The organism is Brevundimonas sp. (assembly GCF_041648115.1).
Taxonomy (GTDB): domain Bacteria; phylum Pseudomonadota; class Alphaproteobacteria; order Caulobacterales; family Caulobacteraceae; genus Brevundimonas.
On sequence record NZ_JBAZPR010000007.1, the window covers coordinates 115,344 to 171,907 of the forward strand.

General features: G+C 67.3%; 56 protein-coding genes and 1 tRNA gene (2 of these 57 cut by a window edge). 34 read left to right on the top strand and 23 right to left on the bottom strand.

The features are described 5' to 3' along the window. The 4 genes in view from astB to WC597_RS08155 are tightly spaced (at most 1 nt apart) and all read right to left on the bottom strand, a layout consistent with a single transcriptional unit that may run on beyond the window. Positions 1-1,163, bottom strand: the 5' portion of a protein-coding gene (gene astB, locus WC597_RS08140) for an N-succinylarginine dihydrolase (protein ID WP_372692857.1). It extends 175 nt beyond the left edge of the window; only the first 1,163 of its 1,338 coding nucleotides appear in the window; the start codon lies at positions 1,161-1,163; its stop codon lies beyond the left edge, outside the window. Continuing rightward, complete coding sequence (gene astD / locus WC597_RS08145; protein WP_372692858.1) at positions 1,160-2,575, bottom strand: succinylglutamate-semialdehyde dehydrogenase; 1,416 nt, start codon at positions 2,573-2,575, stop codon at positions 1,160-1,162. The genes astB and astD overlap by 4 nt, the downstream gene beginning before the upstream one ends. After that, on the bottom strand, positions 2,572-3,579 hold the full coding sequence (locus WC597_RS08150) for an arginine N-succinyltransferase (RefSeq protein WP_372692859.1): 1,008 nt from the start codon (positions 3,577-3,579) through the stop codon (positions 2,572-2,574). Before WC597_RS08150 ends, astD begins: the two co-directional genes overlap by 4 nt. Position 3,580: 1 nt before the next feature. Next, complete coding sequence (locus tag WC597_RS08155; protein ID WP_372692860.1) at positions 3,581-4,831, bottom strand: hydrolase; 1,251 nt, start codon at positions 4,829-4,831, stop codon at positions 3,581-3,583. Positions 4,832-4,927: 96 nt separating this feature from the next. Here WC597_RS08155 and WC597_RS08160 point away from each other — a divergent pair, with 96 nt between their 5' ends. Then, positions 4,928-5,470 (top strand): hypothetical protein, encoded by a 543-nt coding sequence (locus WC597_RS08160; protein WP_372692861.1) that lies wholly within the window; start codon positions 4,928-4,930, stop codon positions 5,468-5,470. Then, complete coding sequence (gene arsC / locus WC597_RS08165; protein WP_372692862.1) at positions 5,471-5,812, top strand: arsenate reductase (glutaredoxin); 342 nt, start codon at positions 5,471-5,473, stop codon at positions 5,810-5,812. It abuts the gene before it with no gap. A gap of 13 nt (positions 5,813-5,825) precedes the next feature. On the opposite strand, the gene WC597_RS08170 is transcribed toward arsC (WC597_RS08165), so the two are convergent. The 4 genes from WC597_RS08170 to WC597_RS08185 form a co-directional block, all read right to left on the bottom strand. Continuing rightward, positions 5,826-10,061, bottom strand: a complete 4,236-nt coding sequence (locus tag WC597_RS08170; RefSeq protein WP_372692863.1) for a translocation/assembly module TamB domain-containing protein — start codon at positions 10,059-10,061, stop codon at positions 5,826-5,828. Then, positions 10,058-11,851, bottom strand: a complete 1,794-nt coding sequence (locus WC597_RS08175; RefSeq protein WP_372692864.1) for an autotransporter assembly complex family protein — start codon at positions 11,849-11,851, stop codon at positions 10,058-10,060. Before WC597_RS08175 ends, WC597_RS08170 begins: the two co-directional genes overlap by 4 nt. Positions 11,852-11,897: 46 nt before the next feature. After that, positions 11,898-12,164, bottom strand: a complete 267-nt coding sequence (locus WC597_RS08180; protein ID WP_372692865.1) for a hypothetical protein — start codon at positions 12,162-12,164, stop codon at positions 11,898-11,900. A 75-nt stretch (positions 12,165-12,239) separates the two neighbouring features. Further along, positions 12,240-13,322: a CaiB/BaiF CoA transferase family protein gene (locus WC597_RS08185; RefSeq protein ID WP_372692866.1), complete on the bottom strand. Its 1,083-nt coding sequence runs from the start codon at positions 13,320-13,322 to the stop codon at positions 12,240-12,242. 94 nt (positions 13,323-13,416) lie between these two features. Here WC597_RS08185 and WC597_RS08190 point away from each other — a divergent pair. Further along, positions 13,417-13,493 (top strand) — tRNA-Lys (locus WC597_RS08190). 93 nt (positions 13,494-13,586) lie between these two features. Here the strand turns inward: WC597_RS08190 and WC597_RS08195 are convergent. Then, positions 13,587-16,016: a PAS domain-containing protein gene (locus tag WC597_RS08195; protein WP_372692867.1), complete on the bottom strand. Its 2,430-nt coding sequence runs from the start codon at positions 16,014-16,016 to the stop codon at positions 13,587-13,589. Positions 16,017-16,128: 112 nt separating this feature from the next. Between WC597_RS08195 and WC597_RS08200 the strand changes: the two genes are divergently transcribed. After that, positions 16,129-16,683 carry a hypothetical protein gene (locus WC597_RS08200; RefSeq protein WP_372692868.1) on the top strand — a complete coding sequence of 185 codons (555 nt, stop codon included), beginning with the start codon at positions 16,129-16,131 and terminating at the stop codon, positions 16,681-16,683. Positions 16,684-16,704: 21 nt separating this feature from the next. Here the strand turns inward: WC597_RS08200 and WC597_RS08205 are convergent, their stop codons facing one another. The 4 genes from WC597_RS08205 to WC597_RS08220 all read right to left on the bottom strand — a co-directional run bounded on the left by WC597_RS08205 (position 16,705) and on the right by WC597_RS08220 (position 19,429). Continuing rightward, the gene (locus tag WC597_RS08205) at positions 16,705-17,010 is read right to left on the bottom strand and encodes a hypothetical protein (protein WP_372692869.1); all 306 of its coding nucleotides are present in this window, start codon (positions 17,008-17,010) and stop codon (positions 16,705-16,707) included. A gap of 1 nt (position 17,011) precedes the next feature. Further along, on the bottom strand, positions 17,012-18,121 hold the full coding sequence (gene tgt, locus WC597_RS08210; protein WP_372692870.1) for a tRNA guanosine(34) transglycosylase Tgt: 1,110 nt from the start codon (positions 18,119-18,121) through the stop codon (positions 17,012-17,014). Beyond that, positions 18,122-18,595: a hypothetical protein gene (locus WC597_RS08215; RefSeq protein ID WP_372692871.1), complete on the bottom strand. Its 474-nt coding sequence runs from the start codon at positions 18,593-18,595 to the stop codon at positions 18,122-18,124. Positions 18,596-18,670: 75 nt separating this feature from the next. Further along, the gene (locus tag WC597_RS08220) at positions 18,671-19,429 is read right to left on the bottom strand and encodes a tRNA1(Val) (adenine(37)-N6)-methyltransferase (RefSeq protein WP_372692872.1); all 759 of its coding nucleotides are present in this window, start codon (positions 19,427-19,429) and stop codon (positions 18,671-18,673) included. A gap of 122 nt (positions 19,430-19,551) precedes the next feature. On the opposite strand from WC597_RS08220, the gene WC597_RS08225 reads away from it, so the two are divergent. Both WC597_RS08225 and WC597_RS08230 read left to right on the top strand, forming a co-directional pair. Beyond that, positions 19,552-20,568 carry a polyprenyl synthetase family protein gene (locus WC597_RS08225; protein ID WP_372692873.1) on the top strand — a complete coding sequence of 339 codons (1,017 nt, stop codon included), beginning with the start codon at positions 19,552-19,554 and terminating at the stop codon, positions 20,566-20,568. Further along, positions 20,565-21,200 (top strand): squalene/phytoene synthase family protein, encoded by a 636-nt coding sequence (locus WC597_RS08230; RefSeq protein WP_372692874.1) that lies wholly within the window; start codon positions 20,565-20,567, stop codon positions 21,198-21,200. Before WC597_RS08225 ends, WC597_RS08230 begins: the two co-directional genes overlap by 4 nt. A gap of 1 nt (position 21,201) precedes the next feature. Here WC597_RS08230 and WC597_RS08235 read toward each other — a convergent pair whose 3' ends face one another. Then, positions 21,202-21,693 (bottom strand): MarR family winged helix-turn-helix transcriptional regulator, encoded by a 492-nt coding sequence (locus tag WC597_RS08235; protein ID WP_372692875.1) that lies wholly within the window; start codon positions 21,691-21,693, stop codon positions 21,202-21,204. A 66-nt stretch (positions 21,694-21,759) separates the two neighbouring features. On the opposite strand from WC597_RS08235, the gene WC597_RS08240 reads away from it, so the two are divergent. Next, positions 21,760-22,965 (top strand): MFS transporter, encoded by a 1,206-nt coding sequence (locus WC597_RS08240; protein WP_372692876.1) that lies wholly within the window; start codon positions 21,760-21,762, stop codon positions 22,963-22,965. A gap of 16 nt (positions 22,966-22,981) precedes the next feature. On the opposite strand, the gene trmFO is transcribed toward WC597_RS08240, so the two are convergent. Beyond that, positions 22,982-24,379 carry a methylenetetrahydrofolate--tRNA-(uracil(54)-C(5))-methyltransferase (FADH(2)-oxidizing) TrmFO gene (trmFO, locus tag WC597_RS08245; RefSeq protein WP_372692877.1) on the bottom strand — a complete coding sequence of 466 codons (1,398 nt, stop codon included), beginning with the start codon at positions 24,377-24,379 and terminating at the stop codon, positions 22,982-22,984. 76 nt (positions 24,380-24,455) lie between these two features. On the opposite strand from trmFO, the gene WC597_RS08250 reads away from it, so the two are divergent. Beyond that, positions 24,456-25,235, top strand: coding sequence for a hypothetical protein (locus WC597_RS08250; protein WP_372692878.1), 780 nt, complete (start codon positions 24,456-24,458; stop codon positions 25,233-25,235). Between the two features lie 22 nt (positions 25,236-25,257). Here WC597_RS08250 and WC597_RS08255 read toward each other — a convergent pair whose 3' ends face one another. Both WC597_RS08255 and WC597_RS08260 read right to left on the bottom strand, forming a co-directional pair. After that, on the bottom strand, positions 25,258-25,914 hold the full coding sequence (locus WC597_RS08255; protein ID WP_372692879.1) for a 3-oxoacid CoA-transferase subunit B: 657 nt from the start codon (positions 25,912-25,914) through the stop codon (positions 25,258-25,260). Then, positions 25,914-26,657: a CoA transferase subunit A gene (locus WC597_RS08260; RefSeq protein WP_372692880.1), complete on the bottom strand. Its 744-nt coding sequence runs from the start codon at positions 26,655-26,657 to the stop codon at positions 25,914-25,916. Before WC597_RS08260 ends, WC597_RS08255 begins: the two co-directional genes overlap by 1 nt. 335 nt (positions 26,658-26,992) lie before the next feature. On the opposite strand from WC597_RS08260, the gene WC597_RS08265 reads away from it, so the two are divergent. The 8 genes from WC597_RS08265 to WC597_RS08300 all read left to right on the top strand — a co-directional run bounded on the left by WC597_RS08265 (position 26,993) and on the right by WC597_RS08300 (position 34,278). Further along, on the top strand, positions 26,993-28,021 hold the full coding sequence (locus WC597_RS08265; protein ID WP_372692881.1) for a cyclopropane-fatty-acyl-phospholipid synthase family protein: 1,029 nt from the start codon (positions 26,993-26,995) through the stop codon (positions 28,019-28,021). 21 nt (positions 28,022-28,042) lie between these two features. After that, complete coding sequence (locus WC597_RS08270; RefSeq protein WP_372692882.1) at positions 28,043-28,456, top strand: DUF2177 family protein; 414 nt, start codon at positions 28,043-28,045, stop codon at positions 28,454-28,456. Positions 28,457-28,557: 101 nt separating this feature from the next. Further along, positions 28,558-29,811, top strand: a complete 1,254-nt coding sequence (locus WC597_RS08275) for an oligosaccharide flippase family protein (protein WP_372692883.1) — start codon at positions 28,558-28,560, stop codon at positions 29,809-29,811. Continuing rightward, positions 29,795-30,943: a UDP-galactopyranose mutase gene (gene glf, locus WC597_RS08280; protein ID WP_372692884.1), complete on the top strand. Its 1,149-nt coding sequence runs from the start codon at positions 29,795-29,797 to the stop codon at positions 30,941-30,943. The genes WC597_RS08275 and glf overlap by 17 nt, the downstream gene beginning before the upstream one ends. Next, complete coding sequence (locus WC597_RS08285; RefSeq protein ID WP_372692885.1) at positions 30,940-31,854, top strand: glycosyltransferase family 2 protein; 915 nt, start codon at positions 30,940-30,942, stop codon at positions 31,852-31,854. The genes glf and WC597_RS08285 overlap by 4 nt, the downstream gene beginning before the upstream one ends. Before the next feature lie 35 nt (positions 31,855-31,889). Further along, a complete protein-coding gene (locus WC597_RS08290; RefSeq protein WP_372692886.1) occupies positions 31,890-32,894 on the top strand; it encodes a hypothetical protein in 1,005 nt (334 codons plus the stop codon). Beyond that, positions 32,873-33,076, top strand: coding sequence for a hypothetical protein (locus tag WC597_RS08295; protein WP_372692887.1), 204 nt, complete (start codon positions 32,873-32,875; stop codon positions 33,074-33,076). Before WC597_RS08290 ends, WC597_RS08295 begins: the two co-directional genes overlap by 22 nt. Continuing rightward, on the top strand, positions 33,052-34,278 hold the full coding sequence (locus WC597_RS08300; protein ID WP_372692888.1) for a glycosyltransferase family 4 protein: 1,227 nt from the start codon (positions 33,052-33,054) through the stop codon (positions 34,276-34,278). Before WC597_RS08295 ends, WC597_RS08300 begins: the two co-directional genes overlap by 25 nt. On the opposite strand, the gene WC597_RS08305 is transcribed toward WC597_RS08300, so the two are convergent. From WC597_RS08305 to WC597_RS08315, 3 genes are all read right to left on the bottom strand, one after another. Beyond that, a complete protein-coding gene (locus tag WC597_RS08305; protein ID WP_372692889.1) occupies positions 34,218-35,279 on the bottom strand; it encodes a glycosyltransferase family 4 protein in 1,062 nt (353 codons plus the stop codon). The two genes, WC597_RS08300 and WC597_RS08305, sit on opposite strands and share 61 nt — an antisense overlap. After that, positions 35,272-36,372 (bottom strand): glycosyltransferase family 4 protein, encoded by a 1,101-nt coding sequence (locus tag WC597_RS08310; RefSeq protein ID WP_372692890.1) that lies wholly within the window; start codon positions 36,370-36,372, stop codon positions 35,272-35,274. The genes WC597_RS08305 and WC597_RS08310 overlap by 8 nt, the downstream gene beginning before the upstream one ends. A gap of 72 nt (positions 36,373-36,444) precedes the next feature. Beyond that, positions 36,445-36,906, bottom strand: a complete 462-nt coding sequence (locus tag WC597_RS08315; protein WP_372692891.1) for a peptidylprolyl isomerase — start codon at positions 36,904-36,906, stop codon at positions 36,445-36,447. Between the two features lie 73 nt (positions 36,907-36,979). On the opposite strand from WC597_RS08315, the gene WC597_RS08320 reads away from it, so the two are divergent. Together WC597_RS08320 and WC597_RS08325 are read left to right on the top strand one after the other, a co-directional pair. Then, complete coding sequence (locus tag WC597_RS08320) at positions 36,980-37,705, top strand: RlmE family RNA methyltransferase (protein ID WP_372692892.1); 726 nt, start codon at positions 36,980-36,982, stop codon at positions 37,703-37,705. Between the two features lie 187 nt (positions 37,706-37,892). Beyond that, entirely contained in the window at positions 37,893-40,223 is a 2,331-nt protein-coding gene (locus WC597_RS08325; RefSeq protein ID WP_372692893.1) for a TonB-dependent receptor family protein, read from the top strand. Positions 40,224-40,267: 44 nt separating this feature from the next. On the opposite strand, the gene WC597_RS08330 is transcribed toward WC597_RS08325, so the two are convergent. Continuing rightward, positions 40,268-40,813, bottom strand: coding sequence for a DUF2061 domain-containing protein (locus WC597_RS08330; RefSeq protein ID WP_372692894.1), 546 nt, complete (start codon positions 40,811-40,813; stop codon positions 40,268-40,270). A gap of 127 nt (positions 40,814-40,940) precedes the next feature. Between WC597_RS08330 and guaB the strand changes: the two genes are divergently transcribed. The 8 genes from guaB to WC597_RS08370 all read left to right on the top strand — a co-directional run bounded on the left by guaB (position 40,941) and on the right by WC597_RS08370 (position 48,955). Continuing rightward, positions 40,941-42,398, top strand: a complete 1,458-nt coding sequence (gene guaB, locus WC597_RS08335) for an IMP dehydrogenase (RefSeq protein ID WP_372692895.1) — start codon at positions 40,941-40,943, stop codon at positions 42,396-42,398. A gap of 4 nt (positions 42,399-42,402) precedes the next feature. Further along, the gene (locus tag WC597_RS08340) at positions 42,403-42,804 is read left to right on the top strand and encodes an MAPEG family protein (protein ID WP_372692896.1); all 402 of its coding nucleotides are present in this window, start codon (positions 42,403-42,405) and stop codon (positions 42,802-42,804) included. A 1-nt stretch (position 42,805) separates the two neighbouring features. Next, positions 42,806-44,107 carry an RsmB/NOP family class I SAM-dependent RNA methyltransferase gene (locus WC597_RS08345; protein WP_372692897.1) on the top strand — a complete coding sequence of 434 codons (1,302 nt, stop codon included), beginning with the start codon at positions 42,806-42,808 and terminating at the stop codon, positions 44,105-44,107. Further along, complete coding sequence (locus WC597_RS08350) at positions 44,104-44,484, top strand: lysozyme inhibitor LprI family protein (protein WP_372692898.1); 381 nt, start codon at positions 44,104-44,106, stop codon at positions 44,482-44,484. Before WC597_RS08345 ends, WC597_RS08350 begins: the two co-directional genes overlap by 4 nt. Beyond that, positions 44,481-45,182: a 5'-methylthioadenosine/S-adenosylhomocysteine nucleosidase gene (locus WC597_RS08355; protein WP_372692899.1), complete on the top strand. Its 702-nt coding sequence runs from the start codon at positions 44,481-44,483 to the stop codon at positions 45,180-45,182. Before WC597_RS08350 ends, WC597_RS08355 begins: the two co-directional genes overlap by 4 nt. Next, positions 45,179-46,735 (top strand): glutamine-hydrolyzing GMP synthase, encoded by a 1,557-nt coding sequence (gene guaA, locus WC597_RS08360; protein ID WP_372692900.1) that lies wholly within the window; start codon positions 45,179-45,181, stop codon positions 46,733-46,735. The genes WC597_RS08355 and guaA overlap by 4 nt, the downstream gene beginning before the upstream one ends. A 290-nt stretch (positions 46,736-47,025) precedes the next feature. After that, complete coding sequence (locus tag WC597_RS08365) at positions 47,026-48,279, top strand: tyrosine-type recombinase/integrase (RefSeq protein ID WP_372692914.1); 1,254 nt, start codon at positions 47,026-47,028, stop codon at positions 48,277-48,279. A 136-nt stretch (positions 48,280-48,415) separates the two neighbouring features. Next, a complete protein-coding gene (locus WC597_RS08370) occupies positions 48,416-48,955 on the top strand; it encodes a hypothetical protein (RefSeq protein WP_372692901.1) in 540 nt (179 codons plus the stop codon). 259 nt (positions 48,956-49,214) lie between these two features. Here WC597_RS08370 and WC597_RS08375 read toward each other — a convergent pair whose 3' ends face one another. Together WC597_RS08375 and WC597_RS08380 are read right to left on the bottom strand one after the other, a co-directional pair. After that, positions 49,215-49,496, bottom strand: a complete 282-nt coding sequence (locus tag WC597_RS08375; protein ID WP_228184604.1) for an AlpA family transcriptional regulator — start codon at positions 49,494-49,496, stop codon at positions 49,215-49,217. Positions 49,497-49,711: 215 nt separating this feature from the next. Further along, complete coding sequence (locus tag WC597_RS08380; RefSeq protein ID WP_372692902.1) at positions 49,712-51,634, bottom strand: RNA polymerase sigma factor; 1,923 nt, start codon at positions 51,632-51,634, stop codon at positions 49,712-49,714. Positions 51,635-52,070: 436 nt separating this feature from the next. Between WC597_RS08380 and WC597_RS08385 the strand changes: the two genes are divergently transcribed. From WC597_RS08385 to arsH, 8 genes are all read left to right on the top strand, one after another. Continuing rightward, a complete protein-coding gene (locus WC597_RS08385) occupies positions 52,071-52,382 on the top strand; it encodes a helix-turn-helix transcriptional regulator (protein WP_372692903.1) in 312 nt (103 codons plus the stop codon). Positions 52,383-52,455: 73 nt separating this feature from the next. Then, a complete protein-coding gene (locus WC597_RS08390; protein WP_313003958.1) occupies positions 52,456-52,863 on the top strand; it encodes a nuclear transport factor 2 family protein in 408 nt (135 codons plus the stop codon). Positions 52,864-53,184: 321 nt separating this feature from the next. Continuing rightward, positions 53,185-54,153 (top strand): arsenic resistance protein, encoded by a 969-nt coding sequence (locus WC597_RS08395; protein WP_372692904.1) that lies wholly within the window; start codon positions 53,185-53,187, stop codon positions 54,151-54,153. Positions 54,154-54,204: 51 nt separating this feature from the next. Continuing rightward, positions 54,205-54,540 (top strand): helix-turn-helix transcriptional regulator, encoded by a 336-nt coding sequence (locus tag WC597_RS08400; protein WP_134581265.1) that lies wholly within the window; start codon positions 54,205-54,207, stop codon positions 54,538-54,540. 7 nt (positions 54,541-54,547) lie between these two features. Further along, entirely contained in the window at positions 54,548-54,973 is a 426-nt protein-coding gene (gene arsC, locus WC597_RS08405) for an arsenate reductase (glutaredoxin) (RefSeq protein ID WP_134581264.1), read from the top strand. Continuing rightward, a complete protein-coding gene (gene arsB, locus WC597_RS08410) occupies positions 54,970-56,055 on the top strand; it encodes an ACR3 family arsenite efflux transporter (protein ID WP_134581263.1) in 1,086 nt (361 codons plus the stop codon). Before arsC (WC597_RS08405) ends, arsB begins: the two co-directional genes overlap by 4 nt. Further along, positions 56,055-56,471, top strand: a complete 417-nt coding sequence (locus WC597_RS08415; RefSeq protein ID WP_134581262.1) for a GNAT family N-acetyltransferase — start codon at positions 56,055-56,057, stop codon at positions 56,469-56,471. The genes arsB and WC597_RS08415 overlap by 1 nt, the downstream gene beginning before the upstream one ends. Next, a protein-coding gene (gene arsH / locus WC597_RS08420; RefSeq protein ID WP_372692905.1) for an arsenical resistance protein ArsH crosses the window boundary here: on the top strand, positions 56,471-56,564 show its 5' portion. Its footprint extends 653 nt past the window's final position; only the first 94 of its 747 coding nucleotides appear in the window; its start codon is at positions 56,471-56,473; the stop codon falls past the right edge of the window. Before WC597_RS08415 ends, arsH begins: the two co-directional genes overlap by 1 nt.

The following is a 56,564-nucleotide window of genomic DNA, read 5'->3' on the forward strand; positions in this document are numbered from 1 at the left end:
AGCCGCATTGCCTGATTGGTCGCCGCCAGCTCGGCCGAGTTCAACACGACCCGCAGACGCAGGCAGGCCGGCCCGCCGCCGTTTCGCATCGACTGGCGCACATCGACATACTGAACCCGGCCGATGGGACCATTGGAGGCGGCCAGCGATTGCGCCACCGCATGGCTGCGGGGATCGTCGCGGGTCTCGGTCGGACAGATCAGGGTCAGGCGATCCTCGCCCGGAATCTGGATCAGCATGGAGTTGAACAGATAGCTGCTGATCGCATCGCCCAGCGGCAGGTCGGCGGACGAGACCTCGACGAAGATCGGCTCGAACAGGCCATCCGCCGCGCGGCGGATGGCGTCCTGCGTCCCGGCCGTGTCCTCGAACGCCAGGTCGTGGAAGAACAGGGTCTCCAGCGCCCCCACGCAGACCACGTCGTTGTGGAAGGTCCCGCCCGCGATGGCGGCCTTGGACTGCTGGGCCAGGACCACGCCCGACGCCTCATGGCGACGCGCGACGGCCTGCGACGCCTCGCGCGTCTGACGTGCGGGGTAGGGGCCGTCCCAGGGCTCGAACGCCTCGCGGCCCCAGACCAGCAGATTGACGCCCGCCGCCCCATGCTCGGCGCACAGCCGCACATGGTTGGCGGCGCCTTCGTCGGCCAGATGCGCGACCGAGGGCAGGGCGTCGTGTACGGCGAAACGTGACGGATCGGGGAACAGGGCGTCCAGCGCCCGCTTGGTCTGCCAGTGCTCCAGCGACCGATGCAGGTTGGTGATCAGATTGGCGGGCGTGAAATGCACACGGCCATCCGCCGCGTCCACGCTGGGCGTCACCGTCGCGGCGTTGGCGGCCCACATGGGCGAGGCCGAGCAGGCGGCGGCGGCGAAGGAAGGCGCATCCTTCCAGGCCCGCTCCAGCACCTGGGCGTCGGAACCGGTGAATCCCAGCGTCCGCAGGAAGGGGATGTTCGGCCGCTCATGCGGCGGCAGAACGAACTGGGGCAGGCCCAGGTCCGCCAGGGTCTTCATCTTGTCGAGCCCCTGCAGCACCGCCGCCCGTGGATTCGACGCCTCGCCCTTGTTCAGGCTGGACGCCAGATTGCCTGGCGACAGACCGGCGTAGGAGTGCGTCGGCCCGATCAGGCCGTCGGCATTGGCTTCGACGGCGACAGTCATCGCAACCCCTTGATCTCGCCTTCGATGTTCGAGACCGCATCCGCTTCGAAGCTCGCCACCGGATAGGCGCAGTAGTCGGCGGCGTAATAGGCGCTGGGCCGGTGGTTTCCGCTGGCGCCCAGCCCGCCGAACGGCATGTCACCCGCCGCCCCGGTGGTCGGGCGGTTGAAGTTGACCACGCCCGCGCGGATGCGGCGGATGAAGTGATCCCAGTTGGCCGGGTCGTCGCTGACCAGGCCGGCCGACAAACCATATCGGGTCGCATTGGCCGTCTGGATCGCGGCGTCGAAGGTCGCCACGCGCGTCACTGACAGGAAGGGGGCGAACATCTCCTCGTCCGGCACGTCGATCCCGGTCACGTCGATGATGGCCGGCTTGACGAAGGCGCCGGGAAGGTTGGCGACCGGACCCGAGGCGCGGATGACCTTTGCCCCCATCTCGATCCGTTCCTGCAACGCCTTCAGCGCCGCCTCCGCCGCGCGGGCCGAGATCAGCGGGCCGGCATAGGGTTCGGGATCGCTGTCCCACGGGCCAAACACCAGCCTGTCGGACAGGGCGGCGATGGCTTCGATGATGGCGTCGCCCTGAGGCCCTTCCGGCACGATCAGGCGACGGGCGCACGAGCAGCGCTGGCCAGTGGTGATGAAGGCGGACTGGACCGCGATGCCTGCTGCGGCTTCCGCATCCGCCGCATCCCAGACGACCAGAGGATTGTTGCCGCCCAGCTCCAGCGCCAGGATGACGTGCGGATCGTCGGCGAACTTCCTGCGGAAATGCGCGCCCGCCGCGCCCGAGCCGGTGAACATCAGGGCGTCGATCCCGGCGTCCAGCAGGGCCGCCCCCGTCTCGCGACCGCCCTGAACCACATTGACCACGCCGGTCGGCAGGTCGGCGGCGGCGAAGGCCTCGGCCATCACCTGACCGACCAGGGGCGTCTCCTCCGACGGCTTGAACACCACCGTGTCGCCCGCCAGCAGGGCCGGGACGATATGGCCGTTGGGCAGGTGTCCGGGGAAGTTGAACGGGCCCAGCACCGCCGCCACCCCGTGCGGACGATGCCGCAGGGTGGCGCGCCCAAAGGCCGTATCGGACGACCGCTCGCCTGTGCGCTCGTCATAGGCGCGGATCGAGATGTCCACCTTGCCGATCATGGCGGCGGCCTCAGTTTTCGTCTCCCACAGCGGCTTGCCGGTCTCGCGGGCGATGGCCTCGGCGATCTGGGGCGCGCGGTCCTTCAGCACGGCCTGATAGCGTTTGACGGCGTCGATCCGCTCGGCGCGTGGCGCGTCGGCCCAGGCGGGTAAGGCGGCGCGGGCGGCGTCAACGGCGGCCTGGACTTGGGCCGGGCTGGCGGCCTCGCCCTCCCAGTTGGTGGCTTCGGTGGCGGGGTCGATGGATTTGAATGTGGTCATGATTTCACGCGGACGGTGGCGCCGGCCTTGATCTTCAGCACAGCAGCGGTTTCAGCGGTCAGGCGCACGGTGTCGCCCTCGATGTCGGCCTTGCACCGCACGGCCCGGAAGGCGGCGATGCTGTCTGTCGAGATCAGGGCCGGCAACTCGGCCTCGACCGATCCGACGATCTCGACCGTCAGGCGGCGGGCGTCGCGCACAGTGCGGATGTTGTCGCGCCCGCACGACACGGTCGGCCCGGCGTCGAAGATGTCCACCAGACCATTGGGCCTGAAGCCTTCGCTCTCCAGCAGGGCCATGGCCGGCACCCCTTGCGGGTGCACCTTGCCGATCACGGCGCGGGCGGGTTCGGGCAGAAGCTCGGTATAGATCGGGTGGCGCGGCGCCAGGTCCAGGATGAACTGCTTGTCGGTCGAGCCGCTCATCCGGTCGGCGTGGTCGAACTCCATCGGAAAGAACTTGTGCGCCACATGGTCCCAGAAGGGGCAGGCGCCGTCGGGCGTGAACACCCCGCGCAACTCGGCCAGCACATTCTCGGCGAACAGCTCCGGCTGGGCGCCGATCAGCATATAGCGCGACTGGCTGAGCAGACGCCCCGCACCGCCCTTCCTCCGGTCGGCCTTCAGGAACAGCGACCCGACTTCGGTCCAGCCTGTGCACTCGTTGACCAGCACCAAGGTCTGGTGATCCAGCTTGACCCCCAGCGACGGCGACGAGGCGGTGTTGTTCACCACCCGGAACGAGAAGAACGGCCGCTTCAGCCCCACCGTCGCCTTGACCGATCCGACCCCGTCGATGTCGCCGGTGTCGCCGTCCTCCAGCATCAAGGTGTACCAGGCCTCCTGCGGCGTAACCTCGCCCCGGAAACTGGCCTGGCTAAGCTCCAGCCGGTCGGACAGGGCGTCGGGGTCTTCAGGCAGGCTGGTGAAGCCGGGGCCGGACAGGATGGCCAGCTCCAGCAGATGGTCGAGATCGGCAGGGCCGGCGGGACGGACGACGAGCATTCTAGAGAGTTTCCATCCGCAGGGATTTCAGTTTGGCCGCATCGATCTCGCCCGAGGCGATCTTGCACAGGATCAGGGCGCTCAGCTGGGCGCGTTCGACGAAGCTGTCGGGCCAGGCGAACTCCTGGTTCGAATGGATCTCGCCGCCCCGCACCCCCAGGGTGTCGATATTGGGCAGGCCGGCGGCGTGCAGATTGTTGCCCTCGCACACTCCGCCCGACGGCTTCCACGCGATGGGCTGGCCCAGCAGGGCGCCGGCCTGTTTCACCGCCTCGAACAGCGCGGTCTGGGCCGCGTCCATCGGCTTGGGCGCGCGGGTGAAGCCGCCGTGCAGGTCCAGCGTCAGTCCCTCGAACGGCGGCGCGGCCGCGATGGCCTGCACCGAGGCGTCGATCCAGTCGGCGGCGGCCTTGTCGGGGACGCGCACGTTGAAGCGCACCACGGCGTTGTCGGCGACGACGTTCAGCGCGCCGCCGCCCGAGATCTTGGCCACATTGACGGTGACGCCCTCGTGCCGGCCGTTCAACCCATGCAGGGCGGCGGCGATGATGGCCGCGCCCGCCACTGCATTGCGGCCCTCTTCGAAAGCCCGCCCGGCGTGGGCCGCGCGACCCGTCACGATCAGATGATAGTTGCCGCTGCCCTTGCGCGCCCCCGCCAGCGTCCCGTCAGCCAGCGCCGGCTCATAGGTCAGGCCCACATGACCCCGCGCGCCTAGCTCGGCCAGCAGCGGTGCGGAGGCGGGCGAACCGATCTCCTCGTCCGGGCTCAGCAGCACGGTCCAGCCGACGCCGTGTCGATCAGGATGGGTCTCGAACGCCTCCAGCGCCGCCAGCAGCACGCTGATCCCGCCCTTCATGTCCGCCACGCCCGGCCCGTTCAAGGCGCCGTCCGCCCGCGTCGTCACGGTCTGGAACCTGCTGTCGGCGGGGAAGACGGTGTCATAGTGGCCAGTCAGCACGACCTGGATCGGCGCATTCGGCCGCGCAGTGATCTTCAGGGCATCGGCATGGGCCTCGGTCCGCACCGAACCGTCGTCGCCGACGGTGGTCGAGCTTTGCGTCGAGATACGCTCGACCGTGGCGGGCAGCGCGCGCGCCTCCGCTTCCAGCGCATCCAGCACGGCGTTCAGACCGGCCGCGTTTCTGCTGCCGGAGTTGATGTTGGCCCAGTCGATTGTGCGGCCGATGATCGTCTCGCGTCGCGCGGCGACGTGGTCGAGGACGGCCTGGTCAGAGGTCAGAATCCGCATCGGCCGGACCCTAGACGCCCAGACTGCAAAGGTGAAGGTGGGGGTCTGTAAGTCATCGCCGATCACCGCTAGTTTCCGCCCGAACAGGGACGCGACATGACACGCACGACGATCGATCTGTGGCTTCGGGCCATGAACCCGCTGATGTTGCCGCGCGGCATGGCCGAGGCGCAACGGTCCGCGCGGTCGATGGTGATCGGCCTGGGCATCGCCCTGATTGTTGGTCTGATTCCGACCTGGTGGATGTTCACCTCGGGCTGGTTCGAGACCGCGATGAGCGCAGAATACGCCCGCATGGGCCTGTCGGCCGATCAGGTCGCCATGCAGCGCGAGTTCATGAAGGTCATCTGGCCCTTCGCCATCGGCATTGGCGCGGTCTTCTCCGTCGCGCTCTATGGCGTACTGGCGGTGGTTCAGTGGCGGATGATGACGCGCGCGATTCCGATCATCATGCTGGCCCTGGTCGCCTATAGTCTGGTGGCCAATATGGGCATGCGGTTGCTGGGCACGATGCCGACGCCGGAACTGCCGCTGTGGATGCTCTTGACCACTTGGCCGGCCGCCGCCGTCTCGGCCGTCATCTATGTCGCGTCCCTGCAAGGGGCCATGCTGCTTCACCGTCTGCGCAGCGAGCCCTGAATGACCGTCGTCATCTTCCACAACCCGAAATGCGGCACGTCGCGCAACGCCCTGGCGCTGCTGCGCGAGCAAGGCGTCGAACCGACCGTGGTCGAATATCTGAAGACCGGCTGGGACCGCGCGACGCTTGAGCGCCTGGCGGCGCGGACCGGCGTCGGGCTGGCGGGCCTGCTGCGCAAGAAGGAGGCCGACGCCAAGGCCCTGTTGGACGCCGGCGCTGACGATGAAACCATCCTGGCCGCCGCGATCGCCCAACCGATCCTGATCGAACGCCCCATCGTCGAGACCGAAAAGGGCGCCGTCATCGGCCGCCCGACGGAGCGGGTGCTGGAGGTTCTCTAGCCACCGTCGCGCCCTAGCGGGTGCGACGGTCCCGGTTCGGACGACGGTCGCCGGCCTCGCGGCTTTCGTGGCGCCAGCGGATCGAAAGGCTGGTCTGGCCCTGGCCGCCGAACCGCGAGGCGACGGCGATGTTGCGTCGGGGCTGCCATTCGACCTTGACCGCCGCGCCGTTCTGACCGCCGCCGATGACCTCCAGGTAGACGTCGTCGGTGATGTAGCGACCGCCGGCCACCGTCACCGCCGAGGCGTCGCCGCCGAAGGACAGCCGGTCCAGACCCGCCAGTTCGCGCAGATTGCCGATCACGTCGAACCCGCCGCCGCCGGCCAGGGCCGCAACCCCGGCCGCCAGCTGCGCCGCCTCGAAGGCCGACAGCTGCGACGCCGAGCGCCCGAACAGCACCTGCGACAGGATTTCGTCCTGGGGCAGGGAGGGAGTCGAGGTCAGGGCGATCTTCGGCTCGGCCGCCGTGCCGGTCACGTTGATGGAGGCGGTCAGGGCCGCATCCTCTCGCGTCGCCGCCAGGTTCAGCCGGATCTGTTTCGGATCGGTGGACAGGGTGACCCGGCCGGTGTCTTTGAACACGAACCGCTTGCCCGCGAACTCATAATCGCCGCGCACCACATTGGCTGTGCCGGTCAATTGCGGCTGGGCGATCGTGCCGCGCACGCGGGCGTTTATGTCCAGCACCACGTTCAGGCCGCGCCCATCGACCCGCACCTTGCCGCCGGTCGATCGCAGGGCGATGTCCATGCCGATCTGCGGGCCGCGCGCCTTCTGTTCGGTCTCTACGGGGTCGCCGCCGGGTCGGTTGACCTCGACCACGTCCATCGAGACGATGCCGGTGGCGCCAGGCAGTTCCGGCTCGATCTTGGCTTCGTCGACGTTGATCTGACCGCCCAGCTGGATATTGCCGTCCGCCCCGCGAACGATGGTGATCGGCCCCGAGGCGCGGGCTTCGGCGATGTCGTTGTCGATGACGCGGAAGCGGTTCAGCGTCAGTTGCGCGTTCGATCCCGATCCCTGGCGCAGGCCGATGCGGCCCTGACCGGACACGGTCCCGCCCGAGCCGTCATTGGCCGAGAAGGTCTCGATCTGGGCCGTCGTGTCGTCGAACCGCGTCCTCAGCGTCAGGTCGCTGAGCACCAGTCCCACCGCATTCTCGCGATACGAACCCTGGCTCAGGTCGAACCGGCCGTTCAGGCGCGGCGCGTTCAGGGTGCCTGCTAGGGTCGCTTGACCGTTGACCTGGCCCGCCAGACTGCGTTCACCGCCCAGGAACAGGTCCCAGATCGGCTGGATCTGGCCGTTGATCGACACCCGGCCCGACATCTCGCGCGTCCGGGCGATGGCTAGGCGCAGCGGCGCGGCCGAGGCCTCGACCGGCAGGACGATGTCGGCGGAAGCTTGCACCGCCCCTTCGTCCACAGCCGTCGCCTTGATGGTCAGCCGGTCGCCTGCCAGGGTGGCGTCCACCCGTCCGTCCACGGCCAGGCCGCGCGGCGCATCTATGCTGCGCACGTTCTGAAGCGCAATGTTGGCCGTGCCCGACAGATCGCTGCCGGCGCCGCGCAGGGCGACCTGGCCCGTCACGCTGCCCCGCAGCTCGGGCGAGATGGACCCCAGATTCACGCTGGTCAGATCGGCCTGGATCGCGGCCCCCCGCGCGTCCTGACGCAGGTCGGCCAGCAACACGCCGCCCCCGACGCCCAGGTCCAGATGGGCCGTGCGGTCGGCGCCGTTCAGGGTGATCGAGGCCGGGCTGCGGGTGGTGAAGGCCACCTCGCGCACCCGACCGCCGCCGCGCAGCGTCAGGCCGTGCGTCTCGTTCTGGCGCGAATAGACGCCCGTGCCGTTGAACTGGGCCGGGTTCGGCCCGCCCACATCCAGCGCCAGGGTGAAAGGCAGGTTGCTCAGCGTGCCGCGCCCGTCCAGGTCCAGGGTGCGGATGATCCAGCTCTGGCCAGCCAGGCGCACATTGCGTCCGCTGACGTCCAGGATGGCGCTGTCCGATCCGCCGCCGTCCGTCAGCCGCACCCTGCCGTTGGCCTCGCCCGAGGCCAGGAAGGCCCCGGCGCGCGCCGTGAACGTCAGGTCCGCGCTGGACGGGATATTGTCCGACAGGGCGACGGCGCCCTTGGCCGTCACGCCGCCTGCATCCACGTCCAGATCACTCAGGCGGATGCGTTTGCCGCCGAGAAAGAAGTTGCCCGAGGCGCGTGCGGGACCATAGTTCGAGCCGCTGACGACCGTGATCCGCCCATCCGACGCATCCGCGCCCTTGCGGAAGCTCAGCGTCAGGTCGGCGTTGTTCAGCGTCAGGGCGCCGGCCGTCACCTGCTGGAAGCCAGCTGTCAGATCGACGCGCGGTTGGGACAGGGTGCCTGTCAGGGCGCCGCGTCCGTTCATGTCGCCGCCGATCTCGACCGGCCCGGCCGCGAACGGCCCGCGCGCGTTCCAGTCCAGCGCTAGCCTCAGATTGCCCGCCGTCTCGATGATGCCCTTGGCGCCCGCGCGCCCGGCCGCGCCGGTCAGTTCGCCGCGCTCGATCTCGATCCGGCCGCCGTTCAGCTGGCCGGCCAGTTGCAGGCGGGGCGTCTTGCCCAGCAGGCGATCCAGCTCGGACATGCCGATGGTCAGGTTTCGTCCCCGCCCGTCGAAGTTCAGCACCCAGGGCGCGCCCGTCCGCGCCGACGACGCCCGGATCGGCCCGCCGAAGGCGCCGCGCGCCTCGGGCAGGACGCGCGAGGCGTCCGTCAGTTGCGCATTCCCGCGGAAGCTCATTCCGCCCAGCAGGTTGCGCGAACCCGATCCGTTCAGCGCTAGTCCCTGGCCTTGCAGATCGACCTTCTCCAGCAGGATGGCGCCGTCCTTCATCCGCGCCGCCTGCATCTGCACGCGCGGCGCCGAACCCAAGAGGCCGCCAATGATGCCTTCGCCCGAACCGCCCGTCGCGCGGATGTCGCCGTCGAAGTCCATACGGCCGTTCTTGACCGCGACGTTCAGCGGCCCGGCGATGCGGGTCGCGCGATAGCTGGCGACGTTTGCGTTCAGCAGGGTCGCCTGACCATTCAGGCTCCAGGTCTGAGCGTCGCCCTTGAACAGGCCGGAGTAGGCGGCCGGCCCGGCGATGTCCGATCCGACCAGCCGGCTCAGCGACGCGGTCTGGATGTTCAGGGTGATACCGTCCGGGGAACTGCGGTCAGAGTTTCGGATCAGGCCGCGCGCTTCGGACTGGACGTTGTCGGAGATCAGCTTCCACGCCACGCCTTGACTGGCCTTGTCCGGCGTCGGAACCATAGCGAAGCCGAACCGCGCCGTGCGCCCAATGCGGGTGACGAAGGGCGCCAGCAGGTCCGACCCGCTGAAGTCAGCAAAGCCCGAAACGCGCGATCCCTTGTCGCCGAAATGCCCCTGAACGATCAGGGGGACGAACTGCCCCGTCTGGACGCGGGCATTGACGACATCGGCGTTCAGGACGGCGGCCGCCGAGAACGGCTGATCGGGCGAGTAGCCCAATGCGCCGGCCAGCGGCCCGCCCTGAACCTCGTTGGCGCGCAGGTTGAGGCGCGTGTCTTCCAGCTTGCCGCCGAAGGTCGCCGCGAGGCGCAGATAGTCGCCGGGCCGGTTCAGGCTGTCGGCGTTGACGGTGGCGCTCTTGGCCCCGGCGCGCGGCAGGCTGGCGTCGCCCGACAAGCTCCAGCGGCCGTACTCCTTGGAGAAGCCCTCCATCAGTTCGATATTGGCCGAGAACTTGTCGATCCGAACCGAGATCGGCTGCGGGCTGGGCGGTTCGCCGCTGGGCGGCTCAACCACGGGCCGACGCAGGACGCGAATGGTCTCGGCCTTGATGTCGTTTGCGTGGAGGCTGCGACCCACCAGCGCCAGATAGGACCAATCCATGCTGAGGTTGTTCGCCTCCAGCCAGACGCCCTGACTGTCGGCCAGGGTGATGCGATCAATGCTGAAATCGCTCAGCAGGTCGCCCTTCAGCCCATAGACCTTCAGCCGGCCATAGCGGCTGATCTTCAGGTCTTGGATCCGCTGCAACACCATCTCGCGACCGCCGTCCGAGGCGATGTAGTAGCGCCCGCCCACCAGGGCGGCGGCGATCAGCACCAGCAGGCCAGCCAGGATCGCTCCGGTGAAGATGACGATGCGTTTGATCAGCCCGCGACGCGTCTTCGCCGGCCGCGCGGCCTTGGTCGGCGTCGTCTCTTCAGGCGTGGTTTCAGGCGGTGTGTCGGTCAAAACGCCTGCCCGATGCTGATGTAGATCTGGAAGGCCGAGTCGCCCTCACGCTTGCTCAACGGCATGGCCACGTCCGCCCGGATCGGCCCGAACGGCAGCATGTAGCGCACGCCCACGCCCGCGCCGTAACGCATGTTGGTCAGGTTCGGCGTCTCCTGGAAACCGATGGCCCCGGCATCGACGAAGGCGACGGCCTGGAAGCTCTGACCGATCGACTGGCGCACCTCGAACGAGGTCTCGAACAGCGACAGTCCTCCGCGCGGCGTCCCGTCCGGCAGTTCGGGATTGACGCCCTGATAGGAATAGCCCCGCACAGATCCGCCGCCGCCGGAATAGAACAGGCGGTCCGACGGCACGTTCAACTCGCTGCCGCCGACGATGGAGCCGATCCGCAGCCGCCCGGCCAGGATTGTGCGATCCTTCGCCAGCGGGAAATAGGCCGTGCCTTGCGTTTCCGTACGCAGGAACAGGATGTTGCTTTCGCCCGTCACGGCCGTCGGCTGGACAGCGACGTTGACGCGCCAGCCCTTGGTCGGGTTCAGCGGATTGTTCGAGTGGTCGATGTAGGCGCTGGTCCGCGCGGTGACGATCGCCAGGTCGCGGTCGAAGGTCACGCGCTGGGCAGGCAGGGTGGTGAAGTCGTAGCGCGTCTCGCTGTACCGCCCCGCGTCCAGCCCGATGCCATAGTTGAAATAGGAGGTCTTGCCGATCCGCTGCTGCAGGTCGGCATAGAGGGCGACGGCGGTGCGCAGATAGGCGTCGGTGTCCTCGTTGACGATGGCCGCGCCCAGCTTCAGCGTGCGGCCGGGCCGGCGCCAATGCGGCAGGGACAGGTCCGCGCCGACCCGGCTGTTGATGTCCGCCAGCCGTGCTTCAAGCCGCAGGGTGTCGGCCCGGCCGAAGCGATTGTAGCGGGTCTGGATCACGTCTACGCCCGCCCCTTCGGCCGTGGACCAGGTGGCGCCAGCTTCCAGCACGCGGCGCGGCCGGTCCTGCAGGCTGACGATCACGGGACGCAGACCGCCGGCGGTGACCTGGTCCAGCGGCGAAAGGGCCACGCCGATGCCGTCATAGACGCCGGTGTCCAGCAGCCGACGCTCCAGCTCCGCGACCTGATCGGGATCGTAGCGGTCGCCTTCCTTCCACGGCGCGAGGCCTGCGACCCAGTCGGGATTGGTCCGGCCGCGCGTCGACAGTCTCACGCCGTCCAGCCGCACCAAGGCTCCCGAGGCGATGCGGTATTCCGGCGCGACGGTGAAGGCGGCGTGGTCCACCACCACCCGGCGCGGATCGGCCTTGGCGTCGGCGTAACCGTCGCGAACCAGGGCCGCGACCAGCCGCCCCTCGCCCGAGATGACATCCACCGCCCGACCGGGATCGCCGGCTTTCAGGGCGATGGCGGTTTTGGCCTTGTCCACGGTCTCGGTTTCGGGCGCGGGATCCACCCACTGGATGGTCGGGTCGGTCAGCAGGAAGCGGCGACCCGGCTGGACCGAGACGATGGCGACCGGCGTCTCCTCGCCCTCGACGATGTCTTCCACGACCGGCTGGTAATAGGCTTCAGAGCGCAGCAGGGCCGTCGCCGAGGTCACGGCGCTTTCCGCACGGCGGCGAGCCTCGAAACGGCTGGCCGGCGCCCCATCGACTTCGCCCACGGCGCGTTCCAGGGCCCGGCGTAGTTCGGCGTCCATGTCGCCGCGGATCTGGGCGCGGGGGTCCGCCGCCGCCGCATGGGCGCAGGCCGAAAAGGCCGCGAGGGTCGCGACCAGCAGGTTAGGCCTGAACGTCAAACTCGATCTCTCGTCAAAACTGCGCCCCCCGGCAAACCTGTCCTTCTTAGTAGAACAGGGTCTCGCTCTCGGGTTGGACCGTCTGTTCGGACGTGCGTTCATCAGGCGGAAGGCTGCTGGACGGCGGGGGCGTGGGGGTCGGGTCCTGCACCTCGGGCGCAGGCGGGGGGACTTCTTCCTTGACGGGAGGCGGCGCCGTCTCGACCGGCATCTCACGATAATCGTCGTCCGAGCGCGACGGCCGGTCGTCGCAGGCCGAGAGCGCAAGCACGCTCAACGCAGCGGCGGCCAGAACGAATGTCGAGCGTGTCATGGAAAGTCCCCGGGTCTTCGCCGATGCAACGCCTGTGGCGCTAAGCCGTTCCCTTAGCGCCGAAAACTGCGCCGGTCATCCCGCGTGATCGGACCATTTTGTGACCATTTGCTCCAACGTCATTGCGGACTTGGGTCCGGGCTCCGCCGCCTTGCCGTCGAACAGGGGCGAGGGGCGCGGCAGGCCGTCCTTGAACGTCCCCCTGGCCTGATTGTGCGGATGGTCGGGCGCCTCGGCCAGGCTGAGGACCGGGGTCACGCAGGCCTCGGTTCCGGCGAAATGGGCGCTCCAGTCGTCACGGTCGCGGCTCGCGAACAGGGCGGCGAGCCGCGCCTGCAAGGCCGGCCAGGCGGCGATATCATACTGAACCGCCTCGTCCGGATCGATGTTCAATCCCGCCAGCAGGGCGGCGTAGAACCGCGGCTCCAGCGCCGCCACGGCCACGAACTTCCCGTCGCGACAGGTGTAGCAGCGATAGAAGGGCGCGCCGCCGTCCAGCAGATTGGCCCCGCGCCGCTCGCTCCACATTCCCTGACCGCGCAGGGCCTGGAACAGCCCGCCCAGCAGGGCCGCGCCGTCGGTCATGGCCGCATCCACCACCCGACCCCGCCCGGTGGTCCTGGCCTCCACAAGCGCCGCCAGCACCCCGACGACCAGCAGCATGGCCCCGCCGCCATAGTCGCCCACCAGGTTCAACGGCGGGGAGGGCGGACGATCCGCCTCGCCCATGGCGTGCAGCACCCCCGACAGGCCGATGTAGTTCAGATCATGCCCCACCGCATGCGCCAGCGGTCCCGTCTGACCCCAGCCCGTCACCCGACCGAACACCAGCGCGGGCTTTTTCGCCTGAAGAACCTCCGGCCCATAGCCCAATCGCTCCATCACGCCGGGCCTGAACCCCTCGATCACCGCGTCCGCGCCATCGACCAATGTCAGAATACGCTCGCGATCGTCGGGCGATTTCAGATCGACCGGCACGGCGACGCGCCCCCGATGCATCACCGCACCGCCGACCTCGTCGAACGCCGCAGGCCCGGCCGAGGCGTCGCGCGTCAGCCGCACCACCTCCGCCCCCAGGTCAGCCAGCATCATCCCGGCGAAGGTGACCGGCCCCAGGCCGTCGATTTCGATGATGCGGACGCCATTTAACGGTTGCATCGCACATGAGTAGCAGACCGGGTCTTGACCGGAAGGCCGGATTACAACAGAAGGCGCCCTTCGACGGTTCGGGCCAGCCCGGACGTCGCGCGGTGCGCCCTTAGCTCAGTTGGTTAGAGCATCTGACTTTTAATCAGAGGGTCCTCGGTTCGAGCCCGAGAGGGCGTACCATTTAAAGCCCGCTTCGGCGGGCTTTTTGCTGTTTAGGACGCAGAACAAAAGCGAACTTTTGTGACTTTCAGAAAGTCACACGTGTGACTTCGGTCAGTTCAGGGAATCGCGCATCTGTATGGCCGGATCGTCCGTGGCGACGACCTCGACCGCCGCGAGGTGTTTCGACAGGGCCGCGACCAGGGCGGGCAGTTGCAGCGGCTTGGCCAGGTGATCGTCCATGCCGGCCTCGCGGCACAGGACGATCTGGTCCGGCTGGACGTTGGCGGACAGGGCGATGATCGCGAGCCGACGGCCGGTTCCCTGTTCCAGGCGCCGGATCTCCCGTGTCGCCGTCAGCCCGTCCATGACCGGCATCTGCATATCCATCAGGACCACGTCGTAGGCCTTGGACTGGACGGCGTGCACGGCCTCGGCGCCGTCGCAGGCGGTCGTGACCTCAAGCCCCAGGCCGCTGAGGATGACATTGATCAGCTCGCGGTTGGCCGGCGAATCGTCCGCCACCAGGATCCGGCCCTCCGGCATGACGGAGAGTTGGGGGCTTTCCGTCCGCGCTTCGCCGTCCGCGATCAGCAGGGGCGCCGTCAGATGGAAGGTCGAGCCCTGGCCCGGCTGGCTGGTGACCAGGATATCGCCGCCCATCGCCCGCGCCAGCCGCCGCGAGATCGCCAGCCCCAGCCCTGTGCCGCCATACAGACGCGTCGTCGAGCGGTCTGCCTGCGAGAATCGCTCGAACAGATGAGCCAGGGCTTCCGGGCTCATGCCGATGCCCGTGTCCGTCACCGCCGCCGTCAACCGCCACACGCCGTCCTCGCCCTGATCGCCGCCCAGCGACAGGCCCACCGATCCCTTGGCGGTGAACTTCACGGCGTTGCCCAGCAGGTTCAGCAGAATCTGCCGCAACCGCGCCTCGTCGCCCATCAGGCACGGGGGCATGTCCGGCGCCAGCTCGACCTGAAGCGACAAGCCCTTGGCGAGGCATTGCGCCTCCATCATCTGGGCCGTCTCGCGCGCCAGGGCGACCGGATCGAACGGCTGGGGCTCCAGCTCGATGGCGCCGGCCTCCAGCTTGGAATAGTCCAGCACGTCGTTGATCACCGACAGCAGGGCCTCGCTGGCGGTGGCGATGCGGGCGACATATCCGCGTTCCTCGTCAGGCAGGGCCTGGCTGGCCTTCAGCAGGTTGGAAAAGCCGATGACGCTGGTCAGGGGTGTGCGCAGCTCATGGCTCATGTTGGCCAGGAACTCGCTCTTGGCCGCAGCCGCCGCCTCGGCGCGGTCCCTGGCTTCGAGCAGTTCGTCGGCCAGAACCTTGCGGTCGGTCATGTCGCGGATGACGGCGACGACTTCCGAAGGTTGACCCGGTTTTGCGGCCAGGGCGCGGAAGGTGCATTCGACCCACACGGTGGAGCCGTCGCGGTGGACGGCGCGGTGCTCCAGCCGGCATTGCTTGCCGGTGTGCATGGTCTCCAGCACGGACCGGGCCACCCGCTCCTGATCGTCGGGGTGGATATAGTCCAGCGCTGTGCCGCTCATCTCCTCGAAGGTCCAGCCCAGCAGGGCCTCGATGGCGGGCGAGATGTATTTGCTGGTGCCGTCCGGGCGGATGCGGGTGATGACATCGCCGATGTTGTCGGCCAGAAGCCGATAGCGCGCCTCGTCCCGCTTGGCCTGTGCGATCTGGTTCTGCTGGTCCGTGATGTCCTGAAAGACGCCGTAGAGGGCCTTCACCACGCCCGCGTCGTCGCGTTCGGCGCGCGCCTGGCTCAGGACGATGCGTTCCTCGCCATCCGCGCGGATCAGCCGAAGGCGGCGATCATAGCCCTCGCCCGTCGCCACGGTCTTCTCGATGGCGGCCAGCAATTCGGCGCGGTCTTCGGGATGATAGAAGTCTATGGCGGAATCGACGTGGGGATCGAAGCTGGCTCGGTCGAGGCCGTGGATGCGAAACACCTGATCGGACCATTCGACGGCGCCGCTGGCCAGATCCAGCCGCCAGTGGCCGACCCCGGCTATCTGCTCGACCAGTTCGAGAGTGCCGTGCCGCTCTTCGCTGATCCGGCTGATTTCCAGCGTGGCGATGATGTCCTCGGCCATTCGGCCCAGCGTCTTCAGCGTGGCCATGTCCGCGTCCGACGGATGCGCGCGGGGCTGGCGGTCCATCACGCCGAACGCGCCGACAGGCCGGCCGTCCGGTCCGCATATCGTCACACCTGCGTAGAAGCGCAGGTTGTAGGGCGCGGCGACCAGAAAATGATCGCGGGCGACGGGATCGGCCAGGCCGTCCTCCACCACCATGACGGCGCCCGCGCCCTGCCGCATGAGGCGGTCGCCCAGGGTTCTTTCGCGCGGCATCGTCTGGACGATCGTGCAGTCACTGCACCAAAGCACGGCCTTGTCGCCGGTGATCAGGGTGACTACGGCCGACGGGGCATCGAACAGCCGGCACGCCAGTTCCGTAAGGCGCTGAAACGGGCCGGCGGGCGCGTTCAGGGCTTCGAGACTCTTGGCGATATACGGCACGGTGAACTCCAACGACTGCGCTCAAAGTGCCATCGATCAGAGAATTCTTTGTTACCGAAATGCTAAATCGCCAAGCTTTGATTGCAGCACGCGACATGTTCTAAGCCCGCCCATGAAGACTGTTTTCCTACCCGCCGTCCTCTTGCTCGCGCTATCGGGCTGCAACGCCGGACGGTCGGCCGTCGGCGGGGCAGAGCAGATGGGGGCGGGGTTCGCGGCGGCGGCGTCCGCGCCGCTGGAGGATTTCAACCTGCGCCGCCAGATCATTCCGACGGTGCTGTTGCAGGCCGAAGCCAACCCCTATGACCTGCGCAACCTGAACCAGTGCGCCACCATCGGCGCCGAGGTGGCGCGGCTGAACGAAGCGCTGGGGCCGGACACGGACGAGCCGCCGCGTCAGGACGGTTCGTTTCTGAGCGAGCGCGCCGCCGATGCGGCCGCCAAGGCGGCGCTGAACGCCATCCGCGACACCACGACCGACTTCATTCCCGGCCGCAGCTGGATCCGCCGCCTGAGCGGCGCCGAGCAGCACAGCCGCCACGTCCAGTCCGCCATTCAGTCCGGCCGGATGCGTCGCGCCTTCCTGAAGGGGATGGGGATGCAGCGGAACTGCGCGCCGCCGGCGGCGCCCAGCTGGTTCAGACCCGCCGGACGGTCGCAGCCTTGACAGCCGGATCCATGGGCGGCTTTAGCGGCCGGAGGTGCGGCGCCGGTCGCGACGGTCGCCCCTGATCTGGATCGTGCCGTCCTTGGCGAAGGCTTCGAACGAGGGCTTGTCGATGTTGCGGAACTCGCCGGTGCGATCCCAGTCCCAGTCGAACGAGATGCGCTCGCCCTTGTGCGCGAACTTGCCGGACCAGTGGGCGAAGAACGCATATTTGTCGCCGCCGATGATGATGACGTGGCGATGGAGCGCCGTCTCGTTCCCCTCGTCACGGGGCGGCTCTTCCAGATAGGTATTGTAGGCGTGGAAGCCTGACTTCTCGATGCGCATGTCAGTTCGACATGTGGCGGGCGTGGAAGTCGCGACGGAAGGCTTCGAACCGGCCCCCCGAAATCGCGGCGCGCATGGCCGCGGTCAGCGCCTGGTAGAAGGCGATATTGTGCCAGCTCAGCAGCACCTTGCCGAGGATTTCATCGGCGCGGATCAGGTGGTGCAGATAGGCCTTCGAATACTGCGATGACGGGCCGTCGATGCTCGGGTCCAGCGGATCATGATCCTCGGCGAAGCGAGCGTTCTTCAGGTTCAGTGGGCCGTCCCAGGTCCAGGCCTGGCCGTGGCGACCGGCGCGGGTCGGCAGGACGCAGTCGAACATGTCCACGCCGCGATACACCGCCTCGACCAGATCGACCGGCTTGCCCACGCCCATCAGATAACGGGGGCGGTCCCTGGGCAGAAACTCGGGCGCATAGTCCAGCACCTCGCACATGGCTTGGTGACCTTCGCCCACAGCCAGGCCGCCGATGGCGTAGCCGTCGAACCCGATCTCTTGCAGTTGTTCCGACGACTGGCGGCGCAGGTCCTCGAAGGTCGAACCCTGCTGGATACCGAACAGGGCCTGGTTCTCACGCTCGCCGAACCGGGCCTTGGAGCGGGCGCCCCAGCGGATCGATAGCTCCATCGCCTTCTTGGCCGCATCCTTCTCGGCCGGATAGGCGACGCACTGGTCCAACTGCATCGAAATGTCGGCGCCGATCCGGTCGGCCTGGATCTCGATCGAGCGTTCCGGCGTCAGCACGTGTTTGGAGCCGTCGATGTGGCTGGAGAAGGTCACAGCCTCCTCTTTCACCTTCGAAATCCCGGCCAGGGACATGACCTGGAACCCGCCGCTGTCGGTCAGGATCGGCTTGTCCCAGCCCATGAATTTGTGGAGCCCGCCCAGACGCTCCATCCGCTCGGGGCCGGGGCGCAGCATCAGGTGATAGGTGTTGCCCAGAAGGATGTCGGCGCCGGTCGCCTTGACCTGATCCGCCGTCATCGCCTTGACCGTCGCGGCGGTGCCCACCGGCATGAAGGCGGGGGTGCGAATGTCGCCGCGCGCGGTCTTCAACACCCCGGTGCGGGCGCGGCCTTCGGTGGCGGATATGTCGAAAGGAAAGGGCATTCAGGCGATCAGTCGTTCAAGCTGCTCGACCCGCACCAGATCCTTGGGGCGGCCGAACAGGCGGTACAGGTTGATATGGTCCCGGATGTCGGGCACGAACAGCGGGATATCGTCGATGAAGACGCGACGCCGCGACGTAAAGCCGACGGCCTGCCATTCGGCGCCGTCGCGGGTCTCCAAATCGGCCATGACCTCGACCAGGATCGGCTGGTCCGGCGCGCGACCGAAGACGGCCGAGCGGAACAGGCCTTCACCCGGATCGGCCACCACCTCGCCGTCCAGCGCGGCCAGCAGGGCGCGTGCGTCGCGGGGCGAACACAGGACGTCGATATCCGGCACATGCAGATCGGTCAGGCCATACAGGGCCATGGCCGCTCCGCCGAAGATCCACCACGGGTCACGCAAATCGTGCGCGGCCTCGCCGACGGCGACCAGGCCGTCCTGAAGCTCATGCGGGAGGTCGTCGGTTGACACGGTCGCGCTCGTTTTCGTCAGGAGGCGGCATTTAGGCGTTCCGGCGGCGATTGACCACCCGAGCGCCGCGTCGGATCACCAGTCCAGCGCCGCCTCGCCGCGCAGGATGGCCTCGGCCTGCTCGGTGTGCTTGCCGCCCTCGCGGTCGTGCAGCACCAGCGGCGGCAGCAGTCGCAGCGGCGCCCTCCCGGTCTTGATGGCGTGGACCAGCACCCGCTTGGCCGGCTCGTCGGCGAAGGGATGGATGGGGCGTATGGCCAAGGATCCGGCCTTCTCTCCCAGCAGCGCCAGCAGGTCCGCCAGCCGATCCGCCCGGTGAACGACCACGATCCGCCCGCCTTCCTTCACCGCCTTCAGCAGGAAGTCGGTCCAGGCCTTCAGTCCGTCGTCGGCCATCCACGCCCCGCGCTTGCCCTCGGCCGGCACACGCAAAGCCCCTGCGTCGTCGAAGAAGGGCGGATTGGACACGGTCCAGTCGCCCGGTTCGACGCCCAGCGCCCTGAACCCCGCCGCCACGTCGCCCTGTCGAATCGCGGTGGTCGCGGCAACGCCGTTCAGGACCGCGTTCTCCACCGCCAGCGCCGCCATGGTCGGATCGCGCTCCAGCCCCGTCAGCATTACGCCCGGCCTCCGCGCCGCGATCTGCATCAGGACGGCGCCGGCGCCGCATCCGGCCTCGATCACACTCTGGCCCGCTTGGGCCGGGACCGCCGCCGCCAGAAGGGCCGCATCCATCCCGGCGCGATAGCCGCGCGCGGGTTGACGCAGGCGCACCCGGCCGTTCAACAGGCCGTTCTCGACGATTTCCGTCGGCAGGGTTTCGACTGCGTCCAAGCCTCAATCTCCTTGACCCTCAAGGGGGCGAACATCATTGTGCGCCGCAACTCGCGGGGGCAAGACGGCCCGTCTGCAAAATCCTTCGACGCGGTCCGCCGCGCCAGTGAAAGAGTATCCGCTTGGACGTCGCCATCGCCGCCGCTCCCCGCCCGAAGGGGGACGTCAACGCCCTTGTCCGGCTGGCTGAGGTCGACATGGCCGCCGTGGACGCCCTGATCCTGGACCGGATGCAGTCGGACGTGCCAATCATCCCCAGGCTGGCGGAGCATCTGGTGTCGGCGGGCGGCAAGCGTCTGCGCCCGCTGATGACCGTCGCCGCCGCCCGCGCTGTGGGCGCCCAGGGCGACATCGACGCCCCGCTGAAGCTGGCCGCCGCGGTCGAGTTCATTCACACCGCCACCCTGTTGCATGACGACATCGTGGATGCGTCCGAGCTGCGTCGTGGCAAGGTCGCGGCCCACCTGATCTGGGGCGCCCCCACCAGCGTTCTCGTCGGCGACTTCCTGTTCGCCCGCGCCTTCGAACTGATGGTCGAGACCGATTCGATGCGCGCCCTGGGCATTCTGGCCGAGGCCTCGCGCGTGATCTCCGAGGGCGAGGTGCTGCAACTGACCCGCGCCCACGACCTGAACCTGGACCAGGCCACCTATCTGCAGATCATTTCGGCCAAGACCGCCGAACTGTTCGCCGCCGCCGCCGAGGCGGGCGCCGTGGGCGTCGGCGCAGATCCGGTCGCGATCAAGGCTTTGCGCGACTATGGCATGGCGCTGGGTATCGCCTTCCAGCTGGCCGACGACGCGCTGGATTACGGCGCCACGGCCGAGGCCCTGGGCAAGAACGCCGGCGACGACTTCAACGAGGGCAAGGCGACCCTGCCGCTGCTGCTCGCCGTCGCCCGCACCAAGGGCCGCGAAGAGGCCTTCTGGGAGCGCACCGTGACCAAGGGCGAGCGCACGCCCGAGGACTTCACCCGCGCCCGCGAACTAATCATCGGCTCGGGCGCCATCGGCGCGACTCTGGACCTGGCCGGCGACTATGCCGATCAGGCCAAGGCGGCCCTGTCGGTTCTGCCGCTCAGCGACTGGCGCATCGCGCTGGAAGACCTCGCCGATTTCGCGGTGTCGCGCGCCGCTTGACCGAGTCTGCGGATACGCTCGACCAACAGGTCCGCACCGCCGACCTCGACCGCTGGCTGTCCAGCCGCCTGGTCACGGACGACCGCGCTCGCGCCGACCTGATCGCGCTCTACGCCTTTGAAGCCGAGCTGATGACCATCCCGACGCGTGTCACCCAGCCCCTGCTGGCCGAGATGCGCTACACCTGGTGGGCGGAACAGATGGACGGCGTCTTCGCGGGTGTGCCGCGCAAGGGCCATCCGGTGCTTGAAGCCCTGACCGACCTCGTCGCCCGCCACGGCCTGAACCGCGCGCCCTTCGACGCCCTGATCGAGGCCCATATCGGCCGTGTCCGTGAAGAACCGCACGACCTTGACGCCTTCTATGTCGGTCCGATGCAGGTCGCGGTGCGTATCCTGGCGGGCGAAGGCCATGATGCGGCCGTCGCGGATGCGGGCCGTGTCTGGGGGCTGACACAGACCGGCCGGTCCCAAGAGGCGTCGGCCTTGCGATCCGCAGCCAATGCCGCGCTGAAACGCCTGCCGCCCGTCGGCTTCCCGGCCGTGGCCCACGCCGCCCTGACCGATCCCGATCGGCCCGAGCCGCTGAAGCGGCTGCGCCTGCTGTGGGCCGTGCTGCGCGGCCGGATCTGACCTAGCCGTTCAGGCTCGCGATCAGGCGCGCCAGCAGGGTGTTCAGCGTCTTCTGTTCATCAGGCGACAGGCCGGCCAGCGCCTCTCGCGCCGTGTCCTGATGGCTGGGCATGATCGAATCGATCAGCTCGAACCCCTTGTCCGTCAGGCGGACCAGCGTCGCCCGGCGGTCGCTCGGATGCGGGCGACGCTCGACCAAGTCCGCCTTTTCCAGCCGGTCGATGCGGGCGGTCATGCCACCGGACGACATCATGGCCGCCTCGAACAGCGCCGTCGGCGTCAGGCCCTCGCGCTCGTCGGAGCGACGCAGCGTCGCCAGCACATCGAACTCGCCATGCTGCAAGCCATAGCGCGCGAACAGCGGCGTCTGGCGCTCGCGGATCACCAACTGCGACGCTTCGTTCAATCGGCCAAGCACCTCCATCGGCAGCATGTCCAGATCGGGGCATTGCACGGCCCATTGGGCGGCGGCGCGAGAGGCTCTGTCGGGCATGGTTATCTTGACATCGAGATACTTGAGGTCGAGAGACTAGCGCGATTTTCAGTTGGAGTCCTCATCATGACCGCACGACCTGACGCCGCGCCCATGCGTGGCGCGTCGCTGCTGTTGCTGGCGGCCATCGTCGCCTTGGCGCTGAACCTGCGCCCAGCGATGGCGGCGGTCGGGCCGCTGCTGGACCTGATCGAAAGTGCGACAGGCATGGGCTCGACCGCCGCCAGCCTGCTGACCACCTTGCCCGTGCTGATGATCGGTCTCGGCGCCCTTTCGATCCGGCCGTTGCGTCGTCGGTTGGGCGAGCGGCGCGGGGTCTTGCTGGGCGCGCTGTTGATCGGCGGGGCCTGCCTGGTGCGGGCGGTACTGAGCGATACGGCGGGGCTGATCGCCAGCGCGGCGGTCGTCGGCGTCGGGGTGGCCTTGATCCAGGCCTTGGCGCCGGTCGTCATCAAGCGGGCTTTCACGGCTCAGTTCGGCACGGTCATGGCGCTCTATACCACCGGCATCATGGGCGGTGCGGCCATCGCGGCGGCGACGGCGGCGGGCCTGGCCGATGCGGTCGGCTGGGCCGGGACGCTGGCGCTTTGGAGCGTGCCGGCCTTCGTCGCGGGGCTGATCTGGCTGGCGGCTTCACGCGATCCGGCGGCCGAGGAGCCGAACCGCGCCGCCGTGGTCGAGGCGACGGACCCGGAGCTTCCCTTCTGGCGTCAGGGGCGGGCGTGGCGGCTGATCCTGATCATGGGGCTGGGCACATCGGCCTATACGCTGGTGCTGGCCTGGCTGCCGCCCTTCTATATCGATCTGGGTCAGCCGAGGGCGACGGCGGGCTATCTGCTCAGCGGCATGACCGGCGCCGAGGTCGCGGCGGGCCTTCTGGTGTCGCTGACCATAGGGCGTTTCCCGGATCGACGCGGGCCGATCCTGACGGCGCTGGTGTTGGCCCTGATCGGTTTGGCCGGACTGGTGGTCGCGCCGGTCAGCCTGGCGGTTCCGGTGGTGCTGGTGCTTGGGCTGGGGATCGGCGCCGTCTTCCCGCTGAGCCTGATCCTGGCGATGGATCAGATCGACGATCCCGCGCGCTCCGGCGACCTGCTCGCCTTCGTCCAGGGCGGCGGCTACATCATCGCCAGCCTGTCGCCGCTGGGCGCCGGCCTGTTGCGGGACCACATGGCCGATCTGACCCAGGCCTGGGTGCTGATGGGCGTCGGCGTGGTGCTGCTGGGCGTGATGACGCTGGGGTTCCGGCCGGGCTTGCCAAAGCTGCGCTGAGCGACCCGGCCTGGGGTCAGCCCGCGTCGCGCCAGGCCTTCAGGCTTTCCATCGCCCGGATGCTCATCAGGCGCTTCTTGGCCCGGCCGCGTTCCTTGAGCGGAATCTTGACGCCGGCCTCGTCCACCTTGGGCGCTTCCAGTGGCGGCAGCAGGCCATAGTTGATGTTCATCGGCTGGAACTTCGAACCTGCCAGGTGCCCGCCGGTGATGTGCTCGACCAGGGCGCCCATGGCGGTCTCCGGCGGCGGGGGCGACAGGTCGCGACCGAGCGCCTGGGCGGCGGCGAGGCGGCCGGTCAACAGGCCCATGGCGGCGCTTTCGACATAGCCTTCGACGCCTGTGACCTGACCGGCGAAACGCAGGCGCGGCATGGCCTTGAGGCGCAGTTGCCTGTCCAGCAGGTGCGGGCTGTTCAGATAAGTGTTGCGGTGCAGGCCGCCGAGGCGCGCGAACTGGGCGTTCTGCAAGCCGGGGATCATGCGGAAGGTCTCGGCCTGCGCGCCGTGCTTCAGCTTGGTCTGGAAGCCGACCATGTTGAACAGGGTGCCCAGGGCGTTGTCCTGGCGCAGTTGCACGATGGCGTAGGCCTTGACCAGGGGATCGCGCGGGTTGGTCAGGCCGACAGGCTTCATCGGGCCGTGACGCAAGGTCTCGCGACCACGTTCGGCCATGACCTCGATGGGCAGGCAGCCGTCGAAATAGGGGACGTTCTCCCACTCCTTGAACTCGGCTTTCGGCCCGCCCAGCAGGGCGTCGATGAAGGCCTCGTACTGGGCCTTGTCCATCGGGCAGTTGACGTAGGCGGCGGCGTCGCCGCCCGGACCTTCCTTGTCATAGCGCGACTGACGCCAGGCGATGTCGAAGTCGATCGAGTCGGCGTGGACGATGGGGGCGATGGCGTCGAAGAAGCTGAGGCTCTCCTCGCCGGTCGCTTTCAGGATGGCGTCGGCCAAGGCGGGCGAGGTCAGGGGGCCGGTGGCGACGATGACATTGTGCCAGTCTTCCGGCGGCAGGCCGGCGATCTCTTCGCGCACGATAGTGATCAGGGGATGGGCCGACAGCTTTGCGGTCACGGCCTGGGAGAAGGCGTCGCGATCCACGGCCAGGGCGCCTCCGGCCGGCACCTGATTGATGTCGCCGCAGGCCATGATGATCGAATCCAGCGCGCGCATCTCGGCGTGCAGCAGGCCGACCGCATTGAACTGCCAGTCGTCCGAGCGGAAGGAGTTGGAGCAGACCAGCTCGGCCAGACCATCGGTGTGGTGGGCGTCGGTCTTTACGCCCGGAACGCCGCGCATCTCGTGCAGGATGACGGGCACGCCGGCCTGGGCGATCTGCCAGGCAGCCTCGGAGCCGGCCAGGCCGCCGCCGATGACGTGGATGGGGGAGGGGGAGGTGGAGGAAGCGCTCATCGCGGCCTTCTAGCGGGCGGGTGGCGTGGTGTCATGGTCCCCTGCTATATCCGCCGCCGGTAATCGGGGGCGAGATTTGAACGGGCATCGGGTTCTGCGACTGGGCGAGACGCTGTCGGCGACGGTTTCGGCTCTGCCTCGGCTGTGGCGCGGGGCCTGGGGCGCGATCCTACTGGCGGCCGTGGTCTGGAGCATCCAGCCGCTGGCGGTCGGTGTGGGCGGTCTGATCTGGGCGCCGTTCGGCCTCGTCGCGACGCTGGTGCTGGTCGGCGCGCTCGGCCGGATCGCCATCACGGAGGACTTGCCGCAGGCTCGGCGGCTGGGCCTTGGTCGGGCAGGGTTTCAACTGGGGCGGCCGGAGCTTCGGCTGCTGGGCGCGGGCCTGCTGTGCGCGGTCTTCCTGGCCATGATCCTGTCGGTCGTCGCCCTGGTTCTGCTGGCCCTGTTCGGCATGGCCGAGCTGAATGCCCAAGCCATCGAGATGCGCCAGTGGAGCGCGGTCGGTCCGGTCTGGAAGCTGGCCCTGCTGGGGCTGGTGACGGCCTTCGCCCTGTTCGCCGTCGTCGCCTTCACCGTGCGGCTGTCCCTGTTCGCGCCGGCGACGATCGGGCGCGGGCATATGGTGTCGCTGCAAAGCATGAGCATCGCGCGCGGGGCCTTCTGGCCCTTGCTGGTCGGTCTGATCGTGACGGCGGCGCCCAAGATCGCTCTGGCGCTGCTGTGGGGCGCGGGACTGCTGTCCGGAACGACGGGCTGGATCGTATTCGCCGTCGTGCTGACGGGCCTGCAGGCGCCGCTGACGATGGCCTTCGTCGGCGCGGCCTATCGCCGGCTGGAGCCTGCGCCGCCCCGGTAGTCCCGAGGCGGCGGCAGGTGTGTCAGGCGGCCTGCAAGCCCGCCGCGACGGTGTAGGCGGCCTCGGTCTTGGCGGCGACCTCGTCCAAAGTGACGCCGTCGGCCAGTTCGACCAGCTCAAGACCTGCACCATCCGGCTTGACGTCGAAGGTCGCCAGGTCGGTGATGATGCGGCTGACGACGCCCGTGCCGGTCAGGGGAAGGGTGCAGGATTTCAGCACCTTGGACTGGCCGTGCTTGTTGGCGTGTTCCATGACCACGACCACGCGCTTGACGCCCGCGACCAGGTCCATCGCGCCGCCCATGCCCTTCACCAGCTTGCCGGGGATCATCCAGTTGGCGATGTCGCCGTTCTGGGCCACCTCCATCGCGCCCAGGATCGACAGGTTGATGTGGCCGCCGCGGATCATGGCGAAGCTGTCGGCGCTGCTGAAATAGGACGACTCCTGGATCTCGGTGATCGTCTGCTTGCCGGCGTTGATCAGGTCGGGGTCCTCGTCGCCTTCATAGGGGAAGGGGCCCATGCCCAGCATGCCGTTCTCGGACTGCAGGGTCACGGTCATGCCGGACGGGATGTAGTTGGCGACCAGGGTCGGGATGCCGATGCCGAGGTTCACATAGAAGCCGTCCTGCAGCTCCTGGGCGGCGCGTTCGGCGAGTTGTTCGCGGGTGCGGGGCATTATGCTTGCTCCTTGCGGGCTACCGCTTCGCTACTTGAGCCCGCCGTCGCGCGGGGACGCACGGTGCGCTGTTCGATGCGCTTCTCGGACACGGTCTGGACCAGGCGGTCGACGTAGACGCCCGGCGTGTGGATGTGGTCGGGATCAAGCGAGCCGACCGGGACGATCTCTTCCACCTCGACGACCGTGACCTTGCCGGCAGTGGCCATCATCGGGTTGAAGTTGCGGGCGGTCTTGCGGAACACCAGGTTGCCGCGCTCGTCGGCCTTCCACGCCTTGACGATGGACAGGTCGGCGACCAGGCCGGTCTCCATGACGTAGTCGCGGCCGTCGAAGTTGCGGACCTCCTTGCCCTCGGCGACCAGGGTGCCGACGCCGGTGGCGGTGAAGAAGGCGGGGATGCCGGCGCCGCCGGCGCGGATGCGCTCGGCCAGGGTGCCCTGCGGATTGAACTCCAGCTCCAGCTCGCCGGCCAGGTACTGGCGCTCGAACTCCTTGTTCTCACCGACGTAGGACGAGATCATCTTGGCGATCTGGCGGGTGCCGAGCAGCTGGCCCAGGCCGAAGCCATCGACGCCGGCATTGTTGGAGATGACCGTCAGGCCCCTGACGCCGCTGTCGCGCAGGGCGGCGATCAGGTTCTCGGGGATGCCGCACAGGCCGAAGCCGCCGGACATGACCGTCATGCCGTCGAAGGTCAGGCCCTCCAGCGCGGACGTGACGTCAGCGTAGATCTTTCCCATCGCTCTCCCTTTTTCATTGCCTGATGAATATCGGCGCTTTGGACCACGCCTAACGCGGGGGAAGGCGAGGGGCAAGACGCGGCGTCGATCCGACGCGGCGATTTCAGACAGTCGACACGAAAAACAGAGTCTAATTCGTCTAATTGGTCCGAAACGATGGCGACCTGGCTTCGTAAAAACAGAGTGCAAAGTGTGCACTTCGTCTGAAATCATGCAGGCTCGGACCTGATGTCGGCATCGTCGGCGCGTCGTTCAAGAGCGGATGCATCCGCCGAGGGCGGGGCGGCGTATTCCATGACATCTGCACGCTGCGCCTGATCGCCAAGGACGTCTTTATGAACCTGACCAATGTCGCCATTCGCCAGCTTCAGGACGCGCCGTTTCCGGATTTCGTGACGCGGCCGGCGATCGACAGCCTGGTGACGGAGGCGAGGAAGCGGCTGGATCGCGACGGTCCGCATGACGAGGCGGCGTTCGCGCATGAGATGGCCCAGCGCGCCATCGCCGAACACACCGATGCGGCGAACGAACAGCATTACGAACTGCCGCCCGAGTTCTTTCAGCTGTGCCTGGGCAAGCGGCTGAAATACTCGTGCTGCCTTTATCCCACCGGGGGCGAAACGCTGGATCAGGCCGAGGAGGCGGCGCTGGCCGAGACCTGCGCCCATGCCGAACTGATGGACGGGCAGACGATCCTGGAGATGGGCTGCGGCTGGGGCTCGCTGTCGCTGTGGATGGCCGAGAACTATCCCAATGCGAAGATCACGGCGGTGTCGAACAGCCATGGGCAGCGCGGCCATATCGAGGCCCAGGCGGAGCAGCGGGGCCTGACCAACCTGACCGTCATCACGCGCGACATGAACGCCTTCGAGACCGAGCAACGTTTCGACCGCATCGTTTCGGTGGAGATGTTCGAGCATATGGCGAACTGGCGCGCCCTGCTGACCAAGGCGCGGGGCTGGCTGAAGGACGACGGGCGGATGTTCATCCACGTCTTCACCCACCGCGACGCCCCCTATCGGTTCGACCATACCGACAGCGGCGACTTCATCGCCCAGCATTTCTTCACCGGCGGGGTGATGCCCAGCCATGGTTTGATCCGTCAGTTCCCAGACCTGTTCGCGGTCGAGCAGGAATGGACCTGGAACGGCGGGCACTACGCCAAGACGGCGAACGACTGGCTGGCCAACATGGATCGGAACGCGGCGCGGGTCGCGGTGTTGATGCGTGAGACATATGGCGACGACGCCAAGCTGTGGACCCGTCGCTGGCGGCGGTTCTACCTGGCGACGGCCGGTCTGTTCGGCAACGACGAAGGCCGCACCTGGGCGGTCAGCCACTATCGCCTGAAACCGGCCGCCTGAAACCCAAATGAGGATACGAGCATGATCAAATATGTCGCGGCATACCTCGGGGCGGGCCTGACGTTCGCAGCCATCGACTTCGTCTGGCTGACAACCATGACCGACCGGCTCTACAAGCCGGTGCTGGGGCCGATCATGCTGGACAAGCCGGACATGAAGGCGGCGGTGGCCTTTTACCTGATCTCCATCGCGGGGACGGTGTTCCTGGCCATCGCACCTGCCCTGAAAGAAGGGAACTGGACGCGGGCGGCGATCAATGGGGCGGTCCTGGGGTTCGTGGCCTATGCCACCTACGACCTGACCAATCAGGCGACGCTGGCGGTGTGGCAGACCAGGCTGACGATCATCGACCTGATCTGGGGCACGACCTTGACGATGGTGTCGGCGACGGGCGGCTATTTCGCCGCGCGCTGGGCCGAAGGCCGTTTCGGCTGAAGACCCCGTCTGACACCGTGCTTGCGAACATGGTTATGCGTGTCTAAAGCTCATCCCTGAGTTGATCGCGGGGGCGGCAGTTGGGAGAAGGCGGTCACCGATTGCTGTCTGCGCGCGGCGTGGCCGACGCCGGCTGGCTGTATGGCGCGCATGTCGCTCGGTATGTTTCGCCCCTGTTGCTCTATCCCGTTCTGACACGGCGGCTGGGGCTGGATGGGTTCGGGGTCTATGCGGCGGGGATCGCGCTGGCGCTGATCGTGGCGGTGGTGGTCGATTACGGGCTTTCGATCTCGGGTCCGCGCGACATCGCCGGGACGGTCGAGGGGCGGGGCGCCATCGTTGGACAGGCGTTGGCGATGCGCGGCGTGCTGGCGGCGCAGGCTGTCGTCGTCGGCGTCAGTTTGGCGATGATCAATCCTGTTCTGGACGGCGCGGGCGTCGTCGTGGCGATGGCGATCCTGCTGGGTGTGGGCCAGGGCGCCAGCCTGTTGTGGTTCTTTCAAGGGATTCGCGACCCGGCGCCGGCGGCGATGCTGGAGGTCGGGTTCGCCCTGGCGGCGACGGTCGTAGTGCTGGCGTGGCCCAGCCTGACGGTCGGCGGGGTGATGGCGGTTCAGGCGGTGGGCGTTTGGGCTGGGCTGGCAGCAGGCGCCGTGCTGCTGTTTCGACGTCATGAGGTGACGGCCCCCGGGCGCGGGTTCGTGCGGCGGGCGCTGGTCGAGGGGGCGCCTCTGTTCGCCAGCCGGGCGGCAGTCGTCGCCTATACCGGGGCCGGGGTTCTGATGGTCGCGGCGCTCGCCGGGCCTATGCAGGCGGCGCTGTATGGCGTGGCGGACCGGCTGGTAGCGGCGTCGGGGTCATTGATGCGGCCGCTGGGCGGACTGATCGCGCCCCGGATCGCGGGGCTGCTGGTCGAGGACATGGGGGCGGCCTTTCGAACGGCGCGTTGGGTGTTGGGGCTGTCGGTGGCGGCGTTCGTCGTGCTGGCGGCGGGTCTGACGCTGGGGGCTCCGGTCTTGGTGCGGCTGCTGTTCGGGGAGGGGTTCGCGCCGGCGGTGGAGGTGTTGAAGCTGCTGGCCTGGGTCTTGCCGCTGGTGGCGATCAGCCAGGTGCTGGGGCTTCAGCTGATGACGCCGCTACGCATGGACCGGCGGTTCGCCCTGATCGTCGGGGTGGGGTGCGTCGCGACGCTGGGACCGGCGGTTTTGCTGGCGCCGACCTCTGGCGCCGCGGGCATGGCCTGGGCGCGGATCGTCGGCGAGGCGGCGGTGGTGGTCGCCTGTCTGATCTGCCTGAAGCCGCACTGGGCGTCGCTGTTCCAGAGCGGCGGGAGGCGTGATGTCCCGGCGGTATGACTGGCTGATCGTCGGGGCGGGATTCACCGGGGCTGTGGTCGCCGAGCGTTTGGCGCGCGGGCTGGATCAGACCGTGCTAGTGATCGACCGGCGCGATCATGTCGGCGGCAATGCGCATGACCGCCGCGACGAATGCGGGCGGCTGATCCATCCCTATGGGCCGCATGTGTTCCATACCAACAGCGGGCGCATCTTCGACTATCTGAGCCAGTTCACGGCGTGGCGGCCCTATTTCCATCGGGTCCGGGGTCATGTGGACGGGCGGATGGTTCCCGTGCCGTTCAACCTGGATTCGATACGGCTGTTGTTCCCCGAACGGATGGCGGACCGGCTGTCCGACACCTTGGTCCAGAGGTTCGGGTTCGGCGCGCGACCCAGCATTCATGATCTGAGACAGGCGGCGGACGACGCGGATCTGAGGTTCCTGGCGGACTATGTGTTCGACAAGCTGTTCGCGAACTACACCGCCAAACAGTGGGGCGTGGCCGCCGACGCCCTGGACGCGTCGGTCCTGGCGCGCGTGCCGGTCGCGATCAGTCGGGACGACCGATATTTCGTCGATCGTTATCAGGCCATGCCGCGCGACGGGTATGGGGCCTTGTTCGACCGGCTGCTGGATCACCCCAACATCCATGTGTCGCTGAATACCGGCATGGATCAGGTCGGGGCGCAGACGTGGGACCGGATGGTCTATTGCGGGGCGCTGGACGACTATTTCGGGCGGTCGGCGGGGGACTTGCCCTATCGCAGCGTGCGGTTCGAGCATCAGGTCGTCGATGTTGAGGACGGCTTGCCGGTCGGGACCGTCAACTATCCGAACGAGTTCGATTTCACGCGGATCACCGACTTTCGCCATCTGACCGGCGAACGCGGGGCGACGACGGCGACGGTGACCGAGTATCCGGTCGCGCATCAGGCGGGGGTGAACGCGCCCTATTATCCAGTCCTGACCGAGGCGTCGCGCGGGCTGGCGGCGCAGTATCGCGAGATGGCGGCGACGCTGGCGGGCAAGGTCTGGTTCGCCGGGCGGCTGGCGGACTTCCAGTATTACAACATGGACCAGGCGGTGGGGCGGGCGCTGAGCCTGGTCGAGAAGTCGCTGGCGCCGGCCATCGCCAGGATGGCGGCGTGAAGCGTTCGGTCTGGGCGGTGGTGGTGACGTGGAACCGGCGCACGCTGCTGGAGCGGTGTCTGGCGCATCTGATCGCCCAGACGCGTCCGTGCGACGGGGTGGTGGTGGTCGACAACGCCAGCGACGACGGCACGGCAGAGATGCTGGCCGACGCCTGGGCGGGCAAGGCGCTGGTTGTGCGGATGCCGGTCAACACCGGCGGGGCGGGCGGGTTCAACGCGGGGATCCGGGCGGCGGTTGAGGCCGGGGCGGACCGGGTCTGGCTGATGGACGACGATGTGCTGGCCGCACCCGATTCGCTGGAGGCGCTGTTGCGCGCGGAGACGATCCTGGAGGGCGAGGGGGTGACGCCGGCATTTATGTGCTCCAGCGTGCGCTCGCCGGATGGGCATCTGACCAATACGCCGGAGATCGACCGGCGCTGGAATGTGTTGGGCTATCCCGACTGGAGTGAGCGGCTGGAGCAGGGGGTGATCCCGGTGCGCCAGGCGACCTTCGTGTCGGTTATGGTCAGCCGGGCGGCGGTGGCGCGGCACGGCCTGCCGCTGGCGCCCATGTTCATCTGGGGCGACGATACGGAATATACGCTGCGGCTGACGCGGGATGGGCCGGGCTATCTGGTGGCCGCTAGTCGGGTGGTGCATGTGCGCGCGGCGCCGGGACATCTGACCATCGAGACCGAGGCCGATCCGGGGCGCGAGCGTCTGCACCGGTATCTGACCCGCAACGTCATCCTGGCCAAGCGACGGCATGAGGGGCAGGCGTCGGCCCTGCGCTATGTCGCGTCGCGTTTGCGGATCGCCGGCCGGCTGGCGTTGCAGGGGCGGTGGCGCAAGGCCGGGGTGCTGATGGCCGGCGTCGTGGACGGGGCGCGGTTCGATCCGAAGGTCGAGCATTGCACGCCGTCCTAGGGCCAAGGCGGCGCACGGGCCTGCGATGGTCGCAGGTGAGCGCGGCCTATCAACGGGCGGTGCTGGTCCTGCTCGGGTTGGGCGTCACGCTGCCGATCTTTCTGGCGCCGGGTCATGTCAGCGGGCCGCGTTTGGGCGATTTGGCGCTGCTGCTTGCCCTGCCGTTGATCGGTGTGGAATGGCGGCGGATGACGGCTGTGCTGAAGGCGGCGGGGGCGGTCGCGGTCTTCTTTCTGATCGTCACGCTGTTGCTTCAAGCGTCGCGGGTCGGTGAGCGGTTGAATGCGTCGGACGCGGCCTTCTGGTTTCGCTGGATTTTGTCGGCGGCGGTCGCCCCGGCGGTGGCGAACCTGATCCTGAGAGAAGAGGGGCGGCGTCGGCTGTTGTTTGCGGCGATCCTGATCGGGGCGGCGGGGCATCTGGCGACCTATGGGCTGACGCTGCTGGTCGGGTTGGAGACGCTGCAGGGGATCGGGCTGGCGTCGCCGCGGGCGGTGGTCACCACGGCGTCCGCTCAGGTTCGGATCACGACCCTCGCCGAGCATCCTAACGCGGCCATGGCGATGATCGGCCTTGCGGTTCCGGCCGGGGTGATCCTGGCGGGTCGGCGTTGGATGGCAGGAACGACGACATGGGGCGGAGGCGCCCTGGCGATCATGGGCTTCGTCAGCACCCTGTCGCGGGGCGGGATTGTGGCAGGCGTTCTGGCGGCTCTGGCCCGCATCGTCGTGGGATGGCGGTGGCGGCAGCGGATCAAGCCCCTGTCGGCGGTTCTGGCGGTTTGCATGCTTATTTCGGGAGTGTTGGTGCTGCAACTCGGGCGGTCCGAGATCGACACCGGCCGGTTTGCAGAGCGGTTCGACCGGGCGGCGCTGGAGGAGAACCTGGCGGGGCGGATGGCGACGTGGGGCGAACCGTCGATCTGGTGCTGGAACGGCCGCTGGGCGCGGGGTGGGTGTCGGCGGACGAGATGGGGGCGTTTCGGGCGCTGTCGGTCAGCCACAACGGGTATCTGTTCATGGCGCGGACGGTGGGGGTGATCGCGGCCCTGGTCATGCTGGGGCTGCATCTGTGGTCGGCGGCGCGGTTGGACGTTTTGACGCCGCTGTCGGTCTATCTGCTGGCGACGCTGTTCAGCGAGGATCTGACGCAGGGCGCGGGGTTCGTCTTCCTGTCGTGCCTGGTCGGGGCGCTGGCGTGGCGACGGCCGGTGGCGCCGTGAGGGTGCTGATCGTCAACACTCTTTATCCCCCGGCCCAGGTCGGGGGCGCAGAACGCAGCGTGGCGCAGTTGGCGCAAGGGCTGACGCGGGCGGGGACCGATGTGTCGGTGCTGACGCTTCAGTCGGGACGGGAAGCTGTCGAGGCGGTGGTCGGGGGCGTTCCGGTGCATCGCCTGCCGTTGAACAACGTCTATTGGCCCTATGACGGCGCGCGCAGATCGGTGGTTCGGCGCGCCGTGTGGCACGGGCTGGAGGCCGCCAATCCGTGGATGGACGGGGCGGTCGATCGAGTGGTGGAGCGGGTGCGTCCCGACCTGGTCCATCTGCATCTGACGACGGGGTTTTCGTTGTCGGTCTATCGGGCGGCGGCGCGGCGAGACCTGCCGCTGGTGCAGACGTTGCGGGACTGGTCGATGATGTGCGCGCGGGCGTCGATGTTTCGGCGTGGGCGGCGCTGCGAGCGGCGGTGCAGGTCGTGCGTGGTGCTGACGGCGGCGAAGCGCGCGCAGGCGGTGGATCATGTGATCGGGCTGAGCCAGCCGGTGCTGGAGGCGCATAGGAACGCCGGATATTTTCGGGGCGCGGCGGTGTCTGTGATCGGCAATGCGGCGGAGGAGGCGGTGGTTTCCGCTCGGCAGTCGCTGGCGGACGATCCTGTCGTGACGTTCGGCTTCATGGGGCGGGTCGAGCCGGAGAAGGGGATCGAAGTCCTGTTGCGTGCGGCGACGGGGCTGGAGGGCGACTGGCGGCTGAGGATCGCGGGGCGGGGCGAGGCCGCCTATGTGGAGCGGCTGCGGCGGGCCTATGCCGATCCGCGCATCGTCTGGCTGGGGCAGGCGGAGGCGGCGGATTTCTGGCCTACCGTCGATGTCCTGGTCGCGCCGTCCGTCTGGGCCGAGCCGTTCGGGCGGGTCGTGGTCGAGGCGGTGCAGCAGGGGCGGGGCGTGATTGCGTCACGCATCGGCGGTCTACCCGAGGCGGCCAGCGGGGCGGGGGCGGCGACCCTGGTGGAGCCGAGCGACGAAGGCGCGTTGGCGCGGGCCATGGGCGAGGTGCTGGCCGCGCCGGAGCGTTGGCGGTTCGCCGGGGGTGGCGCGCCGATGTGGACCGAGGCCTCCATCGTCGAGGCCCACAGGGCGATCTATCGCCAGGTGCTGGTCAGAAGATCGTCGAGGATTTCAGCCGAACGGGACCAGGAATAGAGCACGGCGCGGCGCAGGCCGGCGTTGCGGCGGGCGGGGTCTGTTGCGGTCAGCAGACGGGTCATGTGGACGGCCAGGGTCGCGTCGTCGTGGGGGGCGAAGTAGAGAGCGTTGTCGGCGCAGACCTCTCGCGTCGCGACGATGTCCGAGGCGATGACCGGGCAGCCGTGGACGAAGGCTTCCAGCGGAGGGATGCCGAAACCTTCATAGAGGCTGGGGAATATCAGGCCGCGCGCGCCCCCAAGCAGGGCTGCGACCTCGGCGTCGGAACGCCGCCCGGCGAAGACCAGGCGCGGGTCGGTCTGGATGGCGGGCTGGTCGAAGATCTTGGACGGGCGTGCGCCGATCAGGACCAGTCGAACGGTCGTGTCGGCAAGGCGGGCGAGGGCGCGGACTGCGACGGCCAGATTCTTGTTCGGCGTCAGATTGCCGAGGGCCACGAAATAGGGGTGGCCCGTCAGGTCGAGGCCGTCGATGACGGCGGGGTCAGGCGTGACGGCGCTCAGGTGGTCGGCGCTGTTCGGGGCCACGGTGATGTCGGCGGGCGACAGGCTCAGCACGGTCGCCAATTCTTGGCGAGAGAACTCGGACACGGTGGCCAGTTGAGCCTGCTGCGCCAGCAGCCGGCCGAGGATGCGGTGGAAGGCGGCGTAGCCGCGACGGAAATGATCGGGATGACGGAAGACGGCGGCGTCGTGGATGACGACGACCTGACGGGGATGCAGAACGGGGCCTGAGCCGCCCAACGACAAGAGGCGGCCGTGGCGCGCGGCCCAGGCAAGGGCGGTCTGCTCCCACAGATGGCCGCATCCGCCCGGCACGGTCTGGACCGGGATGTTCGTAAGCTTGAGATCGTCGGCGCCGACGGGCGTCAGCAGGACGTAGCGGTCGGCGGCGCCGGGCCGATGGTCCAGGGCGCGGACGATCTCGCGGGCATAGCGTTGCACCCCGCTCATGGGCTGGGTCAGGAAGCGGCCGTTGACGAAGATCGGCTCAGCCACCGAGGCGCTTCAGGGCGAAGGCGTCGCGGTAGATCTGGACCGTCTGTTCGGCCATGCGCGACGCGCACAGGGCGGTCTTCGCAACAGGCAAGGGGACGACCCGACTTTCGAGCGCGGCGAGCATCGCCTGGGCCAGATCGTCCGGCGCGGCGTCCTGGGGCAGGCGGTCGATGCGGGCGCCGGCCTGGATCAGGTGAGCAATGCCGCCGACATCGGTGGTCACGATCGGCAAGCCCAGGGCGGCGGCCTCGATCATGGCGTAGGAACCAGCCTCGTAGCGGCTGGTCATGGCGAACAGGTCGAAGCCAGCCATCAAAGATCGAGCGTCGCGGCCGCCCTTCAGCCGCACGGCCCGGCCACCGGCGGCCTTGACGGACTGGGCCAGATCGCCGTCGCCGATCAACACGCCGACGACGCGCGGATCGGCGGCGTTCGCCAGACGCACGGCCTGGGCGAAGCGGATGGGATCCTTCTGCGCGCAAAGCCGACCGACGAAACCGACCGCGAGGGCGTCGTCGGGGAGGTCCAACGCACGTCGCGCCGCCTGACGATCGGTGGACGGCAGGGCGGCAAGGCCGTTGGGCACGACGTGGAGGCGATGGGAAGGCAGACCCCAGCGGCGCGCGACGGCGGCTTCCTCTTCGGAGACCGCGATGACGGCGTCGCCGCCCGCTTGCGTCAACAGGAACTCCGCGATGCCGGCGACGGTCTTCGACAGGCCGGGCGGACTCATCATCGGTAGAGCGTGGGGGGTGTAGACGCGGGCGGCGCCGGGCGCGTGGGCCAGGCGAACCAGGGCGCCGGCCTTGGCGCTATGGCCGTGCACGATCTCGAACGGGCCGAGACGCGCGATCAGACTGTTGAGCGCGTGAAGACAGGCGATGTCCCACGGACCGACGCCGCGTCGCATCGGCAGGCGTTCGAGGGCGTGCAGGGAAAGGGCGGCGACCTCGATCTGAAACCAGGCGTCGGCGCGTCGCGGGGAATAGATCAGGGAGACCTGATGGCCGCTCTGGATCAGGACGCGGGCCAGATCGACCACATGACGCCCCGAGCCGCCGCCAGACGGCTCGATGACTAGAAGTATGCGCAAGGATGGCGTCCCCCGACGATGGTTCAGTCTCGCAACTGAAGGCCATCATCGAGAAACGTCAAGATTGTAGTCTTAGTTGACCGTCGCCTTGACGATCTTGCCGGGCGCGCGCGGCGGCTCGCCCTTGGGCAGGGCGTCGACGTGGTCCATGCCCGATTCGACTTCGCCCCAGACGGTGTACTGGCGATCCAGGAAGGTGGCGTCGTCCAGGCAGATGAAGAACTGCGAGTTGGCGCTGTTGGGATCCGAGGTGCGGGCCATCGAGCAGACGCCGCGCACGTGCGGCTCGGCCGAGAATTCGGCCTTGAGGTTGGGTTTCTTGGAGCCCGAGGTGCCGGTGCCGGTCGGGTCGCCGCCCTGGGCCATGAAGCCCGGGATCACGCGGTGGAAGACGACGCCGTCATAGAAGCCTTCCGAGGCCAGTTCGGTGATGCGTTCGACGTGGCCGGGAGCCAGGTCCGAGCGCAGCTTGATGACCACGTCGCGGGCTTCGCCGTCGCCGGTGTCCAGGGTGAAGGTCAGGGTTTCGGCCATTTCGGTCGTCCTCTTGGGGGTTGATTTGAGGCGGGACATAGCCCGCAACGCCGGTCGGGGCTATGTGGGAACGATGAGTGAAGACGAAAAGCCCGCGAATCAAAAGTCTGGGGAACGCCGCCGCATGGTCAAACCGCCCACCGGCGGGACCGCCGCCGGGCGCGGCATGGGCACCAAGATGAAGACGGCCGACACCAAGTCCATGTCGAGCCAGCAGTGGATCAAGCGCCAGCTCGCCGACAAATGGTCCGAGAAGGCGCGGGCCGAGGGCTGGCGTTCGCGCGCGGCCTTCAAGCTGATCGAGATCGACGACAAATTCCACCTGATCAAGCGTGGGTCCAAGGTGATCGACCTGGGCGCCGCGCCGGGCGGCTGGATCCAGGTGGCGGTCAATCGCGGCGCGGGGGCCGTGGCGGGCGTGGACCTGTTGATGATCGAGCCGATCCCCGGTTCGACCCTGTTGCAGGCCGATTTCACCCATCCGGGCGTGGACCAGCAACTGATCGACGCCATCGGCGGGGCGCCGGACCTGGTGCTGTCGGACATGGCGCACAACACGGTCGGCCACCGCCAGACCGACCACCTGAAGATCATCGCCCTAATCGAGATCGCCGCCGACTTCGCCATCCGCACCCTGCGGCCGGGCGGGAATTTCGTGTCCAAGAACTTCCAGGGCGGCGACGCCGGAGGGGTTCTGGCGCGGTTGCGCGAGGAGTTCGAGACGGTGAAATACGTCAAGCCGGAATCGAGCCGCAAGAATAGCGCCGAGGTCTTCCTGGTGGCGCTGAACAGGCGATGAGCGAGGCGAGGTCGTCAGGCTTGAGCGTTTGTCCGAACACCCCGCAAGCGTAGCCATAAAGCCACTTTCGGCGACCGTTTGCGTGTCAAACGTCGCTGTCATGAAATCCAAGTGAAACGGTAGCGACGTCGTCATGGCGCGCCATTAGCCCGAACGCGGCGCGACGTGCGCTGACACAGGGCCCGACATGACTTCCAATCAATTTCTTTCGGGCGCGTCGCTTCTGACGCTGGCCCTTTTCATGGTTCCGGGCGTCGCTGCAGCGCAGGACGCCGCTGTCGCCGTCGTCAAGACAGGCGCGCAGGTTTCAGAAATCGATGAGATCATCGTCTTCGGTCGAGGCCAAACGCGCCAGCAGGCGTCCGTCACCGCCGAAGCCATCGCCGTTGAAGCGCCGGGAAGCAGCCCGTTGAAGGCTATCGAACGCCTGCCTGGCGTCAGTTTCCAATCGGCCGACGCCTTCGGCGCGTATGAATGGTCGGCGCGCATCACGCTGCGCAGCTTCAACCAGAATCAGCTGGGCTTCACCCTGGACGGCGTGCCGCTGGGCGACATGAGCTATGGCAACCACAACGGCCTGCACATCTCGCGCGCCATCATCTCCGAGAACGTCGGCCGCGTGGATGTGGCCCAGGGATCGGGCGCGCTGGGCACGGCGTCGAGCAGCAACCTGGGCGGCACGGTCCAGTTCAACAGCCGCCGTCCGACCCAAGACTTCGGCGTAGACGTCGCCGGCGCCTTTGGCAGCGACAACACCCTGCGCGGCTTCGTGCGCCTGGACACCGGCGTGCTGGGTTCGATGGGGACGCGCCTGTCGCTGTCCTACGCCGATCAGAGCGCCGACAAATGGAAGGGCGTGGGCGAGCAGAAGCAACGGCAAATCAACGCCAGCTTCGTACAGCCTGTCGGCGCCGGCGAACTGCGCGGCTTCATCAACCGTTCCGAACGCCGCGAGAACGACTATCAGGACATGTCGCTGGGCATGATCAACCGGCTGGGTCGCGACTGGGACAACATCTCGGGCGACTATGGGTTGGCGGTTCGGGTCGCCGATATCTATCAGGCCAATCCGGGCGGCGACTGCACCACCAACGCCTATCCCAGCCCGATCACCTGCGTCGACGACGCCTATTATGACGCCGCCGGCCTGCGTGACGACACGCTGGGCGCCGTGACGCTGGACTATCCGATCACCGACATTCTCAGGGTCTCGCTGACCGGCTATGGTCACACGAACAAGGGTCAGGGCCTGTGGTGGACGCCCTATGTGGCGACGCCCGTCGGCGCCAAGGGGCAAGACGGTTCAACCATCGCCAGCCCCGGTCCGATCGCCGTTCGCACCACCGAATACAATATCGACCGCAAGGGCGCGATCGGTTCGGTGACGTTGGACCTGGGTGCGCACAGCATCGAGGCCGGCTTCTGGGTCGAGAACAACGACTTCAACCACGCCCGCCGCTTCTACGGCCTGAGCCGGTCCGGCAACGGAGGACGGGACTCTCTGGAGTTCCAATCCAATCCGTTTTCCACGCAGTGGCAGTACGAGTTCAACACCAAGACCACGAACCTCTATGTGCAGGACAGCTGGTCGGTCACCGAGGCCCTGACAATCAATGCGGGCTTTAAATCGCTGAAGGTCGAGAATGAGGCCGCCACCGTCGTCGGGGAAAACAAGACCGGCTCGATCAAGGCTGAAGACAACTTCCTGCCGCAGGTCGGCGTGAGCTACGATCTGAACGCCGACCACCAGCTGTTCGCCTCCTATGCGGAGAACATGCGCGCCTTCGAATCCTCGAACACAGGCGGACCTTTCTCGGCCTCGGCGGCGGGCTTCGCGGCGATCAAGAACACCCTGAAGCCGGAAAGCTCGCGCACCATCGAAGCCGGCTGGCGTTTCCGCTTCAACGGCGGTTTGCAAGGCTCGGTGGCAGCCTATGACGTCCAGTTCGAAGACCGCCTGCTGACCGTCGCCCTGGGTGCTCCGATCCTGGGTCTGGGCAACGGCATCCAGAACGTCGGCGCCGTGAAGAGCCGTGGTTTCGAAGCCGCCGCACTATGGAACTTCGCCTCCGACTGGTCAGCCTTCGGCTCGTACAGCTATAACGACTCGACCTATCAGGATGACGTGCGCGACGGCGCCGGCGTTTTGGTCGCCTCGACGGCCGGAAAGCGGACCGTCGCCACGCCGGAAAACCTGTTCCGGGCCGAGCTGTCCTACGACAACGGCGCTGTGTTCGGAACCCTGGCCGCCGCCTACACCGGCGAGCGTTTCTCGTCCTATCTGAACGACGAAAAGGCCGACGCCTACACCACGGTCGAACTGACTGCAGGCTATCGCTTCGACGGGATGGGCGGCTGGCTGGACGGGACGCAGATCCAGATCAATGTCGTGAACCTGACGAACGAGGACTATATTTCGACGGTTGGGTCGGGCGGGTTCCAGAACGGGGCAGGTCGTCAGACCTTCCTGCCGGGCGCGCCGCGTCAGGTGTTCGCGAGCATCCGCCGTCGCTTTTAAATCACGGGCATGGGACGCGCCTTCGGGTGCGTCCCTAACTCTCGTCAGACCGCAGCGCTCTGCTGACGGGCACGGCGTTGGTCGATTCGAGACCAGATGCGGTCGTGCAGGGTGAAGAAGAGCGTCTGGACCACAGGCTCGATCGTGCCGATGGCGAGGGCGGTGCGAATGTCGTTGGTCAGGGCGAAGGCCACCGTGACGGCGACGGTGAAATGCATGACGCCGTAGGTCGCCGTCTTCAGCGCGACTTGATTGAAGGATCCGGGCAGGGCGTGGGTGTGGCCATGATGGGCGTCGTGGGAGCGGCGCTGTTCCTGCGGCGACATGATGTCGAGACGGGCGGTGAAGGCCTCGGTCGCTTCTTCGATGTTGGAGGCCATGCGGCGCCGCTCGACCCGGTGCCAGACGCGGTCGTGGACCGTATAGGCGATGGTCTGGAAGATCGGCTCGACCATGCCGACGGCCAGGGCGATGCGCCAATCGCGCGTGATGGCGAAGGCCACCAGGATGGCCACGACCAGGTGCATGACACCGTAGCTGGCGATCTTCAGAGCCAGTTTGCGTGCGGTGCTGAGGATGACGCCGACCATGCGAAAAGAATGGTGGTCGGCCCTGCGGGTTGCAAAGCAATAAAATCTATTGGGTCCATAAGCCGCAAGACCCTTGCCGTTGACCCCTCCTGACCGTTATACGCGGCCCGCAAAACGGAGACTCCCTATGGAGATACGCGAAGGACTGACCTTCGACGATGTTTTGCTCGAACCCGGCCCGTCCGAGTTCATGCCGGCGATGGTCGATGTCTCGACCCAGCTGACACGCGACATCAGACTGAACATCCCGCTGCTGTCGTCCGCCATGGACACGGTGACGGAAAGCCGCCTGGCCATCGCCATGGCCCAGTCCGGCGGCCTGGGCGTGCTGCACCGCAACATGACCATCGAGGAGCAGGCCGACGAGGTCCGCGCCGTCAAACGCTATGAGAGCGGGATGGTGGTCAACCCGGTCACCGTAGGCCCGAAGACGACGTTGGGCGAAGTGCGCGAGATCGTGGCGCGCAAGAAGATCACCGGCTTCCCGGTCGTCGATCCGGCGACGGGCAAGCTGGTCGGGATGCTGACCCACCGCGACATGCGGTTCGAGAGCGATCTGAGCCTCACGGCGGCCTCGCTGATGACCACGGGCGATCTGATCACGGTGCGCGAAGGCGCCGGTCGCGACGAGGCGCGCGACTTGCTGAAGACCCGCAAGATCGAGCGGGTCATCGTGGTGGACGAGGATTATCGGGCCGTCGGCCTGATCACCATGAAGGACATCGAGAAGGCCCAGGCCTTCCCCCATGCGGCCAAGGACGATCAGGGTCGTCTGCTGGTGGGCGCAGCCTCGACGGTCGGCGACGCCGGCTATGAGCGGGCGATGGCCCTGGCCGACGCGGGTTGCGACGTGGTGGTGATCGATACCGCCCACGGCCATTCGGCCTCGGTCGCCCAGGTGGTCGAGCGCATCAAGCGCGAGAACAATCGGCTGCAGATCATCGCCGGCAATGTCGCCACCTATGATGCGACGCGCGCCCTGATCGACGCGGGCGCCGATGCGGTGAAGGTCGGCATCGGTCCCGGCTCCATCTGCACGACCCGCATCGTCGCGGGCGTGGGCGTGCCGCAGCTGACGGCCGTGATGGACTCGGCGCGGGCGGCACGCGGCACGGGCGCCTCGGTCATCGCCGACGGCGGCATCAAATATTCGGGCGACCTGGCCAAGGCCATCGCGGCCGGCGCGAACGTGGCCATGATGGGCTCGATGCTCGCCGGAACCGACGAAAGCCCCGGCGAGGTGTTCCTGTACCAGGGGCGCAGCTACAAGTCGTATCGCGGCATGGGTTCGGTCGGCGCGATGGCGCGCGGCTCGGCGGATCGCTACTTCCAGAAGGAAGTCTCGTCCGAGAAGCTGGTGCCCGAAGGCATCGAGGGTCAGACGCCGTACAAGGGGCCGATCAGCCCCGTCCTGCACCAGATGGTCGGCGGCTTGCGCGCCTCCATGGGCTATGTGGGCGCTGGCACCATCGCCGACTTCCAGGAGCGCGCGCGCTTCGTTCGCATCACCGGCGCGGGCCTGCGGGAGAGCCACGTCCACGACGTGATGATCACGCGTGAGGCGCCGAACTACAGACAGGGATAAGGCCATGACGACCGAACTGACCTATCTGGCCCTGACGTTGATCCTGGCGCTGGTGCAGGTCTTCCTGCCGGCCGGGGCGCGGACGGTCGAGTTCGGCTCGAAGTGGAATGCGGGTGCGCGCGACGAGACGCCGGCGGCGAAGAAGCCGCTGACCGGCCGCCTGGAACGCGCCCAGGCCAACCTGTATGAGACCCTGCCGCTGTTTATCGGCGCCGTGCTGATTGCCCATGTGATCGGCGCGGCCGGTCCGCTGACCCTGTGGGGGACGGCGCTCTATTTCTGGGCGCGCGTCGTCTATGTGCCCCTTTACGCCTTTGGCGTTCCCTATGTCCGGTCGCTGGTCTGGGTGGTCTCGCTTGCGGGACTGGTCATGGTGCTGGCGTCCCTGTTTTTCCTGAAAGCCTGACTTGACCCCAGCCGCCCGCCTCGCCGCCGCCGCCTCCGTCCTGGACTCCATGGCCCAGGGTCGCCAACCGGCCGAAACCGTCCTGAAGGCCTGGGGGGCCGCCAACCGATACGCCGGGTCCAAGGACCGTCGGGCCATCGCCGATCATGTCTACAAGGTGCTGCGTGCGCGCGGCCGGCTGTCGTGGATCATGGGGGGGCGTGAGGACGGCCGGGCCCTGGTGATCGGCTCGCTGCACGCCATCGACGGCCTGTCGGTGGAAGAGATCGAGGCCCTGCACTCAGGCGACGGCTATGGCCCGCGCCCGCTGTCGAAACAGGAACGCAGTCGTATCATGGGCGGGCAGGGCGAACTGCCCGGCTGGGTCGCCGCCGGCCTGCCCGAGTTCGTGGTCGAGGATTTCAAGGCCACCTTCGGCGAGCGTTGGACCGAAGAGGCCCACGCCCTGATGGCCCCGCGCGCGCCCATCGACCTGCGCGTCAATGACGCCAAGGCCAACCTGGACGAGGTCGAGGCCGAGCTGAAGGCGGCAGGTCTTGAGGTTTCGCGCACGCCCTGGTCCACGCTGGGCCTGCGCGTGCCGTCGGAGCCGCCGCCCAACATCCAGGCGCTGGACGGCTTCAAGGCCGGCAAGTTCGAGATTCAGGACGAAGGCAGCCAGGTCGTCTGCTGGCTGGCTGGGGCGCAACCCGGCACGACGGTGGTGGACTATTGCGCCGGCGGCGGCGGCAAGACCCTGGGTCTGGCCCAGGCGATGCAGGGGCAGGGCAAGCTGATCGCCGCCGACGTCGTCAACAAGCGGCTGGGGAACATCCGTCCCCGCCTGCAACGCGCGGGCGTCGAGGCGGACCTGGTCCTGATCGGCCAGAACGGCGGCGGGCTGGAAGCCGTCAACGGCCAGGCCGACCTGGTCTTCGTCGATGCGCCCTGTTCGGGTTCCGGCACCTGGCGGCGTCGCCCCGAGGACGCCTGGCGGCTGACGGCCGAAGAAGTCGAGAAGCTGCACGGGTTGCAGGTCCGTATTTTGGGCCAGGCCGCCAAGCTGGTGAAGCCGGGCGGCCGTCTGGTCTATGTCACCTGTTCGATGCTGGCGCGCGAGAACGAGGCCAGCGCCGACGCCTTTGAGGCCGCCAATCCCGAGTTCCGCCCCGTCCCCGTCGCCGATGTCCTGTCGGCGCCGCAATTGACCGACGCCGCCCGCGCGAGGTTCGCCGAACTGGCGTCCGGCGCGCGTCTGCGCCTGTCGCCAGCCTCGGCCGACACCGACGGCTTCTTCGCCGCCGTTTACGAGCGCACGGCATGATCCTGTCTCTGGTTCTGGCCCTGATCACCGGCCCCATGGCGGTTCAGGATCGTTCGGATACCTATTTCACCTGTCAGGCGCAGTCCAAGGGCGCGGGTTTTCAGACCTGTCTCGACAATGCCCTGGCGGACGAGGATCGCGCGCTGAACGCGACCTACCGCGCCGCGCGGCAGGGTCTGGACCGGGCTGAGACGCTGCAACTGCGCGACCGCCAACGCGCCTGGATTCGGGCGCGCGACGCGGCCTGCGACAGTCGCGCGGCGGATCAGTCGGAGCCGGCAGCGGCGATGGCTACGCGCACCGACTGCCTGCTGACCTGGACGGCGGAGCGAAGCCTGTGGCTTGAGAACACCTATCTGACGGGGTCGCGCAAGTGAGCCACGGCCTGCACCGGTTCGGACCCGTGTCCGTCCTGTGCGTCATGGCCGCGCCCGCCGAATACGGCCTGCATCTTCAGGCCCGCATCCAGCCGCTGATGACCGGCGTCGGCCCGGTCGAGGCCGCCGTGGCCCTGACCGCCGCCCTGGCGCTACTGGAGGCGGCGGGCGATCTGCCGGACCTGATCGTGTCGCTGGGGTCGTGCGGGTCGAGGGTGCTGGAACACGCCTGCGTCTATCAAGCCGCGTCGGTCGCCTATCGCGACATGGACGCCAGCGCTCTGGGGTTCGCCAAGGGCGTGACGCCGCTGCTGAACCAGCCTGCGGTCCTGTCCTTGCCGTGCCCCATTCCCGGCGTGCCGACCGCTGCGCTGTCTACGGGGGCCAACGTCGTCTCCGGCGCCGCCTATGACGCCATCGACGCCGAGATGGTGGACATGGAGACCTGGGCCCTGGTCCGGTCGGCACAGACCTTTGGTGTGCCCCTAATCGCCTTGCGCGGCGTGTCGGACGGCCGCGCCGAGCTGAAGGCGCTGGAGGACTGGACCTCGACCCTGCACCATGTGGACGAAAACCTGGCCGCCGCTCTCGACCGCCTGATCGCCGCGCTGGAGGCCGACGGCCTCGCCGCTCTTGAAATCCCGGCCCTACACGGCCAAGACCCCGCCCATCTCTCCCCGGATTCGATCACGCCATGACCACGCCGCACCAGAAGGTTCTCATCGTCGATTTCGGCAGCCAGGTGACGCAGCTGATCGCACGCCGACTGCGCGAGGCCAGCGTCTATTGCGAGATCCATCCCTTCCAGAAGGCCGAAGCGGCCCTGACTGCCATGAAGCCGGCGGCCATCATCCTGTCGGGCGGCCCGGAAAGCGTCCATGAAGAGGGCAGCCCCCGCGCGCCGCAGGCCGTGTTCGAGGCCGGCGTGCCGGTGCTGGGCATCTGCTACGGCGAGATGACCATGTGCGAGCAACTGGGCGGCAAGGTCGAGGGCGGCCACACCCGCGAGTTCGGTCGCGCCGAGATCACCGTCGAGAAGGCTTCGCCCCTGCTGGCCGACCTGGCCCCGGTCGGCGAGGAGGAGACCGTCTGGATGAGCCACGGCGACAAGATCGTCGCCATCCCGGAAGGCTTTGACGTCGTCGCCTCCTCGGCGGGCTCGCCCTATGCGGTGATCGCCGACGAGACCCGCCGCTTCTACGGCGTCCAGTTCCACCCCGAGGTGATGCACACCCCGCGCGGCCATCAGATGCTGAAGAACTTCACCCACGGCATCGCCGGGCTGAAGGGCGACTGGACCATGGCCGCCTATCGCGACGAGAAGATCGCCCAGATCCGCGAACAGGTCGGCGACGCCAAGGTGATCTGCGGCCTGTCCGGCGGCGTCGACAGTTCGGTCGCGGCCGTGCTGATCCACGAGGCGATCGGCGATCAGCTGACCTGTGTCTTCGTCGACACCGGGCTGCTGAGGAAGGACGAGGCCACCCAGGTCACCACCCTGTTCCGCGAGCACTACAACATCCCGCTGGTTCATGTTGATGCGTCGAAAGAATTCCTCAGCGAACTGGCCGGTCAATCGGACCCCGAGACCAAGCGCAAGATCATCGGCCGCGTCTTCATCGAGATCTTCGATCGCGAGGCCGGCAAGATCGAGGGCGCCGAATTCCTGGCCCAGGGCACGCTTTACCCCGACGTGATCGAGAGCGTGTCGTCGTCCAGCGGCAAGGCCCACGTGATCAAGAGCCACCACAATGTCGGCGGCCTGCCCGACTATATGAAGCTGAAACTGGTCGAACCCCTGCGCGAACTGTTCAAGGACGAGGTTCGGGCCCTCGGCCGCGAGCTGGGCCTGACCGACGCCTTCGTGGGCCGCCACCCCTTCCCCGGACCGGGTCTGGCCATCCGCATCCCCGGTGAGATCACGCCCGAGGCCGTTGAGACCCTGCAGCAGGCCGACGCCATCTATCTGGACGAAATCCGCAAGGCCGGTCTCTACGACCAGATCTGGCAGGCCTTCGCCGTCCTGCTGCCCGTCAAGACCGTCGGCGTCATGGGCGACGCCCGCACCTACGAAAAGGTCCTGGCTCTCCGCGCCGTCTCCTCCACCGACGGCATGACCGCCGACTTCTACCAATTCCCCTGGGATGTCCTGGGCAAGACCGCGACGCGCATCATCAACGAGGTCCGTGGGGTGAACCGGGTCGTCTACGACGTCACGTCCAAGCCGCCTGGGACGATCGAGTGGGAATAGTCCCGACCCTTCGGTAGCATTCGGTATCGCTTCCGAAACAGCCTCTAAAGGCCTGACAACATTGTGAATTCTGTCGAGACCCTTCGGAGCCATTCGGAGGGTCTTTTTCCGTTTTGTCGGACTGCGCGACGGTACGCGGCTGCATTGATCTGGCGGACTCGGGCTCATACCGTTGTGACATCGGGCCCCGCCCTGACGGTATTTATTCCCAGCAAGTCGTTGAGATAACTAGGAAAAAACCGTCTCGGCGTGACCGAATTCGAGGATCGACGGACAGAGGCGATTATACCGTGCTTACCGACACCGCACTGAAGAATTTGCGTCCGAAAGCAAGGGCTTACAAGATTACCGACAGGGACGGCATGTACGTCTATGTCTCGACGGGCGGCGCAATCTCATTCCGCTACGACTATCGCTTCAACGGCCGTCGAGAGACCTTGACGCTCGGTCGCTACGGTCGGGCCGGACTGACGCTGGCCCAAGCCCGCGAGCGGCTTATCGAGGTGAAGAAGGCGATCGCGGACGGGGTGTCGCCCGCAGTCGAAAAGCAGCGCGCCAAACGTCGCCTGAAGGAAGCTCAGGATTTCGCACAGGTCGCCCAAGGCTGGATGGACCGCGCGCCGATGGCGGACAGCACCCGCGACATGCGCCGGGCCATCTTCAATCGGGACGTTCTGCCAAAGTGGAAGAACCGCCTGCTGAGCGAGATCACACCTGACGACCTGCGGGCGCACTGCAAGACGATTGTGGATCGCGGGGCGCCCGCCACGGCGATCCACGTCCGGGATATCGTCAAACAGATCTACGGCTGGGCCATCCTCCACGGTGAGAAGATCGACAACCCTGCGGATGACGTGGGTCCGGCTTCGATCGCCACCTTCCGACCGCGCGATCGGTCACTCAACCCAGCCGAAATCCGGATCATGCTGATGCTCTTGGGTGAGGTGGCGACCCTGCCGACCATCAGGCTCGGCTTGAAGTTCATCCTGCTCAGCATGGTTCGGAAGAGCGAACTTCAGGACGGGGTCTGGACCGAGGTGGATTTCGACATTGCGGTCTGGTCGATCCCGGCTGCGCGCATGAAGCGCTCACGCCCTCACAACGTCTACCTCTCCACCCAGATGCTCGACATCCTCGTCGCTCTGAAGACCTGCGCCGGCAACTCGAAATACATCCTGCCGTCGCGCTATGACGCCGATGCGCCGATGTCGCGGGCGACTTTCAACCGCGTCACCAGTGCGATCGCTGAAAGGGCCGGAAAAGGTAACCTTCCGCTCGAGCCCTTCACCGTGCACGACCTGCGGCGGACGGCCTCGACCCTGCTGCACGAGATGGGCTTCAACTCGGACTGGATCGAGAAAGGGCTCGCTCACGAAGAGCGATCTTCGCGAGGCGTCTACAACAAGGCGGAGTTCGAGACCCAGCGCCGCCACATGGCGCAGGAATGGTCGAACGCCGTGGACGCCTGGGAAGCGGGCCGCGCCTACACGCCGGTTCTGACCGTGTCAGAGGTCAGCGCACCGCGTTTTGATCCGAAATTTTGAAATGCGTCGGGATGCCAGCAGAAAATGCAGGAAGCAGGACATGATCGACGCGCGGGATAAGGCTGCCGCCACCAAGCGCACGGCCGTCCGGCCGGGACTGCGCAAGCGGTCGCCGGACCTGTTGGGACTGTAGGCCATGGCCGGGCCGTATTTTCCGCCGCTGGAAGTCGCGGGGCAGACGCTCGCGTTCGACCATCTCGAGCCCTTCGTGCTGGAGATGGCCACCCAGTCGCGTCCGAACGGCGTGAAGATCGATGTCCGGTTCAGCAACCACTGCTTCAGTGAAACCTTCGACGCCGCCCAGCACGACGAAACTGCGGTCACGGTCTGGGATGGTCCGAGGCGGCGCGTCTTCTGTCCGATCCGCTATGGGCTGTCGCAGGCGCTCCCGCATATCCTGAAGGGTCTGCCGACGGCGCACGTCTATCAGACCCCGGAGGCGAACTTCCTGCGGATCGGCGTGCGCAACGACGGCGGAGCAGGGGACTACAGGGTCTTCTTTCGGGTCAAGCGCGGCGCCGACGCCGGCGTCGATCTCAAGCTCTTCGTGGAAAGCGCCTACAGCCCGGAGCCGGCGCAGGCGCTCGCCATCGCCCACATGAGCAAGGTTCGTTTCGCCGTCCTGATCGACAAGACGCTGAAAGGCGAGAAGCTGAAGTTTCACCGCAAAAGATAAGGGCGCCTGGAGGCGCCCTTATCAGAAGTCACTCGGTAGCCGCTTCCGGGATCGAAATCCCTATCTCGCTCACGCGTGGACCTCCGAAGAGGCGGGTGAGGCTGTTTCAACCGATCTGGCCTCGGGACGACATATAGCTCGCGGGGGTGAAGAAATCAATTATCGGCCATGGACGCCCCTGTCCCGTCGTCCGGGGCTCAACCATCCCCGGCTGAAGCAAGCTATGACCCGCTCGCCGCTTTCTGAATCGAGGCGCGGCTTACAGGTGCGGTCGGGAGGCGCTCGCCCCGTGGTGGACGGGGCGTGATCGGCGCAGGCGCACATCCGGAGCCTTGGCCGGCGTGACGGGGGTGCGGCGGCGTTTTTCCAGCCAGGACTGCACCTCCGACAGATCCCAGACCACGCATCGCGGCGTCAGTCGGAAGCGTTTGGGGAATTCTCCGCGCTGCTCCATCTCCCAGATGGTGCTGTCTGCGAGTGGCACCATCTGGCGCAGTTCCGGTTTCTTGATCGTTCGCGGGAGGGAATCTGAGCGGGCCATCTTTCGATCTCCATCGGCTATCCAGTCCGATAGAATCGAACCGAAACGCACCGAAGGCGAAACCCGACAGGATGCGATGTGACGTTTGCGGGACGAACCCGCCCGGACACTTCATCGCCGACCGCCGTAGACGAGGCCGCACCACACGCCGTTTAGGTCGAGGTTCAGCCGCCAAATCGTCGATGTGACGGCGGCAATCGGAACCTGACGGGGGGCTACCTGCCCGGCCTGATCGCACGGACCTTCTGAGCGAGACTGGGCCGGCCTGCCGCCGCTGCGCCGTCGACGAAGGCGTCCAGAAGGTTGGTCTTGCTGAAAACGTCGTCCAGACGCCCCATGGGTCTCCCAGAGACGCCGTACGTGCGCTGGGTTTGCTCGAGATTGGCGTCGTAGTGTTCGCCGTCTTCGCGGTTGCGCCCCAGGTAATACACCGTCTCAAGATCGGCGAGTTCCTCCGATGTCAGAAGAGCGGTCATCGCGGCATTCAGGCTCTGACGCCTTTGCTGATGCGTGGCGATAGCCTCCGGGTCCCGAGGGAAGAATGACGATCCGAGATCCGCTGTTCGGTCCTTGACAGGGTGAGCCTCTGCCCAAGCCGAAAGCGCTGCGACCGCCTTGTCGTCACTGAGGTGCTTCAGGGAGGTCTCAATCCCGACGAGCGTCGCCAGCGGACGCGAGTTTCGAATGGTCGTCAACGCTTGGCTGAACTTCCGACTCCCGAGACCAAAGCTCTCCATGACCTTTGCCTTGCGGTCGGAAAATTCGGCGTCGCCCCACCCGGAATGGGGCCCCACCATCGCCGCGACCCGCTTGAGATCCTCTCGTGAACACTCGCCGGTGTGTGCGCCGGTCAGGCGCTCCTGCTCGAGCTCCAGCACGCGGATCTTCATCTGACCCAATATCGCTTCCAACGCTTCGATACTGGTCCTGATATGCGGGAGATTGACGACCGCGAAGCCGCCCAGGCTTTTCACGCCGGCACAGTTGCTGGCGTAACGCAGTTCCTGTCCGTCGTCGTCCACGGCCGCCAGGCTCGCCACATAGGGTTCGAGCTGAGCCACCAGATCCACGATCCGCGCGTCTCCGACCTTGGCGTCCCTCAAATGCGTCCACTGGGAGCGGATGTCGTGGTCCGGCTTGTGACGCTCGGCGACCATGCCGGCGTCATGCAGCCGGTTTATCGCGAACTTCAGGGACAGTTCGATCGCATGTCGGCAGTTGTACAGGATCGGCATGGCGAGAGAGTCCCGACTGCCGAACATCTTCTTGTCGATGACGGCCACAACGAGTTCGCGCGCAGCCTCGATGTAGCCGTCGATATAGGCCTCCTCGCTGCCCTGAACGCCGATACAGGCGTTCCAGAGCCCATCGGGGATCGTCTCGAAGAAGGGGTCGGGGTTTGGAGCAGGTTCGGGCTGGGCGACGTCGGTCATGAAATCCGAATGGGCCAACGTCGGCAAGTCGGCAAGCGCGCCGAATGTCGTATCGCAATCTTCGCTCCATCGAATACGACGATGCCCCTGAAGCGCTAAGGGCTCCGCCCTCGCGCGGGCCAGGGTGAAGCGGCTGCGCCGCCGGACCGGCCGGTCTCCCCGACCTTCCGCGCCGGCGATCGTCATCATGATCATCATCAAGGTCAGGCTTGTGCAGGTCGGGCGATCCCCCTCCGGCCGGTCCGCCCTGGCCCTTGCTACCCCGGTCTCGCCGACGGGCAGGGTTTCAGGCGCGCAGTTCGCGTGCCTGCAACCCATACCGTCAAACCGGCTCAAGACGAAGACGTCCCGATACAGCGGCGGCATGGTCAGGAGAACCTGCTTGAGGTGCAGCCGGTCGACAGGCGCGTCGGCCGCTGTGACCCACATAGGAATCGCCCCTTGCATCGCCCGGTCCCGGAGGGCCATCCGGCGTCGCTCGTCGCGAACCAGGTTTAGCGCGACGCGAAGAAGCAGAGCCTTGGGGTGGCGGATATCTTCGAGGAGATAGGGAGCCAGGCGAAGATAGGTTTCCTGCACCACATCGGCGGCTTCATCGGCGCCCACACGTCCGCGCAGCCGCCTTCCCAACCACCCCGAATAGCGTCGGTAGAGCCCATTCAGGCTCGCCGCAGCGCCCGGATCCATCTCCTTCACATCGCTCAAGGCGACCTCCCGCCGGTTTTCAGGAGGCAGGAATCCGAGAGAGCGCCCGCCACGACCGGGCGCACACAGGGGTGCGCCGCGGTCACCAGCGGACGGACGCCGCGCGTCGAGGCGCGGTCGTAAAGATTGAGCTTCGCACAGGGGATTCCCGGCCCCTTCGACGCAAGCGCCGACGGCCGACAATGAATCAAAGCGAGTCCCGGTGCAAGGCGGAGGGGTCGGGCGAGGAATCCTCTGCGAAGAGGCCCGCTACTTCAGGGCGAAACGCCGCCTCCGCCACTGACGGACCCCGGCTCAAGTTGCGCCCGTATCTGACGGCGCCCGACGCCGGACTGTGTAAGCGGTCGCCAAAGCAGGGGCAATCAGTCTCTGGCGCTGGCTTCGATCCTAAGGGGCGGCGGGCCGACGTCGATTCTCCGCAACTTTCTTGCGGAGAATGCGCAACTCGCCTGTGTTGCTCGTGGCTGCTGGTCCGTTCAGCCTTCACCGGTCAATCGCGAGTGAAATCATGGCTCCGAACCTCCAACCGAATGTCGGCTCTCGAGTTTTCGCCTTGAGCCCGCGAGAGCTTGAGTGCCTGTTGTGGGTCAGTCGCGGCAAGAGCTCGGGAGATATCGGCGCCATCCTCGGATTGTCGCCGCGCACGGTCGACAGCTACCTTGAGAAGGTGTGCTCGAAGCTGCGCGTGCGCACCCGGATAGAGGCCGTCGCGGTCGCGGTGGGGGCCGGGGTTATCGAACCGGAGTGACATCGTTGGTCACACGCGATACGCGAGTTTTCCACTGAGAATCGGATCATGATTGCGCACCTGAACGGTGATCATGTCGCTTATGCCCGGAGACGTCGTCCAAGCTTTCGCCGGGGAGATCGCATCACGCGATGTGCGTCGCCTCGAATCCTATCTGTCGGAGCAGGTCGCGGCCCAGTTCGACATCGCGGGCGAACTTGTCGGACGTACGGCGCTTCTCGGCTTCTGGCGTCGGCTCTTCCAGAGCTATTCGCTGTTCGAACTTCACATCCTCAAGTCCGTCACCCAGGGCGAGCTGGTCATCGCCGAAAGCCTCTATCTGCTGGCCGCGAACCGTGGCCTCGTCATGAACGTCCGCGCTATCAACGTTTTCGAGGTTGAGAAGGGCGTGATCACTCGGTGGCGCGATCACGCCGATCTGGCCGAGGTGCCTCTGGTAGAGAAGGATCGTTGGCGTCGCCTCAGCGTCGCCCGTTGGTGAGGAGGGGAGGGGGCGGGCCGGGAACTTCTGTGTGAAGCTCGACGTCTTCACCCGTGATCGCCGCCGACGCAGAACGTCCCCTGGCTCAAGATCAAAGGCTATCCGGTCGAGGCCCGCCGGGGACCATCTTAGCCGCAGTAGGAACCAAGCCAAACCCCTGAGTGCGGTGCGCGCGCCAGAGCTTGCGGGCGCGCTCCGACGCCGCTCGAACGCCGCCAGTTGATCGGTCCACCCTCTGAGCCGCGGAACGCAGGACGAGGCTTGACAGGCCGGGGTGGTCGCGGCCGGTAGGGGGGGTGCAGTGCGAAGTCAGGATCCGGGATGAACACGTCTGAACTTCGCGACGGCCTCGAAGCCCAACAGGTCTGGATCTATTTCGCCGCCGTGATCGTCGCGACGGCCATTGGGTTCGTGATCCCGGGCACGGCGGTGCTGGAATCGGCGATCAATCCGGCGCTGGCCCTGATGCTGTTCGTCACCTTCCTGCAGGTGCCCGTCGCCGCCCTCGGCCGGGCGCTTCAGGAGTTGCGGTTCCTGGGCACCTTGCTGGCGGTGAACTTCATCGCCGTGCCCCTGCTCGTCCTGGGCCTGATGCAGTTCCTGCCGGCCGATCCCCTGATCCGTCTCGGCGTGCTGATGGTGCTGCTCTGTCCATGCATCGACTATGTCGTGACCTTCGCTCATCTGGGTCGCGCGGACGCCCGGTTGCTCCTGGCCTCGACCCCGGTGCTGCTGATCGCCCAGATGGCGCTCCTGCCCATCTATCTGCGTCTGTTCCTCGGCGCCGAGGCGGCGGCCTATGTGCAGCCAGGTCCGTTCATCCACGCCTTCGTCTGGCTGATCGCCATCCCGTTCGTTCTGGCGGCGCTGGTCCAGACCTGGGCGGCCCGCAGCAAAATGGGCGAGCGAGTCTCGTCTGGTCTCGGCCTGGCGCCGGTGCCGGCCACGGCCTTGGTGCTCTTCATCGTCGTCGCCGCGGTCATGCCGCAACTCGGACAGACCCTCGACCGGACCCTGAGTGTCGTGCCGGTCTATGTCGCCTTCTCCGTGCTGGCGCCGCTCATCGGATGGGCCGTGTCGCGGCTCGCACGGCTGACGCCGGAAGCCGGCCGCGCCGTCGCCTTCAGCGCGGGGACCCGCAACTCGCTCGTGGTCCTGCCGCTAGCCCTGGTCGTGCCCGGCGCCATCCCCCTGGTCCCGGCCATCATCGTCACCCAGACCCTGATCGAGCTCCTGGCGGAGTTGGTCTACATCCGCGGCATCCCCGGGCTGGGACGTCGGCCAGCCTGATCAGGGGAAGTTAAACCTTGATTGTTTCCATAGTTCGACTAATTCGGAATTATGGAAACGGAAGCCTCGATTCTCGCTCTCGCCGCCTTGGCGCAGTCCACGCGGCTGGAGGCGTTTCGCCTCCTCGTGCGGCACGAACCCGAAGGTCTGGCGGCCGGTGACATCTCGAACCATCTGGCGATCCCGCCCAACACTCTGTCGTCCCATCTCGGCGTCCTGACCCGCGCGGGGCTGATCAGGTCGGAGCGGCGCAGCCGCTCGATCATTTACCGGGCCGACCTGGACCGGTTCCGCGACCTGGTCCTGTTCCTGCTCAAGGACTGCTGCGGGGGCAGGGCGGACCTCTGCGAGCCCCTGCTGGCCGAACTCGCACCCTGCCGCCCCTGAGGATCCCATGGACGTCGTCATCTATCACAATCCCGCCTGCGGGACGTCGCGCAACGCGCTCGAGCTGATCCGCCATGTCGGCATCGAGCCGCACGTCGTCGAGTATCTGAAGACCCCGCCGTCGCGGGCCATGATCGCCCAGCTGGCCGAACGCACCAGCGCGCCGCTGCGCGACCTGTTGCGCGAAAAGGGCACGCCCTTCGCCGAACTGGGCCTCGGTGATCCAGGCCTCAGGGACGATCAACTGCTCGACGCGATCGAGGCCCATCCGATACTTCTCAACCGCCCGATCGTCGTCAGTCCCATGGGCGTTCGACTCTGCCGGCCATCGGAGGCCGTGCTCGATCTTTTGCCCGACGACGATCTCAAACCCTTCACCAAGGAGGACGGCGAGGTCGTCATCGACGCCGCCGGCCAGCGGGTGAAGCGATGATCGACACCCCCGTGACGACTACGTCGCCGCGTCGCCTGTCCTTCCTCGACCGCTGGCTGACGCTGTGGATCTTCGTGGCCATGGGTCTCGGCGTGGCTCTGGGGACGCTGGCGCCGGGTCTGCCCGCCTGGATCAATAGCCTCTCGATCGGCACGACCAACATCCCAATCGCCGTCGGTCTCATCCTGATGATGTACCCGCCGCTGGCCAGGGTCCGGTACGAGGCGCTGCCGCGTGTCTTCGCCGACAAGCGGGTGCTGGCCCTGTCGCTGTTCCAGAATTGGGTGCTGGGCCCGGTGCTGATGTTCGCGCTGGCGGTGATCTTTCTGCGCGATCAGCCGGAATACATGACCGGCGTCATCCTGATCGGACTGGCGCGCTGCATCGCCATGGTGCTGGTGTGGAACCAGCTGGCGCGGGGCGATAACCAGTATGTCGCCGGTCTCGTCGCCTTCAACTCGATCTTCCAGATCCTGTTCTTCAGCCTCTACGCCTGGATCTTCCTCACCGTCCTGCCGCCCCTGTTCGGCCTGCAGGGCAGTGTGGTGGACGTCAGCGTCTGGACCATCGCCGGGGCGGTCCTGGTCTACCTCGGTCTTCCCTTCCTGGCCGGCTTCCTGACCCGTCGCAGCCTGATCGCCCGCCGGGGCGCCGATTGGTACGAGCGGCGCTTTCTGCCGCGCATCGGACCGATCACCCTGATCGCCCTGCTGTTCACCATCGTGGTCATGTTCAGCCTCAAGGGCGGGGAGGTGGTGGCCCTGCCGCTGGACGCCCTGCGCATCGCCATTCCGCTGACGATCTACTTCCTTGTGATGTTCGTGGTCAGCTTCCTCATGGGCAAGCTGATCGAGACCGACTATCCGCGCACCACCGCCCTGGCCTTCACCGCGGCCTCGAACAATTTCGAACTGGCCATTGCCGTCGCCATCGCGGCCTTCGGCCTGACCTCGCCGGTCGCCTTTGCGGCCGTCATCGGTCCCTTGGTCGAGGTGCCGGTGCTGATCCTGCTGGTGTCGGTCGCGCTGTGGATGGGACGCCGCTGGTTCCCGGATACGGCTCCGCCGGCGGACGCGGCCTGATGGTCGTCCTGCATCTCCTGGACGCGGATGACGTCGGCCTGATCGCGGCCCTGCGCGGCGCGGGTCTGCCCGAGCCTGGCGCTGGTCGATACTTCGCCGCCCACGAACACGGCGGCATCGCCGGCTATGTCGGCCTGGAAGGGGAGGGGCAGGATCTCCTGCTGCGCTCCCTGGTCGTGCTCGCCGACCTGAAGGCCCAAGGGATCGGGAGCCGCATACTGACCGCCGTCGAGGCCATGGCGAGCGATCTGGGTAGCGAACGGCTTCACCTGCTCACCACGACGGCCGAGCTATTCTTCGCCCGGCGTGCTTTCGTCTCCGCCGAACGGGCGTCCGCGCCCCTTGCGATCCGGCAAACCCGCGAGTTCGCGGACGTCTGCCCGGCGTCAGCGGCCTATCTCATCAAGGACCTCTGATGACTTTCGCCCGCCTGCGGCCGCTGCCGGATCCGGATCACCTGCCGGCTCTGGATGCAGCCTATCTGTCCGCCGACCCCGCCCGGGGGCTAG

Bases quoted from the DNA above. Each gene is read 5' to 3' on its own strand.
- astD (WP_372692858.1), bottom strand. From the start codon at position 2,575: ATGACCACATTCAAATCCATCGACCCCGCCACCGAAGCCACCAACTGG.
- WC597_RS08150 (WP_372692859.1), bottom strand. From the start codon at position 3,579: ATGCTCGTCGTCCGTCCCGCCGGCCCTGCCGATCTCGACCATCTGCTG.
- WC597_RS08155 (WP_372692860.1), bottom strand. From the start codon at position 4,831: ATGCGGATTCTGACCTCTGACCAGGCCGTCCTCGACCACGTCGCCGCG.
- WC597_RS08160 (WP_372692861.1), top strand. From the start codon at position 4,928: ATGACACGCACGACGATCGATCTGTGGCTTCGGGCCATGAACCCGCTG.
- arsC (WP_372692862.1), top strand. From the start codon at position 5,471: ATGACCGTCGTCATCTTCCACAACCCGAAATGCGGCACGTCGCGCAAC.
- WC597_RS08180 (WP_372692865.1), bottom strand. From the start codon at position 12,164: ATGACACGCTCGACATTCGTTCTGGCCGCCGCTGCGTTGAGCGTGCTT.
- WC597_RS08185 (WP_372692866.1), bottom strand. From the start codon at position 13,322: ATGCAACCGTTAAATGGCGTCCGCATCATCGAAATCGACGGCCTGGGG.
- WC597_RS08200 (WP_372692868.1), top strand. From the start codon at position 16,129: ATGAAGACTGTTTTCCTACCCGCCGTCCTCTTGCTCGCGCTATCGGGC.
- WC597_RS08205 (WP_372692869.1), bottom strand. From the start codon at position 17,010: ATGCGCATCGAGAAGTCAGGCTTCCACGCCTACAATACCTATCTGGAA.
- tgt (WP_372692870.1), bottom strand. From the start codon at position 18,121: ATGCCCTTTCCTTTCGACATATCCGCCACCGAAGGCCGCGCCCGCACC.
- WC597_RS08235 (WP_372692875.1), bottom strand. From the start codon at position 21,693: ATGCCCGACAGAGCCTCTCGCGCCGCCGCCCAATGGGCCGTGCAATGC.
- WC597_RS08240 (WP_372692876.1), top strand. From the start codon at position 21,760: ATGACCGCACGACCTGACGCCGCGCCCATGCGTGGCGCGTCGCTGCTG.
- trmFO (WP_372692877.1), bottom strand. From the start codon at position 24,379: ATGAGCGCTTCCTCCACCTCCCCCTCCCCCATCCACGTCATCGGCGGC.
- WC597_RS08255 (WP_372692879.1), bottom strand. From the start codon at position 25,914: ATGCCCCGCACCCGCGAACAACTCGCCGAACGCGCCGCCCAGGAGCTG.
- WC597_RS08260 (WP_372692880.1), bottom strand. From the start codon at position 26,657: ATGGGAAAGATCTACGCTGACGTCACGTCCGCGCTGGAGGGCCTGACC.
- WC597_RS08265 (WP_372692881.1), top strand. From the start codon at position 26,993: ATGAACCTGACCAATGTCGCCATTCGCCAGCTTCAGGACGCGCCGTTT.
- WC597_RS08270 (WP_372692882.1), top strand. From the start codon at position 28,043: ATGATCAAATATGTCGCGGCATACCTCGGGGCGGGCCTGACGTTCGCA.
- glf (WP_372692884.1), top strand. From the start codon at position 29,795: ATGTCCCGGCGGTATGACTGGCTGATCGTCGGGGCGGGATTCACCGGG.
- WC597_RS08295 (WP_372692887.1), top strand. From the start codon at position 32,873: ATGGCGCGGACGGTGGGGGTGATCGCGGCCCTGGTCATGCTGGGGCTG.
- WC597_RS08315 (WP_372692891.1), bottom strand. From the start codon at position 36,906: ATGGCCGAAACCCTGACCTTCACCCTGGACACCGGCGACGGCGAAGCC.
- WC597_RS08320 (WP_372692892.1), top strand. From the start codon at position 36,980: ATGAGTGAAGACGAAAAGCCCGCGAATCAAAAGTCTGGGGAACGCCGC.
- WC597_RS08325 (WP_372692893.1), top strand. From the start codon at position 37,893: ATGACTTCCAATCAATTTCTTTCGGGCGCGTCGCTTCTGACGCTGGCC.
- WC597_RS08330 (WP_372692894.1), bottom strand. From the start codon at position 40,813: ATGGTCGGCGTCATCCTCAGCACCGCACGCAAACTGGCTCTGAAGATC.
- guaB (WP_372692895.1), top strand. From the start codon at position 40,941: ATGGAGATACGCGAAGGACTGACCTTCGACGATGTTTTGCTCGAACCC.
- WC597_RS08340 (WP_372692896.1), top strand. From the start codon at position 42,403: ATGACGACCGAACTGACCTATCTGGCCCTGACGTTGATCCTGGCGCTG.
- WC597_RS08350 (WP_372692898.1), top strand. From the start codon at position 44,104: ATGATCCTGTCTCTGGTTCTGGCCCTGATCACCGGCCCCATGGCGGTT.
- guaA (WP_372692900.1), top strand. From the start codon at position 45,179: ATGACCACGCCGCACCAGAAGGTTCTCATCGTCGATTTCGGCAGCCAG.
- WC597_RS08370 (WP_372692901.1), top strand. From the start codon at position 48,416: ATGGCCGGGCCGTATTTTCCGCCGCTGGAAGTCGCGGGGCAGACGCTC.
- WC597_RS08375 (WP_228184604.1), bottom strand. From the start codon at position 49,496: ATGGCCCGCTCAGATTCCCTCCCGCGAACGATCAAGAAACCGGAACTG.
- WC597_RS08385 (WP_372692903.1), top strand. From the start codon at position 52,071: ATGCGCAACTCGCCTGTGTTGCTCGTGGCTGCTGGTCCGTTCAGCCTT.
- WC597_RS08390 (WP_313003958.1), top strand. From the start codon at position 52,456: ATGTCGCTTATGCCCGGAGACGTCGTCCAAGCTTTCGCCGGGGAGATC.
- WC597_RS08395 (WP_372692904.1), top strand. From the start codon at position 53,185: ATGAACACGTCTGAACTTCGCGACGGCCTCGAAGCCCAACAGGTCTGG.
- WC597_RS08400 (WP_134581265.1), top strand. From the start codon at position 54,205: ATGGAAACGGAAGCCTCGATTCTCGCTCTCGCCGCCTTGGCGCAGTCC.
- arsC (WP_134581264.1), top strand. From the start codon at position 54,548: ATGGACGTCGTCATCTATCACAATCCCGCCTGCGGGACGTCGCGCAAC.
- arsB (WP_134581263.1), top strand. From the start codon at position 54,970: ATGATCGACACCCCCGTGACGACTACGTCGCCGCGTCGCCTGTCCTTC.
- WC597_RS08415 (WP_134581262.1), top strand. From the start codon at position 56,055: ATGGTCGTCCTGCATCTCCTGGACGCGGATGACGTCGGCCTGATCGCG.